At 69.4% G+C, this 57058-nt stretch carries 48 protein-coding genes and 2 pseudogenes (2 of these 50 cut by a window edge); 30 read left to right on the forward strand and 20 right to left on the reverse strand.

What is annotated here, in order from left to right; translation table 11 throughout:
• The 6 genes and pseudogenes from glnA to KCH48_RS43430 all read left to right on the forward strand — a co-directional run.
• On the forward strand, nucleotides 1–83 hold the final stretch of the coding sequence (glnA, locus tag KCH48_RS21245; RefSeq protein ID WP_210576239.1) for a type I glutamate--ammonia ligase. 1327 nt of this gene lie to the left of the window's left edge; the window shows 83 of its 1410 coding nt (coding positions 1328–1410); its start codon lies off the left edge, out of view; it ends in the stop codon at nucleotides 81–83.
• Between the two features lie 99 nt (nucleotides 84–182).
• The gene (locus KCH48_RS21250; RefSeq protein ID WP_210576240.1) at nucleotides 183–476 is read left to right on the forward strand and encodes a hypothetical protein; all 294 of its coding nucleotides are present in this window, start codon (nucleotides 183–185) and stop codon (nucleotides 474–476) included.
• Nucleotides 477–587: 111 nt separating this feature from the next.
• Complete coding sequence (gene htpX, locus KCH48_RS21255) at nucleotides 588–1505, forward strand: zinc metalloprotease HtpX (protein ID WP_210576315.1); 918 nt, start codon at nucleotides 588–590, stop codon at nucleotides 1503–1505.
• 2 nt (nucleotides 1506–1507) lie between these two features.
• Nucleotides 1508–2098 (forward strand): hypothetical protein, encoded by a 591-nt coding sequence (locus tag KCH48_RS21260; RefSeq protein ID WP_210576241.1) that lies wholly within the window; start codon nucleotides 1508–1510, stop codon nucleotides 2096–2098.
• A 74-nt stretch (nucleotides 2099–2172) separates the two neighbouring features.
• A complete protein-coding gene (locus KCH48_RS21265) occupies nucleotides 2173–3741 on the forward strand; it encodes a recombinase family protein (RefSeq protein ID WP_210576242.1) in 1569 nt (522 codons plus the stop codon).
• Nucleotides 3742–3747: 6 nt separating this feature from the next.
• Nucleotides 3748–3834 (forward strand): annotated as a pseudogene (locus KCH48_RS43430) (hypothetical protein); the annotation flags it as partial.
• A gap of 25 nt (nucleotides 3835–3859) precedes the next feature.
• On the opposite strand, the gene KCH48_RS21270 reads toward KCH48_RS43430, so the two are convergent.
• Entirely contained in the window at nucleotides 3860–4141 is a 282-nt protein-coding gene (locus tag KCH48_RS21270) for a hypothetical protein (protein ID WP_210576243.1), read from the reverse strand.
• 225 nt (nucleotides 4142–4366) lie between these two features.
• Between KCH48_RS21270 and KCH48_RS42310 the strand changes: the two genes are divergently transcribed.
• Genes KCH48_RS42310 through KCH48_RS21280 form a run of 3 tightly spaced genes read left to right on the forward strand, consistent with a single transcriptional unit; the run spans nucleotide 4367 to nucleotide 7025 of the window.
• Nucleotides 4367–5173: an alpha/beta fold hydrolase gene (locus KCH48_RS42310; protein ID WP_246885607.1), complete on the forward strand. Its 807-nt coding sequence runs from the start codon at nucleotides 4367–4369 to the stop codon at nucleotides 5171–5173.
• The gene (locus tag KCH48_RS43435; protein WP_374104698.1) at nucleotides 5122–5820 is read left to right on the forward strand and encodes a phosphotransferase family protein; all 699 of its coding nucleotides are present in this window, start codon (nucleotides 5122–5124) and stop codon (nucleotides 5818–5820) included. The genes KCH48_RS42310 and KCH48_RS43435 overlap by 52 nt, the downstream gene beginning before the upstream one ends.
• Nucleotides 5821–5840: 20 nt before the next feature.
• Nucleotides 5841–7025, forward strand: a complete 1185-nt coding sequence (locus tag KCH48_RS21280) for a winged helix DNA-binding domain-containing protein (protein ID WP_210576244.1) — start codon at nucleotides 5841–5843, stop codon at nucleotides 7023–7025.
• A gap of 54 nt (nucleotides 7026–7079) precedes the next feature.
• Here KCH48_RS21280 and KCH48_RS21285 read toward each other — a convergent pair whose 3' ends face one another.
• The 4 genes from KCH48_RS21285 to KCH48_RS21300 form a co-directional block, all read right to left on the reverse strand.
• Nucleotides 7080–7388 carry a hypothetical protein gene (locus tag KCH48_RS21285; protein WP_210576245.1) on the reverse strand — a complete coding sequence of 103 codons (309 nt, stop codon included), beginning with the start codon at nucleotides 7386–7388 and terminating at the stop codon, nucleotides 7080–7082.
• Between the two features lie 213 nt (nucleotides 7389–7601).
• On the reverse strand, nucleotides 7602–8873 hold the full coding sequence (locus KCH48_RS21290) for a sugar ABC transporter permease (protein WP_210576246.1): 1272 nt from the start codon (nucleotides 8871–8873) through the stop codon (nucleotides 7602–7604).
• Between the two features lie 5 nt (nucleotides 8874–8878).
• Nucleotides 8879–9661, reverse strand: coding sequence for an ATP-binding cassette domain-containing protein (locus tag KCH48_RS21295; RefSeq protein WP_210576247.1), 783 nt, complete (start codon nucleotides 9659–9661; stop codon nucleotides 8879–8881).
• 33 nt (nucleotides 9662–9694) lie between these two features.
• The gene (locus tag KCH48_RS21300) at nucleotides 9695–10783 is read right to left on the reverse strand and encodes a substrate-binding domain-containing protein (protein WP_210576248.1); all 1089 of its coding nucleotides are present in this window, start codon (nucleotides 10781–10783) and stop codon (nucleotides 9695–9697) included.
• Between the two features lie 198 nt (nucleotides 10784–10981).
• Between KCH48_RS21300 and KCH48_RS21305 the strand changes: the two genes are divergently transcribed.
• The 4 genes from KCH48_RS21305 (at nucleotide 10982) to KCH48_RS21320 (ending at nucleotide 15925) form a co-directional block, all read left to right on the forward strand.
• Entirely contained in the window at nucleotides 10982–13513 is a 2532-nt protein-coding gene (locus tag KCH48_RS21305; RefSeq protein WP_210576249.1) for a SpoIIE family protein phosphatase, read from the forward strand.
• On the forward strand, nucleotides 13510–14598 hold the full coding sequence (locus tag KCH48_RS21310) for a sugar ABC transporter substrate-binding protein (protein ID WP_210576250.1): 1089 nt from the start codon (nucleotides 13510–13512) through the stop codon (nucleotides 14596–14598). The genes KCH48_RS21305 and KCH48_RS21310 overlap by 4 nt, the downstream gene beginning before the upstream one ends.
• 171 nt (nucleotides 14599–14769) lie before the next feature.
• A complete protein-coding gene (locus tag KCH48_RS21315; RefSeq protein ID WP_210576251.1) occupies nucleotides 14770–15129 on the forward strand; it encodes an arsenate reductase family protein in 360 nt (119 codons plus the stop codon).
• A gap of 139 nt (nucleotides 15130–15268) precedes the next feature.
• Nucleotides 15269–15925: a hypothetical protein gene (locus KCH48_RS21320; protein ID WP_210576252.1), complete on the forward strand. Its 657-nt coding sequence runs from the start codon at nucleotides 15269–15271 to the stop codon at nucleotides 15923–15925.
• 3 nt (nucleotides 15926–15928) lie between these two features.
• On the opposite strand, the gene KCH48_RS21325 is transcribed toward KCH48_RS21320, so the two are convergent.
• Entirely contained in the window at nucleotides 15929–16822 is an 894-nt protein-coding gene (locus KCH48_RS21325) for an alpha/beta fold hydrolase (RefSeq protein ID WP_210576253.1), read from the reverse strand.
• 65 nt (nucleotides 16823–16887) lie between these two features.
• Here KCH48_RS21325 and KCH48_RS21330 point away from each other — a divergent pair, with 65 nt between their 5' ends.
• The 6 genes from KCH48_RS21330 (at nucleotide 16888) to KCH48_RS21360 (ending at nucleotide 23681) form a co-directional block, all read left to right on the forward strand.
• Complete coding sequence (locus tag KCH48_RS21330) at nucleotides 16888–17337, forward strand: MarR family winged helix-turn-helix transcriptional regulator (RefSeq protein WP_210576254.1); 450 nt, start codon at nucleotides 16888–16890, stop codon at nucleotides 17335–17337.
• A 243-nt stretch (nucleotides 17338–17580) separates the two neighbouring features.
• Nucleotides 17581–18609 (forward strand): glutamine synthetase, encoded by a 1029-nt coding sequence (gene glnII, locus KCH48_RS21335; protein ID WP_210576255.1) that lies wholly within the window; start codon nucleotides 17581–17583, stop codon nucleotides 18607–18609.
• 199 nt (nucleotides 18610–18808) lie between these two features.
• Nucleotides 18809–19954, forward strand: coding sequence for an NAD-dependent epimerase/dehydratase family protein (locus KCH48_RS21345; RefSeq protein ID WP_246885610.1), 1146 nt, complete (start codon nucleotides 18809–18811; stop codon nucleotides 19952–19954).
• Between the two features lie 84 nt (nucleotides 19955–20038).
• Nucleotides 20039–21310, forward strand: coding sequence for a sensor histidine kinase (locus tag KCH48_RS21350; RefSeq protein WP_210576256.1), 1272 nt, complete (start codon nucleotides 20039–20041; stop codon nucleotides 21308–21310).
• Entirely contained in the window at nucleotides 21295–21948 is a 654-nt protein-coding gene (locus KCH48_RS21355; RefSeq protein ID WP_210576257.1) for a response regulator transcription factor, read from the forward strand. The genes KCH48_RS21350 and KCH48_RS21355 overlap by 16 nt, the downstream gene beginning before the upstream one ends.
• 176 nt (nucleotides 21949–22124) lie before the next feature.
• Nucleotides 22125–23681: a DUF1996 domain-containing protein gene (locus tag KCH48_RS21360; protein ID WP_210576258.1), complete on the forward strand. Its 1557-nt coding sequence runs from the start codon at nucleotides 22125–22127 to the stop codon at nucleotides 23679–23681.
• 75 nt (nucleotides 23682–23756) lie between these two features.
• On the opposite strand, the gene KCH48_RS21365 is transcribed toward KCH48_RS21360, so the two are convergent.
• Nucleotides 23757–24179 (reverse strand): hypothetical protein, encoded by a 423-nt coding sequence (locus tag KCH48_RS21365; protein WP_210576259.1) that lies wholly within the window; start codon nucleotides 24177–24179, stop codon nucleotides 23757–23759.
• Nucleotides 24180–24296: 117 nt separating this feature from the next.
• Between KCH48_RS21365 and KCH48_RS21370 the strand changes: the two genes are divergently transcribed.
• The 3 genes from KCH48_RS21370 to KCH48_RS21380 all read left to right on the forward strand — a co-directional run bounded on the left by KCH48_RS21370 (nucleotide 24297) and on the right by KCH48_RS21380 (nucleotide 27596).
• Nucleotides 24297–24785, forward strand: a complete 489-nt coding sequence (locus KCH48_RS21370) for a tetratricopeptide repeat protein (RefSeq protein WP_210576260.1) — start codon at nucleotides 24297–24299, stop codon at nucleotides 24783–24785.
• A gap of 120 nt (nucleotides 24786–24905) precedes the next feature.
• On the forward strand, nucleotides 24906–26810 hold the full coding sequence (locus KCH48_RS21375) for a hypothetical protein (protein ID WP_210576261.1): 1905 nt from the start codon (nucleotides 24906–24908) through the stop codon (nucleotides 26808–26810).
• Between the two features lie 96 nt (nucleotides 26811–26906).
• On the forward strand, nucleotides 26907–27596 hold the full coding sequence (locus KCH48_RS21380; protein WP_210576262.1) for a TetR/AcrR family transcriptional regulator: 690 nt from the start codon (nucleotides 26907–26909) through the stop codon (nucleotides 27594–27596).
• Between the two features lie 68 nt (nucleotides 27597–27664).
• Here the strand turns inward: KCH48_RS21380 and KCH48_RS21385 are convergent, their stop codons facing one another.
• The 3 genes from KCH48_RS21385 to pulA all read right to left on the reverse strand — a co-directional run bounded on the left by KCH48_RS21385 (nucleotide 27665) and on the right by pulA (nucleotide 35142).
• On the reverse strand, nucleotides 27665–28021 hold the full coding sequence (locus tag KCH48_RS21385; RefSeq protein ID WP_210576263.1) for a 5-carboxymethyl-2-hydroxymuconate Delta-isomerase: 357 nt from the start codon (nucleotides 28019–28021) through the stop codon (nucleotides 27665–27667).
• 28 nt (nucleotides 28022–28049) lie between these two features.
• Nucleotides 28050–29669, reverse strand: a complete 1620-nt coding sequence (locus KCH48_RS21390) for a fused response regulator/phosphatase (RefSeq protein ID WP_210576264.1) — start codon at nucleotides 29667–29669, stop codon at nucleotides 28050–28052.
• Between the two features lie 73 nt (nucleotides 29670–29742).
• A complete protein-coding gene (gene pulA, locus KCH48_RS21395; protein WP_210576317.1) occupies nucleotides 29743–35142 on the reverse strand; it encodes a pullulanase-type alpha-1,6-glucosidase in 5400 nt (1799 codons plus the stop codon).
• A gap of 405 nt (nucleotides 35143–35547) precedes the next feature.
• On the opposite strand from pulA, the gene KCH48_RS21400 reads away from it, so the two are divergent.
• Both KCH48_RS21400 and KCH48_RS21405 read left to right on the forward strand, forming a co-directional pair.
• Nucleotides 35548–35835 (forward strand): DUF485 domain-containing protein, encoded by a 288-nt coding sequence (locus KCH48_RS21400; RefSeq protein WP_246885613.1) that lies wholly within the window; start codon nucleotides 35548–35550, stop codon nucleotides 35833–35835.
• 80 nt (nucleotides 35836–35915) lie between these two features.
• Nucleotides 35916–37451, forward strand: a complete 1536-nt coding sequence (locus KCH48_RS21405; RefSeq protein ID WP_210576318.1) for a cation acetate symporter — start codon at nucleotides 35916–35918, stop codon at nucleotides 37449–37451.
• Nucleotides 37452–37500: 49 nt separating this feature from the next.
• On the opposite strand, the gene KCH48_RS21410 is transcribed toward KCH48_RS21405, so the two are convergent.
• From KCH48_RS21410 to KCH48_RS21420, 3 genes are all read right to left on the reverse strand, one after another.
• On the reverse strand, nucleotides 37501–38823 hold the full coding sequence (locus KCH48_RS21410; protein WP_210576319.1) for an alpha-amylase family protein: 1323 nt from the start codon (nucleotides 38821–38823) through the stop codon (nucleotides 37501–37503).
• 244 nt (nucleotides 38824–39067) lie between these two features.
• On the reverse strand, nucleotides 39068–39520 hold the full coding sequence (locus tag KCH48_RS21415; RefSeq protein WP_210576266.1) for a hypothetical protein: 453 nt from the start codon (nucleotides 39518–39520) through the stop codon (nucleotides 39068–39070).
• Between the two features lie 72 nt (nucleotides 39521–39592).
• A complete protein-coding gene (locus KCH48_RS21420; protein WP_210576267.1) occupies nucleotides 39593–40492 on the reverse strand; it encodes a hypothetical protein in 900 nt (299 codons plus the stop codon).
• Nucleotides 40493–40727: 235 nt separating this feature from the next.
• Here KCH48_RS21420 and KCH48_RS21425 point away from each other — a divergent pair, with 235 nt between their 5' ends.
• From KCH48_RS21425 to KCH48_RS21435, 3 genes are read left to right on the forward strand one after another with little or no spacing between them, the layout of a single operon-like run.
• Nucleotides 40728–41876 carry an ATP-binding protein gene (locus KCH48_RS21425; RefSeq protein WP_210576268.1) on the forward strand — a complete coding sequence of 383 codons (1149 nt, stop codon included), beginning with the start codon at nucleotides 40728–40730 and terminating at the stop codon, nucleotides 41874–41876.
• Nucleotides 41864–42994, forward strand: coding sequence for a hypothetical protein (locus KCH48_RS21430; RefSeq protein ID WP_210576269.1), 1131 nt, complete (start codon nucleotides 41864–41866; stop codon nucleotides 42992–42994). The genes KCH48_RS21425 and KCH48_RS21430 overlap by 13 nt, the downstream gene beginning before the upstream one ends.
• The gene (locus tag KCH48_RS21435) at nucleotides 42970–43644 is read left to right on the forward strand and encodes a response regulator (RefSeq protein WP_210576270.1); all 675 of its coding nucleotides are present in this window, start codon (nucleotides 42970–42972) and stop codon (nucleotides 43642–43644) included. Before KCH48_RS21430 ends, KCH48_RS21435 begins: the two co-directional genes overlap by 25 nt.
• Nucleotides 43645–43686: 42 nt before the next feature.
• Here KCH48_RS21435 and KCH48_RS21440 read toward each other — a convergent pair whose 3' ends face one another.
• From KCH48_RS21440 to KCH48_RS21455, 4 genes and pseudogenes are all read right to left on the reverse strand, one after another.
• Entirely contained in the window at nucleotides 43687–45348 is a 1662-nt protein-coding gene (locus KCH48_RS21440; protein WP_210576271.1) for a glycoside hydrolase family 13 protein, read from the reverse strand.
• Between the two features lie 133 nt (nucleotides 45349–45481).
• Nucleotides 45482–46390 carry a sugar ABC transporter permease gene (locus KCH48_RS21445; protein ID WP_210576272.1) on the reverse strand — a complete coding sequence of 303 codons (909 nt, stop codon included), beginning with the start codon at nucleotides 46388–46390 and terminating at the stop codon, nucleotides 45482–45484.
• A gap of 13 nt (nucleotides 46391–46403) precedes the next feature.
• Nucleotides 46404–47336 (reverse strand): annotated as a pseudogene (locus tag KCH48_RS21450) (carbohydrate ABC transporter permease); the annotation flags it as partial.
• Nucleotides 47337–47451: 115 nt separating this feature from the next.
• A complete protein-coding gene (locus KCH48_RS21455; RefSeq protein ID WP_210576274.1) occupies nucleotides 47452–48723 on the reverse strand; it encodes an extracellular solute-binding protein in 1272 nt (423 codons plus the stop codon).
• Between the two features lie 380 nt (nucleotides 48724–49103).
• Here KCH48_RS21455 and KCH48_RS21460 point away from each other — a divergent pair, with 380 nt between their 5' ends.
• Nucleotides 49104–50150 carry a LacI family DNA-binding transcriptional regulator gene (locus tag KCH48_RS21460; RefSeq protein WP_307840907.1) on the forward strand — a complete coding sequence of 349 codons (1047 nt, stop codon included), beginning with the start codon at nucleotides 49104–49106 and terminating at the stop codon, nucleotides 50148–50150.
• Nucleotides 50151–50291: 141 nt separating this feature from the next.
• Nucleotides 50292–51146, forward strand: a complete 855-nt coding sequence (locus KCH48_RS21465; protein ID WP_210576276.1) for a phosphatase PAP2 family protein — start codon at nucleotides 50292–50294, stop codon at nucleotides 51144–51146.
• A 16-nt stretch (nucleotides 51147–51162) separates the two neighbouring features.
• On the opposite strand, the gene KCH48_RS21470 is transcribed toward KCH48_RS21465, so the two are convergent.
• Together KCH48_RS21470 and KCH48_RS21475 are read right to left on the reverse strand one after the other, a co-directional pair.
• Nucleotides 51163–52731 (reverse strand): amidohydrolase, encoded by a 1569-nt coding sequence (locus KCH48_RS21470; RefSeq protein WP_210576277.1) that lies wholly within the window; start codon nucleotides 52729–52731, stop codon nucleotides 51163–51165.
• A gap of 26 nt (nucleotides 52732–52757) precedes the next feature.
• Nucleotides 52758–54218 carry an APC family permease gene (locus KCH48_RS21475; protein ID WP_210576278.1) on the reverse strand — a complete coding sequence of 487 codons (1461 nt, stop codon included), beginning with the start codon at nucleotides 54216–54218 and terminating at the stop codon, nucleotides 52758–52760.
• Between the two features lie 153 nt (nucleotides 54219–54371).
• Between KCH48_RS21475 and KCH48_RS21480 the strand changes: the two genes are divergently transcribed.
• Nucleotides 54372–54983, forward strand: a complete 612-nt coding sequence (locus KCH48_RS21480; protein WP_210576279.1) for a TetR/AcrR family transcriptional regulator — start codon at nucleotides 54372–54374, stop codon at nucleotides 54981–54983.
• Here the strand turns inward: KCH48_RS21480 and KCH48_RS21485 are convergent.
• Nucleotides 54971–57058 carry the 3' portion of a bifunctional [glutamine synthetase] adenylyltransferase/[glutamine synthetase]-adenylyl-L-tyrosine phosphorylase gene (locus KCH48_RS21485; RefSeq protein ID WP_210576280.1) on the reverse strand. 909 nt of this gene lie beyond the right edge of the window, so 2088 of the gene's 2997 nt are visible here — the last part of the coding sequence; its start codon lies beyond the right edge, outside the window — the gene reads right to left on this strand; it ends in the stop codon at nucleotides 54971–54973. The two genes, KCH48_RS21480 and KCH48_RS21485, sit on opposite strands and share 13 nt — an antisense overlap.

A 57058-nucleotide genomic window follows, 5' to 3' on the forward strand; every position in this document is an offset into this window, starting at 1 on the left:
TCGACTTCAAGCGCACGAACGAGATCGCGCCACTGCAGCTGCGTCCGCACCCGCACGAGTTCGAGCTCTACTTCGACGTGTGATCGACACCTGTGCCTCCGGCGGCGCCCCCGTTCCTGGTTCCCCAGGGCGGGGGCGCCGTCGTATCTTGGGGGTACGACTGTTCGAGGAAGGCAACGGGGATGTCCGAACGGCACGACGGGGAGCGGGAGTTCGACCTGCGATGGGCGGACTCGGCCGAGCACAAGGAGCCCTCGGCGCGCGCTCGGATGCTGGCCGCGCGGTGGAAGGAGAATCCGCCGGGACCGGTGCCGTTCCGGGCGGACCCGGGTCCGGTGCGGCGCCGTCGCCGCTCGTCCCGGATGCGGAGCAGGAGCCCTCGCCGCTCGTCCTGGATATCGACGGCGATCGTGCTCGGCTCGGTGGCCGCGATCATCGTGCTTCTCGGGTACCTGAACTTCCGGCCGACCTACTGAGGACGCTCACAGCTTCCCTTTGCGGGCCCTAGAACTGATCACAACCGTGTCATGGCATGGCCGGGTGCACACTGGCAGTGGGGCGAGTGCCTGACTGCCGAGGTGATGCAGATGCAGAGCCGATTCCGGAACGACCGGGGCCTGACCGCGCGGATGACGGTCACGCTTTTTCTGCTCGGATTGCTGTACGTGGCCTTTGTCGCGGCGCTGATCGTGCTGCTGAAGTCCTGGGTGCTGGTCGTGGTGGTCGCGGCGGGGTTCCTCGGGGCGCAGTACTGGTTCTCCGACCGGATCGCGCTCTTCGCGATGCGCGGGCGGGTCGTGGAACGCGAGGAGTATCCGGAGCTGCACGCGGTGATCGACCGGCTGTGCACGCTGGCGGATCTGCCCAAGCCGACGGTCGCCGTGTCCGATATGGACATGCCGAACGCGTTCGCCACCGGGCGCAACGCGGACAAGTCCGTGATCTGCGTGACCACCGGTCTGCTACGGCGTCTGGAGCCGGCCGAGCTGGAGGGTGTGCTGGCGCACGAGCTGTCGCATGTGGCGCACAAGGACGTCGCCGTGATCACGATCGCGTCGTTCCTCGGCGTGATCGCCGGACTGATCGTGCGGTTCGCCTTCTACTCGCAGCTCTTCGGCGGCGGACGCCGTGACCAGAACACCGCGGTCGTCTTCATGGCGGTGATGGGTGTCTCCGCGGCCGTCTACGCGCTCAGCTTCCTGCTGATCCGGGCCCTGTCCCGGTACCGGGAGCTGGCGGCGGACCGGGCGGCGGCGCTGCTGACCGGCCGTCCCTCGACCCTGGCGTCCGCGCTGACCAAGGTGTCGGGCGACATCGCCCGGATCCCGACCAAGGACCTGCGCACGGCCCAGGCCTTCAACGCCTTCTACTTCACCCCGGCCCTGGGCAAGGAGCCCGGCATCGCCCGGTACTTCTCCACCCACCCCAGCCTGGAGCAACGGCTCGACCAACTGGCGCGGATCTCCGCCGAGTTGGGCGAGACCGCGGCTCCCGGAAGGGCGTGAGCATGGGATTGCTGGACATCCTGCTCGGTCGTACGAAGCCGGTCGCGCCCGACCTCGACCAGCTCTTCGCCCTGCCGTCGGCGGCGGTGACGCTCCAGGCGGCGGCCTCCTTCACACCGACCGGGCGGGGGGCGGTGTGCTTCGCCACGGTCGAGGGCGCGGCCTTCGAGCAGACACACCGCGAGGTCCAGGCGCTGCTGGACGCGGACTCGGATCGCGACGGCCCGCCGGTGGAGTTGCGGCGCGACAAGTACGGCTACTCCTGGCTGGTCTCGCACCGCGCCCCCGACGAACTGCCGCTCCTGGTCAACGACCTGCACGCGGTGAACAGCTCGATGGAGGTCAACGGCTTCGGCCCGCAGCTGCTGTGCTCACTGATGGGCTTCCGCCACACAGCCGACGACCAGCCGCTGGCGCTGGTCTACCTCTACAAGCGTGGCACCTTCTACCCGCTGTGTATGCTTCCTGGCCAGCACAAACGCGATAATTCACTGGAACTGCAGGTAGCCCCGCTACTGAAGAACGACTTGCGCATCGAGGAGGACAAGACGCGCTGGTTCCCGCTCTGGGACGCACCGGGGTTGATCGACTGAACATTCACCCGAAGGTGTCTACAGATACAAGGGTGAGCCTTGTATAGATGACGCAGCACATACGCTCCCCCGCTGTGACCACCTTTGACGTGACGACGGACACCTTGGCTCGGCAGAAGCCGGTCAGAGTCCTGATAGCCCTGCGAATCAGCTACCTGACCGACGAATCCACCAGCCTTGAGCGGCAGCTTAAGGACGCCCGCGAGTACATCTCGAAGAAGGCCGCACTGGGCCTGAACTGGGTCGAGGTCGGTGTAGCCCGAGACGTACACGTATCTGCGACGAAGCAACATCCACTTGACCGTACCGAGCTCGGAAACTGGCTCAAGGAGCGCGCTCCGGAGTTCGATCTCATCCTGTTCTGGAAGCTGGACCGGTTCATCCGCAAAGTGACAGACATGCAGGACATGCTCCGTTGGGCGGACGCTCATGGAAGGAAGACTTTCGCCTCGGTCACTGAGCCGATCTTCGACATGACCGGCCCCCTCCAACGCGCGATCATCACCCTCTTCTCCGCTCTCGCGGAGTTGGAGGCCAAGAACACGTCCGTGAGGGTCAAGAGCTTCCGAGAGAGCATCCGCGAGCAGCAGCGCTGGCCGGGAGGCATGCCGACGTATGGCTTCGAGGTCTACACAGGAGAAGACGGAGCCGCGCGTCTCCGCCAGAACCCCCATCAGGTGAACGTGATTCGGGAAATCGCCAACCGACTCGTCACCACGAGGGACACACCAGCGATCGTCGCTGACGACCTCAACGCCCGGAAGGAGCCCACTCCGCGGGGCGCACGTCCGTCAAGCCGCATCGTGGAATCAGGTCGCGCGTACCAGTGGACGGCGGCAGGTCTTCGAAAACTACTCAAGAACGAAGCCCTCATGGGCTGGAAGATGGAGAGTCGCCAAGTCCCTGGCAAGAAGTACTTCGAGAGCACTCCCATCATCGACTCCACCGGCAACAAGATCCGCATGGCCGAGCCGATCTTCACTGACAAGGAGTGGAAGACACTTCAGGACCACCTCAACGAGCGCTCGTTCTCCGTGTCCTCGCCCAAACACGTCACTCCGTTTCTGGACGTGATCCTTTGCGGGTACTGCAAGGGCAAGATGCGTCTGCACGTGTCCCGCAGGGAGACCAAGACCGGCCGCAAAGAGTACCCGAAGTTCCGATGTGTCAGCCCGCGCAAAGTGGGTGACAGGACGCGGTACGGGTGCGATCAACAGGAGTCCTGGGACCCGGGCAGGCTGCTGGCCGCCTTCGAGGAACATTTACTCAAACAGTTGGGAGACGCCGAGGCAGAGGAGCGAATCTACGTCGTAGGCGATGAAAACGAGACTCGCATGCGGGAGATCGAGGAACTCGTGCCTGTCATCATGGCGGACATGGGACCGGGACGACGGTACGCGACAGCGCTGCTGCGTCCTCAGGCAGAAAAGCTGCTCGACAACCTGAGCGCCGAGTACGAGGGCCTGAGAAGGATGCCGACCGGCGACCGGTGGGAGTACCGCAGCCTCGGCAAGACGTGGCGAGAGATGTGGGAGGCGAGCAAGGTACCCGAACTGGAGAAGCTAATGCGCAGGAATGGCGTGCAGTTCCTCTGTTACCCGGACTCTTTCGAACTGGTCACCCCCGCACGCCTCATGGTTTGAGGTACACGTACGAAGGCGGCCCTCGGCAACGACCTGCGGATCGAGCAGGATCTCAGCCGCTGGTTCCCGGTGTGGGGCGCCCCCGGTCTGTGACCGGCGGCGCTCACCACTGCGGGTCTCACTTGCTCTTCTGGGCCTTCTCGCGCTCCTGACGGCGCGACTCGAAGGGGCGCTCGCGGCGGTAGCGGCGCTCCCACTTGGCCTGCTTGTCCCGGCGGTCGCGGTACGTGCGGTAGTCGGACGGCGCCGGGCCGGACCCGCCCGAGGGGGAGGTCGGCGAGGAACCGCGTCCGTACTGCACGTACAGGAAGAGCACCGCGACGGCGGCGAGCCAGTAGAGGTGGTTTCCGAACCCCAGAACGACCAGGACCGCGGTCCCGGAAAAGATGATGGTGCCCATGACGGGCCTCCGTGGGCGTGGGTGATCAGTAAGCGGTGACGAGATGTTCCGACGCGGCGCTGGGGGTGGGCGACCGGCCGTCGGTGCGTAGAGAGTAGCCCCGCGTCCGCAAGGTGATGCCTGTCCTGCGGCAAGCGATGGGGAGCAGCTCCGCTATGCGTGTCCAGCGTAGGGAAGCGGTCACGCGGTGTGCATCTGCTTTTCCCGGCGTGAATAAATGGGCGCATGAGTGAACCGCTTCTGTCGCCCTTTGCGCACGAACACAACGGTGAACTGCTGAGTGGGGTGTACGGCGGCGACGATCGCCCGGACGAGCGGCCCACCGTCATTCTCCTGCACGGCGCGGGCGTACTCGGCAGCAAGGAGCGACTGCTCCCGGTGCTCGGCGATTTCGTCGCCCGTGGGTGCCGTGGCCTCGCCTTCGACTTCTCGGGACACGGCGAAAGCAGCGGCGAGCTGCGAGAGTTGAGTCTGCGCCGGCGCTTCGAGCAGGCCGTGTCCGTGATCGACGCGCGCGCGTGTGGCCCGTTGGTGCTGGTCGGGTTCAGCATGAGCGGCCAGACGGTGGCCGACCTCGCCCGGCATTACGGCGAGCGGGTTGTGGCGCTCGGCCTGTGCGCACCCGCCGTGTACGCGTCCGAGGCGTGGGACGTGCCGTTCGGGGACGGCGATGGCCGGTTCAGCGAGCTCATCCGTACGCCGGACAGCTGGCGCGCCTCCCCCGCACTGGACGCGCTTCGGGCGTACGAGGGCCGGGCGGTCCTCGCGGTGCCCGGTACGGACGCGGTCATCCCGCCCGTCGTGACGGAGGCGGTCCAGGAGGCGCTGGCCACGCGCGCGCAGTTCACGCGCTTCGAACTGCCCGAGGCGGAGCACATGCTGGGCCAGTGGTTCCGGGAACACGCGGACGACCGGCGGAGGTTCGTGGACGCCGTGCTGACCGGCCTCGGCGACGGCGGCTGGAGGCGACCCGCGCCTGGGTGGCCAAGCAGCTCCCCCACGACCGTACGGCCGTCACCACCCGTTTCCTGACGGGCGGTTGGAGTTCCCAGACACGCCGGTTCATCCTCGACGACGGCAGCGCCCGCGTTCTGCGGACCTTCGTGAAGCCTTTCTTCCGACACCACGCGCCCGGCCTGCTCACGCGCGAATCATCCGTACTCGCTCTGCTCGCCGGGCGGGAGGGCGTTCCGGCTCCCGAACCGATCGCCGTCGACGCCACGGCCGAACACTGCGACCACCCTTCATTGTTGCGCCGTACGGGTCGACGAAGACGATCCCGACCGGCGCCTCGACCTCCTCGCGGCCCAACTCGTCCACCTCCATGGGCTCGTACCGGACGAGCGTCCGCGTCCCTACCAGGCGGGGACGTCATCCGCCGCGATCCTCCTACGAGGGCTGTTTCCTGCACCGGGACTTTCATCCCGGGAACGTGCTGTTCACCGGTGCGGGCGCCGGCTCGCGGAGGGACCGGACCATCTCTACTGGCGGCTGCTGGACGCTTTGGCCTACGTCCCCGGTGCGGCCAGGCTGGCGGGCCCATGGCGGGAGCTGGGCCGGACCGACCTGACGGCGGAGGTGCTGGGCGGGCTGCTGCGGCAGTACGGGTTATCCGGGGCGAAGGTGTGCGCCACGCCCGATTGTCAGTGGCGTCCGCGAAGATGCAGGCACGGTTGTGATGTGACGGGTGGAGGCCGGTATGGGTGACGGGCGGCGGTACGTCGACGTGGTGGAGCGGCGGGTGCGGGTGGGGTTGCGGCATCGGCTGGTGGGGGCGGCGCGGGCGGGGGCGCCGGAGGAGGTTGCCGGCTCGCTGGTCGCGCTGCACGGCACCGATCCGGCGACGGTGTATCTGGCGGTGGGTGCGCGGCTCGGGGATGCGGGGCGGACGGTGGCCGAGACGGGGCGGGCGTTGTACGAGGACGGCAGCCTGGTGCGGATGCATGGCATGCGGAACACCGTGTTCGTGTTTCCGACGGATCTGACGGCGGTCGTGCACGCCTCCACGGGAATCGCCGTCGCCGCCCGTGAACGCGCCAACCTGCTCAAGCAGATGGCGGCGGGCGGGGCGCCGGACGCGGCCTGGCTCAAGGAGGTCGAGGAGGCCACGCTGGCCGTGCTGGAGCGGCGGGGGCAGGCGACGGCGGCCGAACTCGCCCAGGGCGAGCCGCGGTTGAGACAGCAGTTCCGGTACGGAGCCGGGAAGAGCTACGAGGGGCTGCACACCGTCTCGACACGGCTGCTGCGGCTGCTGGGCCAAGAGGGCAAGGTCGTACGCGGCAGGCCGCTCGGCTCCTGGACGTCGTCCCAGTTCCGCTGGGCCCCGGCACCCCCGCATCCCGAACTGGACATCGCCGGCGCTCAGGCCGCTCTCCTCGACCGCTGGCTGGCGGCATGCGGCCCGGCCACCGAGGCCGACCTCAAGTGGTGGACCGGCTGGAGGGTGACCGAGGTGCGCCGGGCGCTCGAGGCGATCGGCGCCGAAGAGGTGCGGCTCGACGAGGGCACCGGCTATGTCACCGCCGGTGACACCGGCCCGGTGACCGGGCCCGCCGAACCCTGGGCCGCCCTGCTGCCCGCCCTCGACCCGACGGCGATGGGCTGGCAGCACCGTGACTGGTACCTCTCCCCCGATCTGCGCCCCGCCCTCTTCGACCGCAGCGGCAACGTGGGCCCGACGGTGTGGTGGAACGGCCGGGTGATCGGGGGGTGGGCCCAGCGGGCCGACGGCGAGATCGTGTGGCGGGTGCTGGACGAGGAGGGCGTCGGCGGCGAGGCGGAGGCCGCGATCGTGGCCGAGGCGGAGCGGTTGCGGGGGTGGGTGGGGGCGACGCGGATCACGCCGCGGTTCCGGACGCCGCTGGAGCGGGAGTTGGCGGGGTAGGGAGAGGGCTGTCGGCGCCGGGCACCGCACCATGCGCGGCGCCCGGCCCCGGTCTCACCGGTTGTAACGCATGAACGCCCGGACCATATGGCACGTCGTGTCCGACGGCGGGTGGACGCCGATGAGTGCCGCGGTGCTCCGTATCGTCTCGTTGCGGGCCTGGTTCGGCATATACACGCCCGAGTCGAGCAGGGCGATGGCCAGCCGCATGGCCTTGAGGCGGCGGTTGTGGGTGACGTACCACTCGCGGGGACGGCCCGGCGGCAACGGGCGCTTCTCCACGGGTTCGTACGGCAGGTCGAGCAGGACGGGGCGCTTCGCAGTGGACTGCGTCGGCCTTGGCTTCAGTGCGGCAGCGGGCACAGGCATCCTCCTGTCGCGGTCAGGGTCTCGTCCGGGGACTTCGGCGGCCCCGGCGACACCCTCGAACACTGCTTCTAGTTTACTGCCCGGCACTGACATCCAGGGAGTCCACAGAGTCCATCAAATGCCCAGGTGAGCCAGGGAATTGCCGCTGTGTCACGCCAGGTCCGTGAGATGCGCGTGAGGCGGCGGAAATTCGAACAGAACGCCCGCTCAGGCCCGCCCATGCGCCTCCTGCGAGCGTCGAGCCAGTGCGTCGATGACCACGGCGGTGAAGAGCACCCCGCCCGTGATCATGATCTGGACTGCGGTGGGGGTGTCCGTGATCACCATGCCCGAGGCGATCGACTGGATGACCAGCATGCCGAGCACCGCGGACCAGGTCGTACCGCGCCCTCCGAACAGGCTGGTGCCACCGATGACGGCCGCCGCGATGGCATTGAGCAGCAGGAGGCCCGAGCCCGCCCCCTGACTCACGGACGTGATGCGCGAGGCCAGGAACAGGCCGCCGATCGCGGCCATGGTGCCGGAGACGGCGAGCACCGCGGTCTGCACCCTCGTCACACTGAGGCTGGCGCGACGGGCCGCCTCGATGCTGCCGCCGAGTGCGTAGACCTGCCGCCCGTAGTGCGTGCGGCGCAGAACGATGTCGAGGCCGGCCACCACCACGAGGAAGATCAGCAGGGCGAGCGGCAGACCCTGGAACCGGTTGAGCAGGTATGCGGCGGTGAACGCGATCGCCGAGAGGACTCCTGTGCGCACGATGATTCCCCGGAGCGAGCGGTACGGCATGCCCATGGTCCTGCGGCGCTGCCTGTCCTGGTAGGACACGAAGAAGACCAGGCCCGTGCCGACTGCCGCCAGGCCGTATGCAGCGGCGTCGTTGGTGAAGTAATGGCTCGTCAGCTTGGCGACGAGGCCGTTCTCGTCGAGATTGATGGTGCCACTGGTCCCGAGGATGTAGAGCATGAGGCCGTTCCAGGTCAGCAGCCCCGCGAGGGTGATGACGAAAGCCGGCACGCGGGTCTTGGCGACGGAGAAGCCCTGGACGGTTCCTGCCGCGGTGCCCGCGAGCACCGCGATGATGAGGGCCAGCCATTCCGGTACGCCGTTGTTCACGTTCAGGACGGCGAAGACCGCGGCCGCGAGGCCGCTGATCGAGCCGACCGACAGGTCCAGCTCACCGAGCAGCAGCACGAAGACGATGCCGACCGCGATGAGGCCCGTACCCACGATGTCCACGCTGAGATTGGACAGGTTCCGGGATGACAGGAAGCTGTCGTTGAGGGACTGGAAGGTGATCCAGACCGCGGCGAGGACCAGGACGACCGGGAGCGAGCCCAGCTCGCCGTCGCTCAGCTTGCGCCGCAGGACGGCGACCCACCTTTCCACGACCTGGGTGACGGCCCGTCCGCGGGGCGGCCGACGGGCCTCGGCGGTGGGCGCCGACGCTGCGGCCCGCGTGCTGCCCGCCCTGATGCGCATGGCTTTCACCACCCTGCCTCTCGGTGAGCCATCCGGCGGGGCACGTTCTCCGCGGCGCCGGTGATGGAGGCGATGATCTGTTCCTGAGACGTGGTGGTCACGTCGAAGAAGCCGTTGTTGCGCCCGAGCCGCAGCACGGCGGCCCGGTCCGCCAGAGCCTTGACATCGCCCATGTTGTGGCTGATGAGCAGCACCCCGAGGCCCCGGTCACGCAGACGGTCCACGAGGTCCAGGACCTCGCCGGTCTGCTCGATTCCCAGAGCCGCGGTCGGTTCGTCCAGGAGGAGGACCCGCGGGTCGCCGAGGAGCGAGCGGGCGATGGCGACCGTCTGCCGCTGGCCGCTGGACAGTGAGACGACGGGAGCACGCAGATCGGGGATAGCCCTGGTCAGACGGTCCAACAGGTCTCTGGTGCGATGCTCCATCTCGACCTCGTCGAGGAACCCGAACCTGCGGATCTCCCGGCCGAGGAAGAGATTGCCCACGACGTCGAGGTTCCCGCACAGCGCGAGGTCCTGGTAGACGGTGGCGATGCCGAGGTCCCGGGCATCGTGGGGGCGCCTGATGTGGACTGTCCGGCCCTCCCACTCGATGACGCCCTTGTCCGCCGGGGCAACTCCGGAGATCACCTTGACCAGGGTGGACTTGCCGGCCCCGTTGTCCCCCAGCAACGCGACGACCTGGCCCGCGCGAATCTCCAGCTCGACGTCACTGAGGACCTCGACGACACCGAAGCGCTTGGACACGCCGCGCAGCGTCAGCAAGGGGGGACTCGGCACGAAGACCATCTCCTTCCCATGACCGGCCCCAGAACCGGTCTGTCAGGTGAGTCCGGCCTTGGTGCAGGCGGCGTCGAGTTGCGGGGTGCAGATCTGCTGGATCGTGTAGACGCCGTCCTTCACCACGGTGTCCTCGATGGTGTCGATGGTCACGGACACAGGGGTGAGCAGGACGGCCGGAACCGTGCTCCCACTGCTGGTCGTCACCTTGTCCGTGGCGATCCGGTCGAGGCTTTCACCACGGGCCGCGGCCACGGCCAGTGCGGCGCCGGCGGAAGCCTCGGGCGCGAATGGCTTGTAAACGGTCATGTACTGCTCGTCGGCGACAATGCGCCGCACGGCTCCGAGCTCGGCGTCCTGCCCGGTGACGGGGGGCAGCGGGTCGACCTTGTTGGCTTTCAGAGCGGCGATGCTGCCGGCGGCGAGGCCGTCGTTGGCGGCGTAGACCCCGTCGATGTTGTCGGCGCCGAGGGCGGAGATGGCGCCGGACATGTTCATGTGGGCGACCTCCGTTCTCCACTGGGGGGTGTCGTACGCTTTGGCGATCTCGACCCTCCCCTCGAGCACGGACAGCGCGCCCGCCTTGAACGACACCGCGTTGGGGTCGCTGGGATCGCCGTTCATCATGACGATCTGGTCGCCGGTCTCCCTGTCGCCCATGGCCTTCAGCAACGCCGTGCCCTGGAGCCTGCCGACCTCCTCGCCGTCGAAGGAGGCGTAACCCGAAATCGGTCCCTCGGCGAGACGGTCGTAGGCGATGACGGGGATATCTGCCTCGTCCGCCTTCGCGACCGTCGGGCGCAGCGATCTGGCGTCCACGGCCGCGAGCAGGATGGCATCGACCCCCTCGGCGAGCATCGAGTCCATCTGCGCCTGCTGGATGGCCACATCGCCCTTGGCGTTGGCGTGCTCGACCGTGCACTCGTCGCACAGCTCCTTGATCCGTCCGTCGAGCAGCGGCCTGTCGTTCGTCTCCCAACGAGCCGTGGTGGAGTCCGGCAGCAGCACACCGATCTTCGTCTGGTTCCCCCCGCCGGAGTCGTTCCCGGCGCCCTCCCCGCAGGCCGCGAGAGCGGTCGCTGTGGCGGCCGCGGCCACAGCGACCGCTGCCCCCCGTACGCAGGCCTTCATGTGAGAGACCTCCCTGCAGCGGTCCCTGCTGTGCGAAAAGGGGCAAGACGACTATGTCGTAAGTGTGGCATCGGCCGCGGTGAACTGCGAACGCGACGGCGATCTGTCGGCTTCGCCCGTATATGAGACGCTGGTAGCCGAGCGCCCCGATCTCAGCCTGTCGGCAGCCGTGGCCTGGGGCGGGAAGAAGATGCGGACATGCCTCATGACGGCCGTGCTTGGGCCGGCGTCTCGCAGCTGCGGGCTTCGGAGGCGGGGGCTGCGGACACCGGTTCACCGCCTCCGGGGCGAGAGGCCGACCCCGGGGAGCGGGCCCTGACATTCGCCGGAGCGGCGCTGGCAGCTGTCTATGTGCCCGGTGCCGGGGAGGAGGAGCTCCGGTTGGTGGAGACGGCCGGACGCGCCGTTTCCCAGTACGGCCTGCCGGAGCATCTGCCCCTGTCCGGCGGCTCACCCGCCGCGGAGGCCTTCCGCACCGACCGGCCGGTGTGGCTGGACCATGCGGCCCTCGCCTCCTACGAGGGCGGGCCGACACCGCCACGAGCGCAGATGTCACTCGGTGCGGTGTCCCTCGGAGCGGAGGGCAGGCGGCTGGGGTGTCTCGTCGTCGTGGGGGGCTCCGCAGAGGGATTCGAGGCCGGACAGCGGCGCTTCCTGGAGCAGTACGCCGAGGCGGTCTCCGACCTGCTGCAGGCCGGGACCGACCGACCCGCATCGCCGTCGCTGCTGATCCGCGCCCTGCGCGAGCTGCGCGTCGGCTCGTTCGTCCTGGTGCCGGACGCCGGCGTCATCGACGCGGACGAGATGCTGCTCGAACTGCTCGGCATCACGCCCGACGACTTCGACGGCAAGGCGGACACGCTGCTCGCGAACGCGGTTCCAGAGGACATGCACGCGCTGATGTCGGTCCTGGAACCGTCCACCCCGGCGTTCGCCCGGCGGGAGCTGGAGTTCCGTGTCCGCCTCCCCACGGGTGAAATGCGCTGGCTGAGCCTGAGGTGCCGGGTGCCGACGAGCCCCGACGACCGGCCACAGCAGTTGCTCGGGGTGGTGACGGCGACCTCGGTCCAGCGTCGCAGCACCGACGACGTCTCCCGAATCCAGTGGCTGACCGCCGCACTTGACGACGCCACAACGGTCCAGGACGTCGGCCGCGTGGTCGTCACCGCGCTGCGTGAGCCGCTGGCCGCAGACCGGGTGGCGCTCGCCGAGCTGCGGGAGGACCGGCTGATCGTCATCGTGCTCGACCCGCCGCAGCCCGCCGCCTGGCCGGAGACCTGGCGTTCCGAGTGGCGTTCGGAGTGGCCGGACGCTCCGGTGAGGGCCCTGCCCACCCTTCAACTGGCGCTACGGGACGGGCGTATGGATCTGTGGCCCGCCGGCACAACCCTCGAACCGGGGCTCGCCGGCATCGGTGCCGGAGGCCTGGCCGTCATGCCACTGCCCGCCAGGGGCGGGGTCGTCGGCGTGTGCCTGGTCGGCTGGAATCAATCGCACGAGTTCGTCACCGAGGAGCGGTCCGTGCTGACCGCAACCGCAGTGCTGGTGGGGCAGGCCCTCGAACGCGCGCACGCGTACGACGCCGAGCAGGAGCTCGCGACGATGCTTCAGCGCAGCCTGCTGCCGCGGCGCCTGCCCGAACTGCCCGGGGGCACGGCCGTCGCCCGCTATCTGCCCGCCAGGCGTGGGCTCCAGGTGGGCGGCGACTGGTACGACGTCATCGTCATCTCCGAGGATCGGGTGGCACTGGTCATCGGTGACGTGCAGGGGCACAGCGCCGGAGCCGCGACGATCATGGGCCAGATGCGGACCGCGGTCAGGGCATACGCGGTGGAGGGACACCCGCCGGACGTGGTCGTCTCCCACGCCAATCGGCTGCTCGTCGGCATGGAAACCGATCTGTTCGCCACCTGTTGCTATGTCGAACTGGACATGGAGGAGGGCAACGCACTGTTCGTCCGGGCCGGGCACCTCTCCCCACTGGTACGCCATCCCGACGGCACCACCGAGGAGGTACAGGTCGAAGGAGGGCTCCCGCTGGGCATACTCGCCGAGGCGGAGTTCCCCATGACCGCGTTGGCGCTGGCCCCCGGCACAGTGCTCGCTCTGGTCACCGACGGCCTGGTGGAGGCCGCCGACCTGCCCCTGGACGAGGGGATGGACCGCACACGCACCGCGCTCGCCGCGGCCGACTCGGCGGACCCCGGGCGGATGGCCGACGAACTGCTGGGCGACGTCGGCCGCCGCGAGGACGACGTGGCGCTGTTGCTGTTGCGCTACGACGGCATGAAGGCCCGGCCGATCCGGGCCGGCTGGGTGGTGTGGCGCCTGCCCGACGCCGTGATGCACGCCCGCCGTTTCACCGCGCGCACGCTGCGCCGGTGGAAGATCGGGGAAGCGGCCGACGGGGTGCTGCTGGTCGTGTCCGAACTGGTCACCAACGCCTTGATACACACTCAGGGGCCGGTCCGCCTCGATCTGATACTCCGCGTGGATCGGGTGCGCGTCTCCGTGAGCGACGCCTCGCCGCGAGCGCCCGCCAAGCCGGTGATCGTCGACTGGGAGTCGACCGGCGGCCGAGGCCTGCTGCTGGTCGAGGCGATGTCGGAGTCCTTCGGCTCCGTGCCGGTGGCCGGCGGCAAGCAGGTGTGGAGCGAGATCCTCGTGCCACGATGCGAACCGGCTCCCGCGGACTCGGCGCCCCGAACGGAACGAAGGAGTCTGCCATGAGGCCCCGGACCGTGGCGTGGCAGGTCATCGCGGCACTCGTCGCAGGGCTCATGACGATCTCCCTGACGGCCTGTTCGGACGACGACGAGGGCGGCGCGGACGGCTTCGCCGTCGGCCTGCTGCTCCCGAGCCGAGCGGTGCCCCGCTGGGAGCACTCCGACAAGCCGCTGATCGAGGAGCGGCTGAGGCAGCTGTGTCCCGGCTGCACCATGGAGTACGCCAACGCCGAGAACGATGTGTCGAGGCAGCGGGAACAGATGACGTCCATGATCACCCAGGGTGTCAGGGTCCTGATCCTCGACGCAGTGGACAACAAGGCGCTGCGCTCCTCGGTCCAGGAGGCGCGCAGGGCGGGTGTCCCCGTCGTCGCCTATGACCGGCTCGCCCAGGGCCCGGTCTCTGGCTACGTCAGTTTCGACGGTGCGCAGGTCGGCAGGCTCCAGGGCGAGGCGCTCCTGAAGGTCATGGGCGAGAAGGCGACGGGGAAGACCGTCGTCATGGTGAACGGGGACCCGTCCAGTCCCAACGCGGCGTGGTACCGCAGGGGTGCGCTGTCCGTCATCGAAGGCAAGGTGAAGATCGGCAGGTCGTACGACACCCGCGGCTGGAGCACCGACAACGCCCACGCCAACATGTCCGCTGCCATCGCCGCCCTGGGCCCTGACCGCATCGGCGGCGTCCTGGCGGCCAACGACGCCATAGCCGCGGGCGTCATCTCGGCTCTCAAGAACGCCGGTGTCAGGAAGCTTCCGCCCATCACCGGCCAGGACGCCGACCTCGAGGCGGTGCGGCGCATCATCGAGGGCGAGCAATACATGACGGTGTACAAGCCGTTCAGGACGCAGGCCGCCGCAACTGCCGCCATGGCCGTCGCCCTCGGTCGCGGCGAAGACGTCCGCGAAGTCGCCACGACGACGATCGACAGCCCCACCACCCAGGACATCCCGTCCGTTCTGCTCGCTCCGAGCACGGTGACGGTCGGCAACATCAAGCAGACACTCGTCAAGGACGGCGTGTACACCATCAAGCAGATCTGCTCCCAGAAGCTCCGCCCCGCCTGCTCCCAGGCCGGACTCTCCCCGTGAGGGGCCCACGAGCCACATCGACCGCTGGCTCGCGCGTTGGCCGTGCTGAACCCTGCCCGCGAAGCAATTCAGCGCCGGCCCCGTGACCGGCGTACCAGTACCTGCCCGGGTACGGCCACCCGGACGCCGAGGACCTCCGTGACAAAAGCCTCTGGAGCTACCGTTGGCCGCATGGAGATCTGGATCAACCCGGCCTGCTCGAAGTGCCGCAGCGCCGTGAAACTGCTCGACGCCGAGGGTGCGGAGTACACCGTCCGCCGTTACCTGGAGGACGTACCGAGCGAGGACGAGATCAGGGCCGTACTCGCCCGTCTCGGCCTCGAGCCCTGGGACATCACCCGCACCCAGGAGGCCGCCGCCAAGGAGCTGGGCCTCAAGGAGTGGGCGCGGGACGCGACTTCACGGGACCGCTGGATCACGGCACTGGCCGAGCATCCCAAGCTGATCCAGCGGCCGATCATCACCGCGGACGACGGCACGGCGGTCGTGGCCCGTACGGACGAGGCGGTACGGGACGCCCTGTCCCGCTAGGCCCGATTTTCGCCGCCGGATCGCCCCAACTCCGGTGTGACGCAGTTTACTTCAGCTGACTCCTGTAACCACTGAGTAACAGCGTTCGGTATCTCGTACATAGCGGCGTACGCTCCCCTACCCCCTTCAGGAGGCGCGCATGTCGCGTAGGAGAACTCTCAGCACCCAGAAGAAGCTCGCCCTGCTGGTGAGCGCCGCGGCTGTGGCGGGAGGCGGGGCCTTCGTCATGGCGAGCACCTCGAACGCCGCACAGACCGCGGCCGAGTCGAGTGTCTGCCAGGGTCTCGCCACCGCCCTCGGCAACAACGAACGGTTCATCGCGGGGCAGCAGGCCAGTCCGGACGCGCAGTCCGAGGCCCGGATCGCCAACCGCGAAGAGGTCATCGCGCAGATCAAGGTGCAGCAGGAGGCGTCCGGTTGCGTCGTTGGGGAGTCGGCTCAGGGCTCCCAGGCGACACAGCCGGCGCAGAACAACCAGCAGAACGCTCAGCCCTCGCAGACCGCGACCGCCCCCGCGGGCAACGCCGGTGGCGGCGCCGCCGCATCCGGCGAGCAGGTGTGCAACGGCTCCACCGTCACCCTGTCCGGCGAGGACGGCGCCCCGGCCGCGTCCAGCAACCAGTTCCCGGCGGGCACGAAGCTGAAGGTCACCAACCTGGACAACAACAAGTCCACGACAGTGGAGGTCACTTCGGTCTCCGGCAGCTGCGTGCTGCTGAACAACGCGGCGTTCGAGCAGGTCCGCGAGCCCGGCAAGTTCCTCATCCGCCGGGCCGTGATCGAGAAGGTGGGGTGATGCTCAGGAACGCAGAAATCCACTGAGGCGGCGCACCAGTTCGGTGGGCGCGGCCTGCGGCAACGCGATGGGGGTCCCCCCGCTCGAGCGAAGCCGAGAGTGGGGGAGCGAGACGTCGCTCAGCACCACCCTCTCGGCACGCGGCAGCACCGCACCCGCCCGCTCCGCCACCTCGTACGTGTCATGGGTCCTGCTGCTCCCGGCCAGGAGCAGCAGGACCGGCATGTCGAGACCCCGCAGCGCGTCCTTCGCCGGACGCGAACCGGTCACCGGCTTCACGGAGGGAAAGCCGGCGGCCATCTCCTGGAGGCGCAGCCAGTCGGGGTCGAGCGGTGCTCCCCCGGTCTCCCAGTCCAGGAAGGCGCGCACTCGGCGCGGCGTGGGTCGCAGCAGCATCGGCAGCGCCTTCAGCAGATACGCCGCCTTGAACCCGGCGAAGCAGCCGGTCGGGTCGAGGAGGAACAGGCGGCGTACGCGGACCGGCGCACGCAGTGCGTAGTGCAGGGCGATCCAGGCGCCGTACGAATGGCCGCCGAGGTCGGCCTCCTCGATCCCCAGGCCGTCGAGCAGGGCGTCCAGCCACGCCACGAGGTCGTCGACCGTGCGGAGGCGACGGTCGCCGTCCGCCGTACTGCGGCCCGGGGCGCCGATCAGGTCGACGGCGCAGACCCGCCGGGTGCGTGCGAGGTCGGCGGCCTGGGCGAACCAGGACGCGGAGGTCGCTCCCCCGCCGCCCGGCAGGAGCACGAGCGGGGGCGCGTCACGCGGGCCGCACAGGTTGACGTACGTCGTGCCGTACGGCGTCGGCACCGTCATCGCCTCCCGCTCGGCGGGCCACTTGGCGATGACCTTGTCGTACGCCGCCAGGAAGCCCTCCCTGTCGTACGCGGCCGTCATGCGAACCCCCTATTATCTCGTTCAGCGAGATTGTCGTCGAGCGAGATGATAGCCGGAGGGGACGTATGACGGACCAGGGCGGCGAGCTGGAGATCGTCCATCTGCTGCGCGCGGTGACTGTCGAACTGGGGCTGCACAGCGCCCGGTTCGCGCACGGCAACGGCATGCACCCCACCGATGTGCGCGCCCTGATCTCCCTCATGGACGCGTCGCGGGCGGAGGAGGAGATGACGGCCGGGCGGCTGGGTGCCGCGCTCGGGCTGAACTCGGCGGGGACGACAGCCCTCATCGACCGGCTGGAGCGGGCCGGCCATGTGCGGCGGGTACGCGGCCGGGAGGACCGGCGCAAGGTGGTCGTCGAGGTGGACGAGCGGGCCGTCGAGCTCGGGTGGGCCTTCTTCGGGCCACTGATCGACCGGACGGTGGAGCTGCTCCAGGCGTACGACGAGCGGGAACGGGCCGCGATCAAGGGGTTTCTCGGCGCGGTACGGGACGCGGCGGCCGGCGCCGAGTGAACCGGCCTGGCGCCGTTCAACCCCATCGCATACGAGCCCGGCCCCCAGCACCGTGACGCGCGCGGGCGCCCTCACACCGCCTGTCGTACCACAGCATCACCAGGTAACACGGGGTTCACATTCGAGCAATGATCGGGAAATCGCCTGTTGACAGGCTCGCGGGCAACAGGAGCGGCGCCCCAGTGCCGCAGCGCCGCAGCACCCGCAAGTGCGCCTAGAGACCCACCCCGAAGGATGTGGCCCGTGAGCTTCAAGGCTGAGTACATCTGGATCGACGGCACCGAGCCGACGGCCAAGCTGCGTTCGAAGACCAAGATCATGGCCGACGACGCCAAGGGTGCCGAGCTGCCGATCTGGGGCTTCGACGGGTCCTCCACGAACCAGGCCGAGGGCCACGCCTCGGACTGTGTGCTCAAGCCGGTGTTCTCCTGCCCGGACCCGATCCGCGGCGGCGACGACATCCTGGTGATGTGCGAGGTCCTGAACATCGACCTCACCCCGCACACCACGAACACCCGCGCCGCGCTGGTCGAGGTCGCCGAGAAGTTCGCCGCCCAGGAGCCGATCTTCGGCATCGAGCAGGAGTACACCTTCTTCAAGGACGGCTACCCGCTCGGCTTCCCGAAGGGCGGCTTCCCGGCCCCGCAGGGCGGCTACTACTGCGGTGTCGGCGCCGACGAGATCTTCGGCCGTGACGTCGTCGAGGCCCACCTCGACAACTGCCTGAAGGCGGGTCTCGCGATCTCCGGCATCAACGCCGAGGTCATGCCCGGCCAGTGGGAGTTCCAGGTCGGCCCGGTCTCCCCGCTCGAGGTCTCCGACCACCTGTGGGTGGCCCGCTGGCTGCTCTACCGCACCGCCGAGGACTTCGGCGTCGCCGCCACCCTCGACCCGAAGCCGGTCAAGGGCGACTGGAACGGCGCCGGCGCGCACACCAACTTCTCCACCAAGGCGATGCGCGAGACCTACGAGGCGATCATCACCGCCGCCGAGTCGCTCGGCGAGGGCTCCAAGCCGCTCGACCACGTCAAGAACTACGGCGCCGGCATCGACGACCGCCTGACCGGCCTGCACGAGACCGCCCCGTGGGACGAGTACTCCTACGGCGTCTCCAACCGCGGTGCCTCGGTGCGTATCCCGTGGCAGGTCGAGAAGGACGGCAAGGGCTACATCGAGGACCGCCGCCCGAACGCCAACGTCGACCCGTACGTGGTGACCCGCCTGATCGTCGACACCTGCTGCTCCGCGCTGGAGAAGGCCGGCCAGATCTGATCCACCCCGCCACAGAGCTCCGGAAAAGGGCGCCCGCCGCATGGTGGGCGCCCTTCGCCTCGTAGCGCACCGCCGAGGTGGACGGACGCGAACTCGGCCTCACGTACCTGGAGTTCGAGCTCCTCCGACCGGGCGTTGATCCTCTGCTGACGGCAGATTGCCGTTCCGTCCCGCGGCCCGGCCCGGCAGAGTCGGGGGCATGAGACTTCTGGTGCTGGGCGGTACGGAGTTCGCGGGGCGGGCCGTCGTGGAGGCGGCGCTCGGTCGGGGCTGGGAGGTGACGGTCTTCCACCGGGGCCGGCACGCACCGCCTCCCGGTGTGCGCTCGCTGCACGGCGACCGCACCGCACCCGACGGGCTGGCCGCCCTAAGCGGGCCCGGCGAAGCCGGCTGCGGTTCGGCAGCGCCCCGAAGGGGCGCGGGGCTGTGTCTATCAGCGGCTCCGCCGCGGGGCGCGACCAGCCACGACGGTGCCGCAGGCGACCGACAACCCATCGCGGCACCCCCAGCGGAGCGCTTGGCGGAGGGCGAGTGGGACGCCGTCGTCGACACCTGGTCGTCGGCGCCACGTGCCGTACGGGACTCGGCGCGGCTGCTGCGGGGCCGCGCCGGGCGGTATGTGTACGTGTCGAGCTGCTCGGTGTACGCCTGGCCGCCCGCCGCCGGGTACACCGAGGACGCGCCCCTGGTCGAGGGTGCCTCGGCCGACGCGGAGGCCACCGAGTACGCCCGCGACAAGCGGGGCGGCGAGCTGGCGGCCGTGGCGGCGTTCGGGGCGGACCGGTCGCTGCTCGTGCGCTCCGGGCTGATCCTGGGGCCGTACGAGAACATCGGGCGGCTGCCGTGGTGGCTGACCCGGATCGCGCGGGGCGGCCCCGTCCTGGCGCCCGGTCCGAAGGATCTGCCGCTGCAGTTCATCGACGTCCGCGATCTCGCCGAGTGGATCCTCGGCGCGGTGGAGCGGGAGCTGAGCGGGCCGTACAACCTGATCGGTCCGCCGGGTCACACGACGACCGCGGGACTGCTCGAGGCGTGCGTGAGAGCGACCGGAGCGGCGGTCGAGCTGCGCTGGACCGATCCGGACGTCGTCCTGGGCGCGGGCGTCGAGCCGTGGACCCAACTGCCGGTGTGGGTGCCGCCGGACAGCGACCTGCACGCCGCCCTGCACGGCGCCGACGTGTCCCGTGCGCTCGCGACGGGCCTGGTCTGCCGTCCCGTCGCCGAGACCGTCACCGACACCTGGACCTGGCTGACCAGCGTCGGAGGAACGGCCCCTCAACGCCCGGACCGGCCTCAGGTCGGCCTCGATCCGGAGGTCGAGGCGAAGATCCTCGGCGGCCCGTAGCCCCCCAGGTGTACCTGGCACCACCCCCCGGTCCGGGTCCTTACCCCAGTGACCGGCCCTGTCCGCTCGGCCAGACTGACGGGCATGGACATCGACACGAGCACGACGAATGGTGCCGTGCGCTCTGGGGCGCGGGGCATGGGACTGGCGGCGGTGCGGGGGTTCGGGCTCTCGCTGGTGGTGTTGCCGGGGGCGATCCTCTGTTTCGTGCTGGCCGTGGTGTCCATCGCGCTCATCCCGATCGGGGTCGGCATCGTCACCACGCCCTGGGTGCTCACCGGAGTGCGGGCCTTCGCGGACTGGCGGCGGGTTCTGGCGGCGGAGTGGTGCGGGGTGCGGATCCCGTCGGCGTACCGGCCCCTCCCGAAGGGCGCCAATCCGTGGACCCGTACCTTCGCGATGCTCCGGGACCCGGCGACCTGGCGGGATCTGATGTGGCTGCCCGTCGACATGTCAGCGGGCTACGTCACCGCGCTGCTGCCGGCGGCACTGATCCTCTACCCCCTGGAAGGGTTCGCGATCGCGGCGGGGCTGTGGCGGGTGCTCCCCGACGGCTACTGGTACGGCTTCGTGCAGGTCACCGGGCAGGCCTCCGCACTCGGCGCGGCTGCGCTGGGCCTCGTCCTCCTCTTCTTCGCCCACTTCTTCAACACGCGTCTGCTGACGGCCCACTTCCGGCTCACCCGGGCCGTCCTCGCCCCCGAGCAGGGCGAACTCGCCGAGCGGGTCCGGGTTCTCACCGAGACCCGCCGGGACGCCGTCGACACCTCCGCCGCCGAACTGCGCCGTATCGAGCGCGATCTGCACGACGGGGCACAGGCCCGGCTGGTCGCCATGGGCATGGACCTGGGGACGATCGAGATGCTGCTCGACAAGGACCCGGAGCAGGCCAGGCAACTCCTCGCGCGGGCCCGCGAGTCCTCCGCCGAGGCCCTCACCGAACTGCGCGACCTGGTCCGCGGCATCCATCCGCCGGTGCTGGCCGAGCGCGGCCTGGGCGACGCCGTACGGGCGCTGGCGCTGCGGCTGCCGGTGCCGACCGAGGTGACGGTGGAGCTGCCCGGGCGGGCGGACGAACCCGTCGAGTCGGCGGCCTACTTCGCGGTCAGCGAGGTGCTCACCAACGCGGTCAAGCACGCCGACGCCGACCGGATCTATGTCGACCTCCACCACACCGACGGCATGCTGCGGATCTCGGTCACCGACGACGGCAGGGGCGGCGCGGTCATCGGCGCCGGTTCGGGTCTGGCCGGAGTGGAGCGCCGGCTGGGTACATTCGACGGCGTCCTGGCCGTCAGCAGCCCCGCGGGCGGTCCCACCATGGTCACCATGGAGATCCCTTGCGCGTTGTCCTAGCCGAAGACCTGTTCCTGCTGCGCGACGGACTGGTCCGGATGTTGCAGGCCTACGACTTCGAGATCGCCGCCGCCGTCGAGACGGGCCCCGAGCTGGCCCGCGCGCTGGCCGAGCTGGAGCCGGACGTCGCCGTCGTCGACGTACGCCTGCCGCCGACCCACACCGACGAGGGCCTCCAGTGCGCGCTCCAGGCCCGCCGGGACAGACCCGGGCTGCCGGTGCTGGTGCTCTCCCAGCACGTGGAACAGCTGTACGCGCGTGAGCTGCTCGCCGACGGCAGCGGCGCGGTCGGATATCTGCTGAAGGACCGGGTGTTCGACGCGGAGCAGTTCGTGGACGCCGTACGACGGGTCGCGGCGGGCGGTACGGCGATGGACCCGCAAGTGATCCAGCAGCTGCTGTCGCGACGCGATGCCGACGGCCGGCCGCTGGGGCGGCTCACCGCCCGGGAGCGGGAGGTGCTGGAGCTGATGGCGCAGGGCCGCTCGAACGCGGCGATCGCGGCGCAGCTCGTGGTGACCGAGCGGGCGATCGCCAAACACACCTCAAATATCTTCGCGAAGCTGGGGCTCGAGGTTTCGGACGACGACAACCGCCGTGTCCTGGCGGTTCTCGCCTATCTGGACCACGGACACTGATCCTGGGCGATCACAACTCTCGTGCTTTGTGGGGGAGTTGAGGGCGAATTGTCTGCTTCAGTCTCTCACCAATTTCTGAGACGGCTGAACACTCCTGGGACCTCCTGCGTATGGATGGGAGCCGCTTCACTCCTGTCGGGCGTCTCGCTGCCCCGCAAGGAAGTCAGAGGAGTTCCATGGGACGCAACACACGAAAACGCCGTACGCCGCTGGCCACCAAGGCCATAGCCGCATCGGCGGCCCTAGCGCTCGGTGGGGGCGGGCTGATCTGGGCCAACTTCTATGCCTCAGCGCATGAGGAGAATTCATACGGAAACCAGACCAGGTCGGCCGGCGCCCAAGTCGCGACGATCAACTGCCCTGACGTCGGTCAGCAGCTGAACGACGTGCCCGAAGGTGCACGCCCCGGCGTCGCCAAGGAGCTGGCGCTGCTGGACAGGCAGGTCACAGATGCCTACACGCGTCTCGCGGAGACGCGCCAGGCCCAGGCGGGGGACGCGAGCTACGTCAACAACGCGATCCTCGGCCCGCTGAAGTCCAAGCGGGCGGCCACCATCGACCGGATGAACATCAACATCCGGAACGCGGGCGGTCAGCCTCCGCAGGGGGGCGAGCAGCTGGCCGAGTGCCAGGGTGTGCCGGCCGACCAGATCAACAACGGTGGAGACCAGGGTCAGGACCAGGGCGATGGCCAGGATCAGGGCCAGGACCAGGGTGACGGTCAGGACCAGGGCCAGGACCAGGGCGATGGCCAGGACCAGGGCCAGGACCAGGGTGACGGCCAGGACCAGGGCCAGCAGGGCGGCCCGGTGGCGGACGACTTCGTGGACATCACCACCGTCCAGCCGACCGGCGGCGCGCAGGGTGTCAATGGAAACGGGCTCCCCGCCAACGGGGATTCCGGTTCGACGGGCACCTTCACCACGAGCTGTGGCACCAACGGGAACGACAACCACAACTCGGACAACGTGATCGTCGCCCCGGGTGTCGACAACGGTGCGCAGCACACGCACGACTACGTCGGCAACCAGGACAACAACGCCTTCACCAGCGACGAGCAGTTCCTCCAGGCCGACACCAGCTGCGAGAACCAGGGCGACAAGTCGTCGTACTACTGGCCGGTGCTGCGCCTGCAGAACGGTGAGGACGAGTTCGACGCGAACGACCTGGGTGGCGGCGCGGAAGGCAACATCGGCCCGATCCAGGAAGCGGTCCAGGCTGAGCTGAAGTTCGTCGGCAACAAGACGAGCGATGTCGTCGCGATGCCGCAGGCCCTGCGCATCATCACCGGTGACGCCAAGGCGTTCTCCAACGGCCTCGCCAACGCCAACACGAACTGGAGCTGCACCGGCTTCGAGGACCGGCAGTTGACGGACAAGTACCCGATCTGCCCCGAGGGCAGCTCCGTGGTGCGGACGTCCAACTTCCAGAGCTGCTGGGACGGCCAGAACATCGACAGCGCCAACCACCGTGACCACGTGGACTTCGTCCAGGAGGACGGCAGCTGCGCCAACGGCTTCCAGGCCATCCCCCAGCTGCAGGCCCGTCTGGTCTACGACGTTCCGGCGCCGCAGATCGAGAACGGACAAGTCGTGAACCCGTTCGCGGTGGACGGCTTCCCGACGGAGCTGCACAAGCCGATCACCGACCACAACGACTTCATCAACTTCTTCAACGAGGAGACGATGAACCAGATGGTCGAGTGCATCAACAGTGGCCAGGATTGCCAGTAGCAACCCGGTAGCACACTAGGAAGCCGGCGGTGGGAATTCCCACCGCCGGCTTTCGCTTGCCCCGAACCTGTGCGGTCAGTGACCGCTGCTGTTGTGACTGCCACCGGGGTTCATGTGCTCGGAACCCTCCTCCATGGTCCCGCCCAGCTTGCTCTGCAGCGTCGTGACCGTCTTCTCCTGGCCCACGGCGACCCACTTGCGGCCGACGAGGTAGTAGCCGCCGTAGTCCTTCGCCCCGTTCAGCCACTCACGCTGGCCGCGGTCGGTGGCGAAGGTGGCGAGGACGTACTTCTCCTTGCCGGTCTTGCAGATGGCCTGGCGGAGTTCATCGGCGTCGGTCTGCAGGTCCGGCTTGCACTTCGCCTCGGCGGCCAGGTGCTCCAGGCTCCCGGTCGCCGTCTCCGGTACGGCCGCCTGGTCGTCGCCGGAGCCGCAGCCCGTCAGCGCCAGTGCCGCCGCCGCGCCGACGAGCGCGAGCATCGGTCGGGTCAACCTCATCTGTTCCTCCGGTACGGGCATAGGTAGGGCACATGCCGAAGTCGGATACGGCTCCCGCGTGCGAAGCACTCAAAATGATCGGTGTCACACCGGACACACCTGTGCGAAGGTATGCCGATGACCGATGACTGGGAAGAGCGTGTGGCCGCCGCGTGGGCCACTTTCGACGACTACCCCGAGGACCGGGCCGCGGATTTCCGGTCCGTGATCGACACGCTCGTCGCCGAGCTTCCCTCCGGCAGCCCGCTGGGCCCCTTCGAGCAGGCCGGCGCCTGGGACTCCACCGGCCACTCGGACAAGGCGGTGCCGCTGTACCGGGAGGCGCTGGCCCTCGGGCTCAGCGGCACCAAGGGTCGTGAGGCGAAGATCCAGCTGGCCAGTTCGCTGCGGAACATCGGACAGGCGGAGGAGGGCGTCAAGCTGCTGACGCCGGAGCTGGACGCCCCGTCCGACGAGCTGGACGACGCGGTACGCGCGTTTCTCGCGCTGTGCCTGTCGAGCCTCGGGCGGGATCGAGAGGGCCTGTCCCTGGTGCTCGGTGCGCTGGCGGGGCATCTGCCGCGGTACCAGCGATCGACGGCGAACTATGCGGCGGCGCTCCGCTAGGGGGCGGTGATTCGTCTGCGGGTCGGTGGGGGCTGGTCGCGCAGTTCCCCGCGCCCCTTACGGGGCGCCAAGTCACCGGCGTTGTTGTAACCAGCCGTCGATTCGCTCGTTTTGCTGAACGTGCAGTCACAGGATGTCGCCACGCGCCCCACCCCCGTCGTCGATGTCGAGCAGGCCGAGGCCGCGCTCGTCGAGCATTATCCGCGGCTGGTCCGCCTCGCCTACCTCGTGCTGCCGCCGAGCCTCGGCCGCAACCGGCGCGTCCTGACCGCCCACGCCCTCACCCAGCGCGCGCTGCCCCGTCGCCGGGCCTCGGCGTCCGTGATCCCGGCCCAGTCGACGGGACGGGACGGCGACCCGGGCTACTCCTTCGTCCGCCTCCAGGTGCTGCGCACGGCGCTGGAGGCGGGCCTGCCGCTCACCTTCAAGGCGTGGCCCAAGCGCTCCCAGCTGCCCCCGCTGCTCCCCCAGGTGTGGGGCCTGCGTCTGTTCCCCCGCTCGGGCGGCGCCGACGAACTCGCCCTGGACCAGCGGCTGTCGGCCCTGTCCGCCCCGGCCCGCGCCGCGTACGTACTGCGCGGCCTGGAGCGGCTCGCGGACGGCGACGTACACAAGGTGCTGACCGCGGCCGGCGTCACCGATCCGGACGCCGCGCTGGCCCAAGCCGATGACGTACCGGCGCAGAACGCGCTGCTCGACTCCCCCGAGTTCGACCCCTGCTCGCTCCAGGCCAGGCCGACCGATCTGATGCGGCGCAGGCAGCACGGCAAGGCCGCGCTCGTCGCCGCCGCGGCGCTCGCCGTGTGCGGGGCGCTGCTCGGGCTGCCCGGCGACGGCTGGGGCCCCGACGGCGCCGCCGCACCCGCGTACGCGCGGAACCCGTCCGCGCAGGCCGCACTCGACCCGGCGAAGCTGACGAAGGTCGCCCCGACGGCCTGGCAGTCCTCGGCACGTACCGACTTCTCCGTCTGGCCCGCACGCGGCGACCGCACCGACGACCGCGCGCTCCTGCGCCGCGCCCTCGCCGTCTGGGCCCGCCCCGGCGAGTCCGTCCGCGTCTCGGCCACCCCCGCCACCCCGACCGGCGGCCCCGCCGGACCACCCCAGCTCCTCTACGCCGGAACCGTCGACACCGCGCACGTGGTGCTCCTCTACGACGGTCTGCGCGTCGTCCGCTACGCCGAACCGAAGGACGGCACGAGCGGCGCCGCCCTCGACTTCGGGCGGGCCGACGGCGCGACCCGCGCGGAGGCCGGCGCGGTGGTGCTCGCACGGACCGACGGCAACGTCCGTTATCTGACGGCTCCTTGGGTGACCGAGGCGGCCGAGCGGGACCTGATGCAGCCGCGCTCGGGCGCGATGAACCTCGGCCTGACCGACGGCGTGACCGCACCGCTGGCCAGCCCGGGCGGGCAGAACGGCGCGTGCACGTCCTGGAACGTGCTGCAGGTGACGGACGGTTCGGGCACCCGGCTGATGACCGACCTCGGCGAACTGGTCCCGGCCCGCCTGACCACCGGGAAGCCCGGGTACACGAAGGAGGCGTCCGGCGCGCAGGCGCTGCGCACCTGGGCGCCGATGGCATGCTCGTTGCAGGCGGTGCGGTCGCAGGGGGTGCGGTCGGTGAACGCCTGGGAGTACGCGCGGCAGTCGCTGCCGGAAGCGAACGGCTCGGCGGCGTGGGTGTGTACGCGGGCCGAGACGTGGCGGGGCGGCGGTGCCCGGGTGCTGGCGCAGTTCCACACCCCGGGCGGGAGGTACGGGGCGGTGGCGGCGAAAGCCGAGAACTCTCAGGCGTGCGGTCCCCGTGACCCCCACGTGCTGGCCGGGGTGTTGTGGCGGTCGAAGGCGGGGGCCTGGTATCTGCTGGCCGCGGGCAGCAGGGACACCGCTTCCATCACTGTGTCCGGCGGGGTGAGCGGTTCCGCGAAGGGCTATCTGCTGGCGGCACAGGCGAAGCAGGGGGCTCAGGCCCGGCTTAAGGGGACGCTGCGGGACGGACGGACGATCGAGGGCCTGCACTAGAAGTGATCGCCTGATGCTGGAGATGTGACGGGTTCATGTGAACTCGGCGGTCGGTCCGGTCCGTTCGGGGCCGGATCCGATCGGTAAGGTGTTCGCATGAGTACCGGGGTACGTCGCAGAATGGGCGTCGAGGAGCGGCGGCAGCAGCTGATCGGGGTCGCTCTCGAACTCTTCAGCAACCGCTCGCCCGACGAGGTGTCCATCGACGAGATCGCGTCGGCCGCGGGCATCTCACGGCCGCTGGTCTACCACTACTTCCCCGGCAAACTCAGCCTGTACGAGGCCGCGTTGAGGCGCGCGTCGGACGAACTGGCGGGCCGGTTCGTGGAACCGCGGGAGGGTCCGCTGGGGGACCGGCTGCTGCGGGTGATGCGCCGGTTCTTCGACTTCGTGGAGGACCACGGACCCGGTTTCTCGGCGTTGATGCGCGGCGGCCCGGCGGTCGGCTCGTCGACGACGAACGCGCTCATCGACTCCGTACGGCAGGCCGCGTATGTCCAAATCCTTTCGCATCTGCGCGTAGAGGATCCGCCCGCGCGACTGGAACTGGTCATCCGGTCCTGGATCTCGCTCGCTGAGTCGACAGCCTTGATCTGGCTGGACGGCCGACGCATCCCGCGCGCCGAGCTGGAAGCCCAACTCGTCCACGACTTCGCCGCGTTGGCCGCCGTGAGCGCCGCCTACGACGACGAAATGGGCATGCTGCTACGCCACATACTCAAGGACGAACCAACGGACGGCCCGTTCAGCGACTTGGCCGCCCGGCTCATCACACTGACGTCCTGAGAAGCGCCCCGAAGGGGCGCGGGGAACTGCGCGACCAGCCACGACGGCGCCGCAGCCAACAGACAACCCTAGCTGTCGAACTTCCGGTACGACGGGTCGAGGTCACGCACCTCCGCAGAGGCGTGCAGCACCAAACCCTCCGCAGGCTTCACATACCGCTTCACCAACTCCAGTACCGCTTCGGTGAGTTGAGCCTTAGTCTCATCCGTGCGCCCGGCCAGCAAACCGAGGGCGACATGGACAACCCCGTGCCCGTCGGCGTCGGCACCGACCGTCGTGCCCTCGCTCCGGCGAAACTGCGTCTTGCACGCCGCCGCCTTCGCGGCAGCGATCTCGACCACGGCGGCGTGCAGCGCCTGAGCAAACCCCGCGCGGTCGAAGTCGTCCGCGAGCTGCTCCGAGTAGTCGACGGTGATCTGCGGCATGGGCACTCCTGTTCTGGGTCGGCAAGGCTCACCCTAGCCGCAGCGCCAGCATGGCGATGTCGTCCTCGTGGTCGTGGCCGAAGCAGGCCAGGAGGGTGTCGCACAGGGCGTCCAGGCCCGGCGGGGCGCCCGCGGCGGCCGCGCGGAGCTGTTCCATCGAGGTCTCCAGGTCGATGCCCCGGGTCTCGATCAGGCCGTCGGTGACCATGAGGAGCCGGTCCTCGGGGTCGAGGATCAGCTCGGTCGGCGGCGGGTGGTGCAGACCCACGCCGAGCAGCGGGCCGGACGCCTTGGCGTAGTCCGCGCTGTCGTTGTCCCGGATGATCAGCGGCGGGATGTGGCCCGCGTTGGCGATCCGGGTGCGCCCGGTGCCCGGGTCGATCAGGACCAGGCAGACCGTGGCCGTGACCTCGGGGTGGTAGTGCTGGAGCATCCGGTCGAGGCGCTCGGCGAGCACGGCCGGGTCGCTCTCCTCGACGCAGTAGGCGCGCAGCGCGTGCCGGATCTCGACCATGACCGTGGCCGCGTCCAGCGAGTGCCCGACGACATCGCCGACGGCGGCCAGCATGCCGTCCGCGGTGCTCAGTGCGGCGTAGAAGTCGCCGCCGATCTCGGTCTGCCGGGACGCGGGCACATAGCGGACCTCGACGTCGATGCCCGGCAGCTTGGGCAGCCGGTGCGGCTGGGGCAGGAAGCTGTGCTGGAGGGTGAGGGCGACATGCCGCTCGACCTGGTACATCAGCAGCGGCTCGGCGGCGAGCGCGGTGGCCTGGGCGAGCCGGGCCACCAGGGTCTCGTCGGCCGGGTTCACCCTGTTCATCCCCCGGGTGGGCATGGCCAGACAGACCGCGGCCTTGCCGTCCTGGGTGCGGATCAGCGCCAGCCGGGCGTCGTGCTGCACACCGGGCCGGAAGAACCCGGAGGGCCACAGCGGCGCGGGCACGGTGGTGATCCGTACGCCGTCCTGTCCCCGGGTGAGCCGACGCAGCAGTGCGGCCACGGTCCGGTGGGCGCCCTCGTCCGGCAGTGCGAGGGAGGTGCGGTCCCGGGAGGTGGCGCGGTACAGCTCGTCGTCCGGGCCGAGGACGAAGACGGCGGCGGGCGAGCCGGTGAACCGCGCGGTGCCGTCGGCGGCGGCGTCGGCGAGTTCCTGAAGGGAGCGGGCCGCCTGGATGGTGACGATCGTCTCCGACAACATCATCAGCCGCCTGGCCTGCGCCTGGTCGCCGGCCCGCAGCCGCGCCGCGCGCACCGCGGCCCGGATCACCGCGTCGATCTCCTCCGGCTCGGCGGGCACCGTCACATACGCTTCCCCGCCCACCTCGAGGCTCCGGCAGCGGTCCTCCATGGAGCCGACGGTGGCCGAGAAGTGCACGACGGGCAGGCCGGCCATGTGCGGCCTGGCCTTGATCCGGCGGCACAGTTCGAAGCCGCTCATGTCCGGCAGGTCCACGTCGATCAGGGCGACGTCGGGCAGGATCCCCTTGCGCCGCCGTACGTCCAGTTCGACGAGTGCCGCGTTGCCGGTGGCGACCGAGACGACCTGGTGACCGGCGCGGCGCAGCATGGCGCCCATGGCGTACCGGCTGGCCGCCACGTCGTCGACGACCAGCACGGTGGTGTCGGTTCGCTTGCCGTTGACGTCCATGTGTCAGCCCTTGGGACAGCACCGGTGGGGCAGACCAGGATGCACGGTCTGCCCCACCAAGGTAATGCCCTTATCAGGAAGTCCGGGTAAATACGGCTACGGTCCGCCCCGGAACGGCGAAGGTGCCCGATACCTGCTCGAAGGAGGCCGACTTGGCGATAGGGTCTCCCCCCGTCGCCTGCACCGGATGCAGCCGGTAGCCGGTCCCGGCCGCCGACGCGATCCGCTGCTTGTGCTCCTCGGGCGTCGCGTTGAACACGACGACCAGATCACCGAGCACCATGGTGATCACGCCGGGCGTCTCGTCCTTCCCCGACAGCGGGAAGGAGAGCGCCGACTGCACCTGGCCGGCGGTGTCGAGGGAGAAGGCCTTCTCCGTCGTACGGATCTTCAGCAGATCGCGGTACGCCGCCGACGCCCCCTCGATCTGCTCGCAGCCGACCTTCACGGTGCCCAACAGGGGTTTGGCGTACGGCCACTTGGACTCGTTGTCGGCCGCCATCGGCAGCCCGCGCCCGAAGCCGTTGCCGTCCGCGCAGTTCCAGTGGACGGCGTTGAACCAGTCGCCGCTGTCGTACGAGTTGCGGTCCAGGGACTTGGAGCGCAGCAGGTCGGTGCCCGCCTGGGAAAGCGCCGGGCCCTGCGAGAGGGTGGCCGTGGCCATGGCGAGTACCTGCATCCGGGCCCGGTCGGCCGCGCTGGTCCTGGCGGGCAACTTGAAGGCCAGCGCGTCGAACAGGGACTCGTTGTCGTGCGCGTCGGCATAGGCGAGGGCGTCGCCGGGCGCGTCCGCGTAGCCGGCGGGCGAGCCGTTGTAGTCGACGTCGGCGCCGGTGACCTCCTTGCCGCTGGTGTCGGTGAAGGTGTACCGGGCGAGGTTTCCGCTGAGCCCCACCTTGATCAGGTCCTGGTAGTGCAGCAGACGGGCCTTCTGCTCCTGCGTACTCCCGTTGTTCTGGGAGGAGTTGGGGTCGGTGAACAGCCCGGACGCGAAGCCCTGGACACCGGGGTCCTCGTCGAAGGGCCCGCCGCCGCGTACGGCGTCCCGCGCGCGGTCGGAGAAGGTCGCGATGCCGGTCCCCGCCATGTTCTGTTGCGTGGCCTGCGTGAAGCGCGCGTCGTCGGCGACCTCGCCGAAGTTCCAGCCCTCGCCGTACAGGATGATCTTCTTGCCGTCGACGCCGTCCTTGGCGGGGGTCAGCGCGTCGAGAGCCTTCCTGACCGCCAGGATGTTGGCCTTCGGGTGGTGGCCCATGAGGTCGAAGCGGAAGCCGTCGACCTTGTACTCCTTGGCCCAGGTGACGATCGAGTCGACGACGAGCTTGCCCATCATGGCGTTCTCGGTGGCCGTGTTTGCGCAGCAGGTGCTGTTGGCGACCGAGCCGTCCGCGAGCAGCCGCTGGTAGTAGCCGGGCACGATCCGGTCGAGGACGCTCGTCCCCGCCTGGCCGCTCGCCGCCGTGTGGTTGTAGACGACGTCCATGACGACCCGCAGGCCGTCCTCGTTCAGCGCCTTGACCATCTTGCGGAACTCGACCGTACGGCCGGTGCCGTCCGGGTCGGTGGCGTACGAGCCCTCGGGGACCGTGTAGTGGAAGGGGTCGTAGCCCCAGTTGTAGGCGTCCTTCGCGGCGATCTTCCCGACGCACTCCTGCTGCTTGTCGGAGTCGGCCGGGTAGGAGGCGAGGTCGCAGTCGGTTCTCGCCTGGTCGGATCGCTTCTCCGGGATGGTGGCGATGTCGAAGGCGGGCAGCAGATGGACGTACGACGTCCCGGATCCGGCCAGCCGCTTGAGGTGCCGGGAGCCGTCGCTCTTCTTGTCGGTGAAGGCGAGGTAGGTGCCGGAGTGCTCGGCCGTCCTGTCCTCCACCGAGAAGTCGCGGATGTGCAGCTCCTGGATCTGGGCGTCCTTGAGCGGCACGGCCTTCGGCTTCCTCAGCGACGTCCAGCCGCCGGGGGCGAGGGACTTGTCGGCGAGGTCGACGACGAGGCTGCGCTCGGAGTCGGCGGTGAGGGCGAGTGAGTAGGGGTCGGTGACCTTGTTGGTGACGACCTTCCGGACGCTGGGCGCCCAGACCTTCACGACGTACCGATAGGGCTTGTTCTGCCAGGACTTGGGGCCGCTGACGGACCAGACGCCGGTGGTGTCGTCGCGGTGCATCGGCACGGTGGAGCTGTCGAGTTCTAGTTTCACCGATTGCGCCGTCGGCGCCCAGACGGCCAGCGTGGGACGGCCCTTGGCGAAGGTCGGGCCGAGGTCGGCCGTCGTGGCTCCGGAGTAGAGATCGTCGAGGACGCCGGCGATCTGGGCACCGGTCGCCGCCAGGACCGCCCCGTTCGCCGCCCGTTGGGAGGCTACGAGCTGGCCGCGCAGGGCCTCGCGCACCCGGTCGCGGTCGCGGGAGTCGACGGACCAGGCGGTGTAGTCCTTGAGGTGCGGGAACTTGGCCTTCTGGGCGTCGGTGAGGGTGGACTTGGCCAGTCGCAGCCAGCGCTGGTCGTCGCCGGTCAGGGCGCCGTCCTCGACGGTGATCGAGCCGGTGCGGGAGTACAGGAGCTGGGTGGAGGCAGCAGCCTCGGAGCCGTTCCAGGCGACCGTGTTCCGGTCGATCCAGACCGCCTTGGAGGTGGTCAGGTCGAGCGCGGCAGCGGAGCCGGCCGGCTGCGGGAGGAGGTACTTCTCCTGGCCGTTCAACAGCCACACCTCATGCCCGTTCGCCCTGAGGTCCAGCGACTGGTCGGCGGCGAGGTCCTTCTCGTCGCCCTTGTGGAGGATGTAGCTGAGACTGGTGGCACCCTCGGTGAGCGGCACCTCGAAGACCGCGCCATAGGAATCAGTCTTCACCGGCTTCAGGGGGTTCGACCAGTCGGTGGGGTTCGCGGCCCCCGTCCAGGTGTGCAGGCCCCAGCCGTCGTAGTTCCCGTCGGCGCGGTGGTAGTGCAGGACGGCCTTGGTCTCGTCCTGCGCCGGATACTCGGGCCGCTCGGTCTGTACGGCCTCCTTGCCCTGCTCGATCCAGACCTCGCCGGTCTTGGTGACGTCGATGGTCCGGTCGGCGGAGACGTCCTTGTCGCCGTCCTTGTCGATCACCAGGAAGCCGACACCGGAGGCGCCCGGCTTCAGCTTGACGTAGGCGAAGGCGCCGTACGCGTCCCGGCCGATGAAGGGATGGCTGTCCGGCCAGGTCGTCGACTCACCGTCGGCGAGGTCGCCCCAGGCGTACAGGCCCCAGTTCGCGTAGTCGCCGTCGGTGCGCTTGTAGTGGACGATCGCGTAGTCGCGGGAGGAGGCGGTGGGGGTCTCGGGAGCGGGCGGGGTGCCGGTGGTGGAGGCCGCTGTGGTGCTCGCGGTGCGGCCCGCCGAGTCGATCACAACCGCCTTGTAGCGCAAGGCGGTTCCGGCCGGTACGTCCTTGCCGATGGTCTGGGTGACCTTGTACGGGGCGTGGTCGGCGGAGCCGAGCGTCCGCCACTTGCCGTTGCCGACCTGGGCGGCGAAGACGACGCGGTTGAGCTGTCCGCCGTCGATGTCGGCACCGATCTCTACCGTGCCGGTGGCGCCGGTGGCCGGGGCGTCGAGGGTGATGGCCGGCTTCGAGGCGGGCTTGGCCAGGGGGCCGGCCGCCTTGAGGACGACGGCGGAACCGGCGGGCACGGTGACGGTGAGCTTCTTGTCGGCGTCGCTGGTCAGGGAGGCGTCGCTGCCGTGGATCCCCTTGTACGTCATCCCGGCCGAACCGATCGCGAACGTCGCCGTCTTCGCCGCGTCGGCGTTGTTGAAGGCGACGACGTACTCGGTGCCGGTCTTGGTGTCCGTACGGGAGAAGGCGTAGATCCCGGCGCCGTCGGCCGCGTACCGCTCGGTCTGGACGCCGTCCGTGAGGGCCGGGTTGGCCTTGCGGAGCTTGGCGAGAGCACTGATCTGCCGGTAGAGCGGTGCTCTCGTGTCGTAGGCGTCGCTCGCGTGGGTGCGGTCGGTGCCGAGCTGGTCGTCGTCGAGGTAGTCGGCGGTGGTGGACGCGAACATCGACTGGCGGGCGTCCTTGTCGCCGCCGGAGCCGGTGAAGCCCTGTTCGTCGCCGTAGTAGACGACCGGGTTGCCGCGGCTGAGGAACATCAGCTCGTTGGCGAGCCTGTCCTTGGCGAGCAGTTCGGCGTCGGTGGCCTTCGGGTTGTCCTGGTTCAGGAAGTACCCGATGCGGCCCATGTCGTGGTTGCCGAGGAAGGTGACCTGCTCGTACGCGTTGGCCTTGTCGGTCGTGTACTTGTAGTCGTCGCCGAAGACGGAGGCCAGCTTCCGCGCGCTGCCGCCCTGGGAGGCGTACTGGCGGGCCGCCTCCTGGAAGGGGAAGTCGAGCGTGGAGTCGAGGCGGCCCTGGGTGACGTACGGCGATGTGATGTCGGTGTCGGCCGAGTAGACCTCGCCGAACATGAAGAAGTCGTCGCGGCCCTGCTTCTTCGCGTACGCGTCGAGGGCCGTGGCCCACTGGGTCCAGAACTCCGTGTTGACGTGCTTCACGGTGTCGATGCGGAAGCCGTCGATGCCGAAGTCCCTGACCCAGCGCTGGTAGATCTTCTCCATGCCGCTGACGACCTCGGGACGCTCGGTCCACAGGTCGTCGAGGCCGGAGAAGTCACCGTGGGTCGAGCTCTCACCGGCGAAGGTGGAGTCGCCGCGGTTGTGGTACATCGTCGGGTCGTTGAGCCACGAAGGGACCTTGGCGTTCTTCGTGGCCGCCTTGGGAGTGCGGGGGAAGGAGTCCTCGTCCACGGCCGGGAAGTCCTTCGTGCCGTCCGCGTAGTCGGCGTCGTCGAAGGGTTCGCCGTCCTTCGTCAGGTACGGGAAGGCGCCCTTGGAGAGGTAGTCGTAGGACTTCTCCTCGTAGTCGACGACGTCCGCGGTGTGGTTGGTGATGACGTCGAAGAAGACCTTCATGCCCTTGGCGTGGGCCTTGGAGATGAGGGTCTCCAGGTCCTTGTTGGTGCCGAAGTGCGGGTCGACCTGGGTGAAGTCGGTGATCCAGTAACCGTGGTAGCCGGCCGAGGCGTTGGCGCCGGTGCCCTGGACGGGCCGGTTCTTGAAGATCGGGGCCATCCAGAGGGAGGTGGTGCCCAGGCCCTTGATGTAGTCGAGCTTCTGTGTCAGGCCCTTGAGGTCGCCGCCCTGGTAGAAGCCCTTGTCGGTGGGGTCGTAGCCGGTGGAGAGCCGTGAACCGGTCAGCCCGCCCTTGTCGTTGCCGGTGTCGCCGTTGGCGAAGCGGTCCGGCAGGACGAAGTAGAACTGCTCGCGGGTGAGGTCGTGGCGGGCCGCGGTCTTCGCGAGTGCCGCGTCCGACGGCGGCGGAGGCGGGGTGTCGGCGCGGGCGGCGAGGGGCTGGACGAGCGCTGCGGCCAGCGCGGCGACGGTGACCGCGGCGACCCTTCGAGTGTGCGCGGTGCGGCGCGTCCGGGGCGCCGGCCATCTCGGTATCACAGGCGTGAACTCCTTGCGCGTGCGGCTCATTCGGGTCCGACCCCGGCGCGACCGTATCGCCGACGCAAGGTTTACAGCAAGAGTCGTGAAACAGGCGGCAAGAACTTTCACAGGGCGTCCGGAGCCGGTGATTTCTATTTGGCCGACACGGTTGATGGCTCAAGGAGCACGCTGCAATACTCCAGTCTCCCCACTCTCACAGTCCGTGATCACCACATCCCCCCACAGTGACCCCCACGATATGTTTTCGCAGCTCAGGACGGTCGCGCGCCCGGCATAAAGCAGCAAAGAAGGTGCATTATGTCCCTACACTCCCCGCCAAATGACAGTTTTTACCCACCTCCCCCACCAGGCGTTGAGCCGACAAACCAGCAGTCGATACACAACTCCCCTGAATTCCATTCGATGCGCAGCTCTTACCGCTCCTTCGGCATAGCGGCGACGCTTGTCTCGGTGGGCGGATTCCTCACATATGTCCTGATGTCGAGTTTCGCCGCCGGACTGATGAACCAGTCACTGATCGGGCATCTGACGATCGGGCTGACGCTGGGCCTCGGCCAGTTCGTCCTCATGGGCGTGACGATCTGGCTCTACGTCCGGCACATGCAACGGCGGATCGACCCCGTCACCCACCGCCTGCGGGCCCAGGCGCGGCACATCGCCTCCTCGGGAAGGCGGTCCCGCACGTGGTGACGCAGGCGGCCGGTCAACTGGTGCAGCACGCGGCGGGTGTCACCGACGAGACCACTCAGAAGCTGACGCTCGTCCTGTTCATGTCCGTCGCCGTGGTCACCCTGTTCACGGTGCTGCTGACGGCCCCGCAGCGGGACGAGATCAGCGAGTTCTATCTCGGCAACCGTGACATGTCGCCCTTGCGCAACGGGCTCGCCATGTGCGGTGACTACCTGTCGGCCGCGACGCTGCTGGGCAGTACCGGCATCGTCGCGCTGACCGGCTACGACGGTCTGCTCTATCTGGGCGGCACGGTGGTCGCCTGGATGATGGCGCTGTTCATGATCGCGGAACCGCTGCGCAACTCCGGCAAGTTCACGCTTGGCGACAATCTGGCGCTGCGGCTGTCGCAGGGACAGCGTTCGGTCCGGCTGGCGCTCGTCCTGTGCACCCTGGTCGTGTGCCTGCTGTACCTGGTCGCCCAACTCGTGGGCAGCATCGCCCTGTTGGCGCAGTTCATCGGCACCCCGAGCGGGACGGTCCGGACCATGTGCGTGGTGGTCATCGGCTCCATGGTCGTCGTCTACGCGGCGATCGGCGGTATGCCGGGCGCCACGGTCATCCAGGTGGTCAAGGCCGTGATGCTGGTCGTCGGGGTGGGGGTCACCGCCATCCTGGTGCTGCACCACTTCAGCTGGAACATCGACAAGCTGCTGTCGACCGCCGCCGGCAACAGCGACCTGGGCGACCGCTTCCTCGGCCCCGGACTGCGATACGGCGGGACCACCACCAACAAGCTGGACTTCTTCAGCCTGCAACTGGCCATCGTGCTCGGTCTCGCCGCTCTGCCGCACATCATGATGCGGCTGCTCGCCCCGCGCACCACGCGGGTGCTGCGCGGCTCGGTCGTCTGGGCCGTGGGCCTGATCGGCTTCGTGTGTCTGATGGCGGGCGTGCTGGGCCTGGGCGCCACGGCGATCGTGGGCCGGGGGGAGATCGCGGGCGTCGACCCCAAGGGCGACGCCGCGGTGCTTCTGCTCGGGTACGAACTCGGCGGCCCGATCCTCACCGCGCTCCTGTCCAGCCTGGCCTTTGTCACGCTGCTCGGAGTGGCCGGCGGACTCACCCTCGCCGGGGCCTCCTCGATCGCCCACGACCTCTACGGCGAGGTGATCCGCAAGGGGAAGGCGACGCAGGCGGAAGAGGTGATCGTCGCCCGGCTCGCCGCCGCCGCCATCGGTGTCATGGGCATGATGCTGGCGCTGCTGTCCTGGGGCACCAGCACCGCGACGCTGGCGTTCCTGGCCTTCGCGATCGCGGCGTCCGCCATTCTGCCGACGATCGTCTACAGCCTGTTCTGGCGGCGCTTCACCGCACGCGGCGCCCTGCTGAGCCTGTACGGCGGTCTGACCTGCTCGGTGCTCCTGGTGGTGTTCTCCCCGATCGTCTCCTCCAGCCCCAACTCGATCTACCCCGACACCGACTTCGCCTGGTTCCCGCTGCAGAACCCCGGCATCGTGTCGATCCCGGCGGGCTTCCTGCTGGGCTGGCTCGGCTCCGTGCTGAGCAAGCCCCAGGAACCGCAGGTGTTCGAGGAGTTCGAGGTGCGCGCGCTGGTCGGCGCCGACGAGCGGTGAGTGGTCCGGAGGCCCCTGGCGGCCTCCGGACCGCACCGACCCGCGGTGTTCAGCAGCTCGACCTGCCCGCGTAGATCGCGAGGGCCGTGTCGGCGCCGAGCGTGGCGGTGAACTGCCCACCGGAGTTCACCGTCACGGGCGTCCTGCTCTGCACATCGCAGTAGGTCCCCGCCGGCAGCGACGTCTGATACGTCCGGCTCAGGCTGCCCGACTCGTGGTTGACGGCGACGTAGCCCTTGCTGCCCCGCCCGAAGGCGATCGCGTCGGCGCCGTTGTCCCACCAGTTGGTGACGGCCTCACCGCGGGTGGCGTTGCGGAAGGCCACCATCGACTTGATCTCGGGCCAGTTGTGCTGGCACTTCCAGCCGTCCTGCCAACAGGCGCCTACCGCACCGCCGTTCGGCGGGCCCGCGTCCGTGTCGGAGAACTCGTAGCCGGAGTTGATGTCGGGGGCGCCGTAGGGCCAGGCCAGCATGAAGACGTTGGCCAGCGTGTAGGTGGCGCCGTCCTTGTAGTTGAGTGTGCTGCCGTTGCGCTCGGTGTCGTGGTTGTCGACGAAGACACCGGAGACACCGCTGCTCATATAGCCCCAGCCCTCGCCGTAGTTCTTCAGATAGGCGAGGTTCTCGTTGTTGAAGACACGCTTGAGGTCGTAGGCGTAGCGGAACTCCTGGACGTCCCCGTTGCCGGTGTACTCCGTCGGCTGGACGGCCTCCCCGCTGCCGTGGATGACCTCCTGCTTCCAGTACACCGACGGGTTGCTCAGCCGGGACTTGATGTCGGCGAGGTCGGCGGCCGGCATGTGCTTGGCTGCGTCGACGCGGAAGCCGTCGACGCCGAGCGACAGCAGGTCGTTCATGTAGCCGGCGATGGCGCCGCGGACGTAGGACTCCCCGGTGTCCAGGTCGGCGAGGCCCACCAGTTCGCAGTGCTGAACGTTCCAGCGGTCCTGGTAGTTGGTGATCTGCCCGGTGCAGTCGTCGAAGTCGGGGGACGAGTACAGGCCCGGGTAGGTGTACTTCGTGTACGACGAGCCGCCCGTGCCGGTGCCGCTGCCCGCCGACATGTGGTTGATGACCGTGTCGACGACGACCTTCACCCCGGCCGCGTGGCAGGCGCCGACCATGTTCTGGAAGGCCGCGCGGTCACCGAGCCGACCGGCGATCTTGTAGCTGACGGGCTGGTACGACGTCCACCACTGCGCTCCCTGTATGTGCTCGGCGGGTGGAGAGACCTGGACGAAGCCGTAGCCGGCGGGGCCGAGGGTGCCCGCGCACTCCCTGGCGACCGAGGCGAAGTTCCACTCGAACATCACCGCGGTGACGTCCTTGGTGCCGGGCGGGGAGGCCTGCGCGGGGGTCACGGGGGCCATGACGGCCGCCGTTGTGGCCGCGAGCACGGTCGCGGTGACGGACCATCTCGATATCACAGGCGTCAACTCCTTGCGATGACCGCCAGGCGTCGTTGCCGGGCGCGGGCGTGACGGTACCGCCGCGAAAGTTCTTCAGCAAGAGAGTTGAAAGCCTTAGTAAGTTCTTTCATCCGCAACCAGGGACGCCCTTGCGGGGATGCCAGGAGAGAGGCATCCCCGCAAGGGTCAGGCGGCTACACGGAGGTCACTCCGCCCACTCGGCGCAATGGCTTTCGTGCACCCAACGGTGCGAGCTGATGGAGTTGTTGGCCGAGGCGCCGCTGGTGAAGTCGTTGTCCCTGAGGTCGGAGGCGAAGTGCTCGCTGCGGGCCAGGCAGGTGTAGCCGCCGGTCCAGCCATCGCCGGTTCCGTTGTAGAACTTGACCTCGTAGTCGACGCCCTTGTTGAGGATGGACGACGCCTTGTTGGTGTCGCCGCCCTTGAAACTCTGCGAGTTGTCGCCCCAGTTGACGTCGTTGCCCTCGGCCTTGCCAAGGAACCCGACGCAGTCGAGACCGTCGTAGGCGTACATGTAGCCGGCGTCCGCGTCTCTGTAGCTCTGCTGGCAGATCGGGCCGGCGTGTGCGGCGGAGGCGGGGACGACGGCTCCTAGAGCAGCCATGGCCAGTACGGTCAGGGCGGCGGGCAGTTTCCTCACGGGTACGACTCCTCGATCATCTGTTGGATGGGACTCCCCGCGGCCATGACGCCGCGGAAATCTTCGGCGCACCTAACGGCTTTCGACGTTCCTCGCCCGGGAAAGGGCGGACATCCTCATCTGCCGATAGGTCGCGAATTCTTCGGGGTACTCACGCAGCGTCTGTTCTCTGTATTCATCTTCGAGAGAACGCGCGGTCTTTCCGAGGGACGTTCTGCGGGCGCACTCGGCCTCGGCCACAGCCAATTTCACTTCCGCGCTCTGAGCCTGGGACGCATTCATCCCCTTGACCAGAGAGTCCCGTTTCTGACGTATCTCGTCCGGATTCTTGAAGGGGTGTCCCGACTCGTTCATGCATCGGGACCACGCCTTGACCGCAGTGACCAGGCGCTCGTCCCGGAGGATCCGCGGGACATACAGCGGGGTCAGCCCGGTCACGGTCTTCTTGACGCGGAACCAGGTCGGATAGTCGCCGTAGAGCCGCTCCCGCGCTTCGGCGTAGCAGCCCCCGCGTGGTGTCCCCGTGGTGCCGCCGGCCGGCAGCTCGGCGGATATCACGTCGTCGAAATCCCCGTCGAGCGCGCTGGAGTAACGGCCGCGTTCCTGCTCAGGAAGTGAGTTGAGGTAGGTGACGCTGGGATGACTGCGGCGTACCTCCTCGGCCGCGACGTCGAAGGACCGTCCGTAGCCGTATTTGCGAGCCCAGTCGACGTCGTCCACCACGTACGCCCCGACCTTGCGTTCCGCGATGCCCGCCACCGGCACCGGCCAGTAGCGGTGCCCCTGACGCTCCATGCACTGCTCGACGAGTTTTTCCTCCGCGCGGTCGACCTCGACCTCTTCCGCGACGGTCAGGTCTCTGACCTGTTTTCCCGCCACGTCATCTTTGGAGTTTCCGCTCTCGGCCGTGCAGCCGACCAGCAGGCAGGCGATAAAAGCAGCGGAAACCAGAACGGCGGATTTTTCCCTCACTCGACACGCCCCCCTTGGTGTCTTCCTTTCCGCTACGGAAGATTACGTGGCGGACTGGACCAAGACATGTCACGCGAACGCGTGACAACGCTTCGCACGCGCCGCCTGTCGGCCGCGCTCGCGTTCACGTAAGTTGGGAGCGGGTGTCATCGGCGTACGGGGGAAACACTGTGAGGAATGCGGTCGAATCCGCTCCTTTCTTGGCGGAGGCGGGAATTCCTCTAGTGGAGGCGGCGTGCTGACGCAGGGGCCGGCCCAACTTCAGCTGCGGCGCAAGTCCGCACGCCTGTCGGCTGTCCTGAGGGCGGCGAGTGCTGTCGGAGCGGCCGTGGTCGCCGTGGTCGGCTTCGCACCGCCCGCGCGCTCCGTCTGGGTGGCCGTCGCGGTCGTCGGACTCCTGCTGTGGAGCGGGCTGTTCATCGTGCTGATGTTCAGGCCGGAACCTCGTTCCTGGCTCTGTGCCGGTGACACCGCTGTCGTCGTGGTGCTCTGCCTGGCGCACGGCAACCTCGTCCCGGCCGAGGTCCTGGGAGCGAGCGCGGGCAGCGGATGGATCGACATGGTCGCCGGCAGCGGCATCTTCATCGCCCAGTTCGGTCTGCGGCAGCCCCTGGCGATGGCGGCGGCGATCGCCATCGCGGCGGCTTACGCGGTGGGCGCCCCCGGCATCCGGGACGCCCCCCTGATCATGGTGCTCCAGGGACTGCTCGGCGCCACTCTCGTGTTCCTGCTGCGCCACGGAGCGCGCAGGGCGGACCTCGCACTGTCCGAGGAGGCGGCGGCGCGCGCGGCGACGCGGGCCCGGTCCGCCGCCCGCACCGACGAACTGGACCAGCAGCGACTGCTGCACGACACCGTGCTCGCCACGCTCACCATCGTGGGCACCGGCAGCATCACCCGTGATTCGGCCGCGCTGACGGACCGGGCCGCGGCCGACCTGGCCGTCATCGCGGACCTGCGGGCGCATCCCGGCGTGGCACGCGACGTGGCGCACGAGCCGGCACCGCTGGATGTCGCGCTGCGCACCGTCGTACTGACGCGCCGCGTCGGCCTCCCGCCACTGGACATCGAGTTCGACGTGCCGCCGCTGGATCTTCCCCACGAGGTCGTGGAAGCCCTCTCGCAAGCGATCGCCGAGGCCCTGACCAACGTGGCCCGGCACGCGGACACCCGCGCTGCCCGGGTCACGGCCCGACGTACCGGGGAGGGCGCTACCGTCGAAGTCTGCGACAGCGGACGCGGGTTCGACCCCGCGGCTGTTCCCTCCCACCGGCGCGGTCTGCGGGAGTCGGTCTACGGCCGGATGCGTGCCGTGGGAGGCAGCGCCCGGGCGGTCTCGTCCCCCGGCGCGGGCACCCGGGTCGTGCTGAGGTGGGAACCCTGACCGCCGGCGTCGCCAAGGGAATGGTCGCCACCCGTTTCGCCATGGCCGTCAATATCGGGCTGGTGGCGATCGTCGGCGTCTGGCACCTGGGGCTGGACACCCTGCTGGTGCTCAGGGGCTGGCCGGTGTACGAGCCGCAGGCCGCCGCCGCGGGCTCCTGGCTGGCGCTCACGGTCATCCAGACGGTCGGGTCGGTCCTGCTGCTGCGTTCCGCGCTCAGCGGGCACACCGCGCGGTGGCTCGCGGGGGCGGCGCTGGTCACCGGCGTCGTCGCCACCGCCACGTACCCGACGGGCGGGATGATCAGCGACGTGAGCTGGGCGTGGAACACCGTGGGCTGGTTCGGCGTGCTGCTTCTGACGCAGCGTCCGCTGTGGGAGCTGGTCGCCCTGCTCGGCGCCAACACGGCTGTCACGGTGGCCTTCCTGGCCGCCCACGACGCGCTCGACCATGTCATGGTCGCCCGTCTGCTGGCCGTGACGTACACCACCGCCGGTGTCCAGTTGACCCTCGCGTATCTGGCACGGCAGCTCAACGACGGTGCGCGGGAAGCCACCGAGATCGCCGCGGGCCAGGCCGAGCGTCTCGCCCGTGCGACCGCCGACGAGACCGTGCACGCCGAGCGCCAGCGCCGTTACGAGTCCCTGCGCAGCACAGTGGAACCGCTGCTGCGTGGTCTGGCGGAACATCGACTGGACCCGGGGGACACCGTCGTACGCCGACGTGCCGCCGTGGAGGCGGCACGCCTGCGGAGGCTGTTCGTGGAGACGGACGACGCCCCGCACCCGCTCCTGCACGAACTGCGCGCCTGCGCCGACATCGCCGAGCGGCGTGGCGTACGCGTGACCCTGCTGAGCTACGGCGACCTGCCCGACCTGCCGACATCCGCCCGCCGAGAACTGGCGGAAGGGACCCTGCTGGTCCTGGCCACCGCCGCCACCCGAGCCCGGGTGACCGTGGTGACGACGCCCGAGGACGTCGTGGTGAGCGTGGTGGCCGACGCCCCGCCGCAGACGCTCGTCGAATCGCCGGGCCCGCTCACCGTGTCCGCCCAGTACGACCAGGAGGAGGATCAGCTGTGGTGGGAGACCCGATGGCCGCTGCGACCGGCCCCCTGACCGTCGCCATCGTCGACGATCACCCTGTCGTCATCGAAGGCATCCAGACCTGGCTGTCCGAGGAGCCGCGCATCTCGGTGAGGCACACCGGGGAAACCACGGATGTGGAGCCCGGCGTCGCGGATGTCCTCATCCTCGATCTGAATCTGCACGGCAGACTCGTCATCGGCGACATCGCCACGCTGGCCGCCGCGGGCCAACGGGTCATCGCCTTCTCGCAGTTCACCGAGCAGCGGGTGGTCCTCGAATCGCTGGAGGCCGGAGCATGCGAGTTCGTCGCGAAGAACGAAGGACGGGCCCACCTGGTGAACGCGGTCCTGGCCGCGGCGGGCGACAGACCCTACGTCACGCCGACCGCCGCCGGGGTCCTGGTCGGTGACCGCGGCCCGAGCAGACCCAAGCTGTCCGCACAGGAACGCACCGCGCTGCTGTGGTGGTTCCAGTCCATGTCGAAGGCTTCGGTCGCCCGGCGCATGGGCGTGTCGGTGCACACGGTGGACGTGTACATCCGTCGGGCACGGGTCAAGTACGCGCAGGTCGGCAGGACCGCACCGACCAAGGCGGACATGCTGGCCCGGGCGATCGAGGACGGCCTGGTGACGCCCGACGACATCACGGGCTACGAGTCGGCGGCGGTCAGCGGGAGTTGATGCCGCGACGTGTGCGGTCGCGGCATCGGACGGCGATTCCTCTCAGGCGGTGGTCCACCAGACCGTCGTGTCGCCCGGCACCTTCGCCTCGCCGTCCGCCTCCGTCACCTCACCGCTGGCGAGCAGCACGCGACCGTGCGCGGGCACCGTCACCGACTCGGCGCCGGTGTTGGCCACGCACACGAACTCCCCGCGCCGGAAGGCCAGGACGCCCTCGGGGGCGCGCAGCCACTCCACCGAGTCGCCCGCGCCCAGGTCGGGCTGCTCGCGGCGGACGGCGAGCGCGGTGCGGTACAGCTCCAGCGTCGAGTCGGCGTCACCCGTCTGGGCCTCGATGCTCAACTCCCCCCACCCATCGGGCTGGGGCAGCCAGCTGCCGCCCGCGCCGAAGCCGTACGACGGCCCCGTGCGCGTCCACGGGATCGGCACCCGGCACCCGTCGCGGAAGCCGTCCTGTCCGGCGCCCCGGAAGTACGCCGGGTCCTGACGCACCTCGTCCGACAGGTCGACGACGTCCGGCAGGCCCAGCTCCTCGCCCTGGTAGACGTACGCCGAACCGGGCAGCGCCAGCATCAGCAGCGTGGCGGCGCGAGCGCGGCGAAGGCCCAGTTCACGGTCGCCCGCCGAGCGGATCTGCGTGCCGAGACCCGGGGGGTTGGCGAAGCGGGTCGCGTGGCGGGTGACATCGTGGTTGGACAGCACCCAGGTGGCGGGGGCGCCGACCGGGCGCATGGCCTCCAGCGTGCGGTCGATGACCGTACGCAGCTCCTCCGCGTCCCAACTCGTGCTCAGATACTGGAAGTTGAACGCCTGGTGCAGCTCGTCCGGCCGGACGTAGTTGGCGGTGCGCTCAACCGTCGGCGTCCAGGCTTCGGCGACGAAGATCCTCTCCCCCGCGTACTCGTCCAGGATCGTCCGCCACTGGCGGTAGATGTCATGCACCCCGTCCTGGTCGAAGAACGGCATGACATCGTTGCCCAGCAGCTTCAGTTGTTCGTGCGATCCCAGGTCGGGGAGGCCCTCCGCCTTCACCAGGCCGTGCGCCACGTCGATACGGAAGCCGTCGACGCCCATGTCCAGCCAGAACCGCAGGATCGAGCGGAACTCGTCCCCGACGGCCGGGTGCTCCCAGTTGAAGTCGGGCTGCTCCGGCGCGAAGAGATGCAGATACCACTCACCGTCGGGCACCCGGGTCCACGCGGGCCCGCCGAAGATCGACTCCCAGTCGTTGGGCGGGAGTTCGCCGTTCTCCCCCTTGCCCGGCCGGAAGTGGTACCGGTCCCGGAGCGGCGAACCCGCCCCCTCCGCGACCGCCCGCTTGAACCACTCGTGCTGGTCGGAGGAGTGATTGGGCACCAGGTCCACGATGATCCTGAGACCCAGCTCATGCGCGTCACGGATCAGCGCGTCGGCATCGAGCAGATTGCCGAACATCGGGTCCACGGCCCGGTAGTCGGCGACGTCGTAACCGGCGTCGGCCTGCGGCGAGGCATAGAAGGGGCTCAACCACACGGCATCGACCCCGAGGTCCCGCAGATACGGCAGCCGGGTTCGTACGCCTTCCAGATCCCCCATACCGTCGCCGTTGCTGTCGGCGAAACTGCGCGGATAGACCTGGTAGATCACCGCGTCCCGCCACCAGTCGCTGCGCTTGGCTTTGGCGGAGTTGGGTGCCGGGGCGATGGCGGAGTGCTGCTGGGTCATGGCGTCCTTGGTACGTAACGGAGTTCTGGTCATGGGGAGTTGGTGACGAGGCGGCCGTGGTGTCAGCGGGGTCGGATGGACACCACGGCCGCCTCGGGTTTGGGTGCGGCGCCGTTGGGGCTGAACCGGCGTTCTAGCCCTTGGTTCCACCTGCCGTTAGACCGGTCACCAGGTTCTTCTGCACGAGGTAGAAGAACCCGGCGGCCGGTATCGCGATCAGCACAGCCGTCGCGGCCATCAGGTTCCGCTGAGCGTCATGCTCACTCACAAAGCTCTGCAACCCGACCGCCAGCGTGTACTTCGTGTCGGACAGCATGAACGTGGAAGCGAACGCGACCTCACCGAAAGCCGTGATGAAGCTGTAGAACGCGGCCACGGCCAGACCCGGCCTCGCGAGCGGCAGGATCAGCCGCGCGAACGTGCCGAAGGGGGTCAGCCCGTCGACGCGCCCGGCCTCGTCGATCTCGAACGGGATGGTGTCGAAGTAGCCCTTGAGCAGCCACGCGCAGTACGGCACGGCCGTCGTCAAGTAGACGAGGATGAGGCCACCGTAGCTGTCGATGAGCTTCAGTTCGGCGAGGATCTGGTACATCGGCACCATGAGTACGGCTACCGGGAACATCTGGGTGACCAGTAGCACCCACATGAACTTCTTGTAGCCCGGGAAGCGCATCCGGGAGACGGCGTATCCGGTGGTGGCGGCGACGAACACACCGATCACCGTGGCACCCAGCGAGACGATCAGCGAACTCTTCAGCCAGTCGAAGAAGTTCGTGTCCGACAGGACGAACGAGTAGTTGTCGAACGTCATCTTCCCCCAGATCCCTCCGGGGTGCAGATAGTCGTCCTTGTCCGGGCCGAGGGAGAGGAAGACCAGCCAGGCGATCGGGAAGAGCGCGATCAGGCTCGCGGCGATCAGGATGCCGTGGGACGCGAGGGTCGCGCCGGGGCCGCGCTCGCCGCGCCGGCGCACCTTGCGGGGTGCGTCGGACGCGGGTGGCGGATCGGCGGGAGCGGACGTCTTGACGGTCGTAGTGCTCATGGGGGCTCCTGCCTCAGATCGCGAGCTGCTGGTCATTGCGGTTCAGCCAGCGGCGGTAGAAGGAGGTGAAGACGATCAGGATGGCCAGCAGCAGCATGCCGTACGCCGCCGACTGCGCGAAGTCGCGCGGCTGCTGTCCGAAGCCGAGGTAGTAGGCCCAGGTGACGAGGATCTGGGCGTCCGGGGCGGTGTCGCCGAACAGCAGGAAGATGATGGCGAACTGGTTGAAGGTCCAGATGATGCCGAGGAGTACGACGGTGGAGCTGACGGACCTCAGGCCGGGCAGCGTGACGTACCGGAACCGCTGCCAGGGGGTGGCGCCATCCATCTCCGCGGCCTCGTACAGCGTCGAGTCGATCGACTGCAGACCGCCCAGCAGCGAGACCATCATGAACGGCACCCCGCACCAGGTGTTGACCATGATCGCGGCGAACCGCTGCCAGAAGGTGTCCTCCAGCCACAGCGGCGTCGGCAGATGGAGCGTCTCCAGCGCGGAGTTGATGATGCCGCCGTCCGCGAGCATGAACCGCCACCCGAAGACGGTGACGAAGGTCGGCACCGCCCAGGGCAGGACCAGGATCAACCGGTAGAAGGTGCGGCCGCGCAGCTTCTGGTTGAGCAGCAGCGCCAGGCCCAGGCCGATGCAGTAGTGCAGGGCGACACAGGCCGCCGTCCAGAACACCGTCCAGATGAAGTGCGACCAGAAGCGGTCGTAGGCGGTCTCGCCCCACAGGATGTCGGCGTAGTTGTCGAAGCCGATGAACTTGTAGGTGGCCTCGATCTCGTTGACGCCGATCGTGCGACCGGTGTTGAGGCTGTTGGCGTCCGTGAGCGTCAGGTAGAACCCGTACGCGAGCGGATACAGCACGAGGACGCCGAGCACGATGACCACGGGGGCGATCATGGCGTAGGCGTACCAGTACTTCTGGTAGCTGTGCTTCAGGCGCTGGACGGCGACTGTCATGTTCGGCACTTTCTGGAGGCTCGAGGGTTACAACACGCAGGCCGATGGCCGCCGGATCCGTCCCCCCAATTCAGGCGGATCCGACGGCCATGCGGGGTCACTTGCTGAAGTCCGGCACCAGCTTGGCGATCGCGGTCTCGGCGTTGCTCAGACCCTTGTCCAGGGACTCCTTGCCACCGGCGATCTTGGGCAGCTCGGTGTCCAGCGGGCCCCAGAGGGAGCTGTACTCGGGCAGCGCCGGGCGCGGCTGGGCGGCGGAGAGGACGCCCTGGTAGCCGGCGATGCCCGGGTCCGCCTTGACCTCGGCGGTGTAGGCGTCGTCGCGGGTCGGGAGCGTGGAGTTCTTCAGGGCCACGGTCTCCTGGGACTTCGCCGAGGTCATGAACTTCAGGAACTTCAGCGCGGCCTGCTGCTTCGCCTCGTCGGAGCCGGCGTACACGGAGAGGTTGTGCCCGCCGGTCGGGGCGCCCGCCTTGCCGCTGGAGCCGGCCGGGACGGTGGCGATGCCGAGGTTCTGCTTGTCCTTGAACGCGGAGCCCTTGTAGAAGTTGGTGATCTCCCACGGGCCCTGGATGATCGCGGCGACCTTGCCGTTGACGAACGCGTCCTGGATGTGGGCGTAGGCATCGGCGGTGGTGTCGGCCTTGTGCAGGCCCTTGCCGTCGAAGAGCTCCAGCCAGGTGCCGTACGCCTTCTTGGCCTCGGCCGAGTCGACGGTGATCTTCTTGGCCTCGGCGTCGACGGTGTCGGTGCCCTCGCCGTAGAGGAAGGACTGGGCGTAGTAGGCCTGGGTGGAGCCCCAGTAGCCGTCGACGCCGGTCTTGTCCTTGATCGTGGCGGCGGCCTTCTTCAGGTCGTCCCAGGTCTTGGGGGCCTCGACGCCGGCCTTCTCGAAGAGTTCCTTGTTGTAGACCAGCGCGAGGGTGTCGGTGACGATCGGCACGCCGTACGTCTTGCCCTCGTACTTGGCCTGCTCGATCAGGCTGGGCTGGAACTTGCTCTCGTCGGCGAGGGCCTCGGTGCCGTCCAGCGGAAGGAAGTAGCCCTTCTTGGCGAAGGCGGGCGTCCAGCCGACCTCGGAGCGCAGCACGTCCGGGGCGCCGCTGGCACCGGCGGCGGTGTCGAACTTGTTCTGCGCCTGGTCGAAGGGGACGTTGACGTACTTGACCTTGACGTCCTTGTTGGCGGCCTCGAACTCCTTGATCAAGGCCTGGTACGTCGGCGCCTCATTCGTGGCGTTGGAGGTGTCCCACCAGGTGATGGTGACCGGACCGTCGGCCTTGTCTCCGCTGTCGCCGTCTGAGCCGCAGGCCGTCGCCGCGAGAGCGAGGGACGCCACCAGCGCGGTGGCCGCTATGCCACGCCGCATGAGTTCTCCTTGAGGGTTAAAGCCCGAGTGGTGCAGGAGGCGGTCCCGTCGTCCGTCCCTGCGACTTGCCGACTGCGCCGTTGCGGCGGCCGGGCGTCGAGAACGTAACAGCGATGTAAGCGGTGCGAAAGTCCTTGCAGCAAAAAAGTGCAAGAGGTCTCTGAAGTTATCCGTACGTGACCCATCGTCGACCACTGTGAGACCGTAGTTCTGCGGGGTTGAGCGGGCAGGGACGGTGTTGTGCAAGACTCTGCAAGCTCTTGCCGACCGTTTCCCGAGGGGACGCCATGCCGCAGCAACCCGCACAGCGCCGGTCCACCGCCCGCGCCCGGCGTCCGATCGGTGTGCAAGGCGAGGGACGGCCGGTACAGTCCACTCCCGTGACCACACGGCTTGCCGACATCGCTGCTCAGGCGGGGGTGAGCGAAGCGACCGTCAGCCGCGTCCTCAACGGGAAGCCGGGCGTCGCCGCCACCACCCGCCAGTCCGTGCTGGCCGCACTGGACGTCCTCGGCTACGAACGCCCCGTGCGGCTGCGGCAGCGCAGCGAGGGCCTGGTGGGCCTGATCACCCCGGAGCTCGAGAACCCCATATTCCCGGCCCTGGCCCAGGTGATCGGCCAGGCGCTGACGCGGCAGGGCTACACCCCGGTCCTGGCCACCCAGACCCCGGGCGGTTCGACGGAGGACGAGCTGACCGAGATGCTCGTCGACCGGGGCGTCGCCGGGATCATCTATGTCTCCGGACTGCACGCCGACACCACCGCCGACATGCAGCGCTACGAGCAGTTGCGCGCGCAGGGCGTGCCGTTCGTGCTCGTCGACGGCTTCTCCCCCAAGGTGCAGGCGCCGTTCATCTCGCCGGACGACCGGGCCGCCATGAACCTGGCGGTCACGCATCTGGTGTCGCTCGGCCACACCCGGATCGGCCTCGCGCTCGGCCCGAAGCGGTTCGTGCCGGTCCAGCGGAAGATCGAGGGCTTCGTCCGCTCCGTACAGGACCAGCTCGGACTGGCCACGGACACGATCGAGACGGAGCTGGTCCAGCACTCCCTCTACACGCTGGAGGGCGGCCAGGCGGCGGCCACCGCGCTCATCGGCCGCAGCTGTACGGCGGTGGTGTGCGCCAGCGACATGATGGCGCTGGGCGCGATACGGGCGGCCCGGCAGCACGGTCTGGAAGTCCCCCGGGACATCTCGGTGGTGGGCTTCGACGACTCCCCGCTGATCGCCTTCACCGACCCGCCCCTGACGACGGTCCGCAAGCCGGTTCCGGCGATGGGGCAGGCGGCGGTGCGGACGTTGCTGGAGGAGATCGGGGGGACGCCCGCGCCGCACAGTGAGTTCGTGTTCATGCCGGAGCTGGTGGTGCGCGGTTCGACGGCTTCGGCGCCTGGTGAGCGGACCGGGGACCGGAGTCGTTCCTGAGTCGTCCCTGAGGCGGAGAACTTCCCTCTGCACCAGTGCGCTGGGAGGAGGACGCGGCCTACGGTCGTCGTAGGACGTGCGGCCCGAACCCGACCAGGGGATGATCGGAGGGCGAGGGCTTTTCTGGCAGACTCTGTGCCCATGGGTGAGACGACCGTGACAACCGCCGAGGAAGGCCGCGAGGAGGCCGTTCCGCACCCTGTCACGGTCGAAACCAGGCCCGGTCCGCTGAGCAGGCTGCGCACTCCCCGGCGGCCCCGGCTGTGGTTCGAGATCCTTCTGATCGCGGTGAGTTACTGGACGTACTCACTGATCCGCAACGCCGTCCCGGAGCAAAAGGGACAGGCTCTGAGCAACGCCGACTGGCTCTGGCGGCTCGAGCAGGATCTCGGCATCGCCGTCGAGGAATCCGTCAACCACGCGGTGAACTCGGTGACTTGGCTCATCGTCGGCATGAACTACTACTACGCGACACTGCACTTCATCGTCACTCTGGGTGTCCTGGTGTGGCTGTTCCGCAGTCATCCCGGCCGCTATGCGGCGACCCGGATGGTGCTCTTCGCGACGACCGGCGTGGCCCTCATCGGTTACTACCTGTATCCGCTCGCCCCGCCGCGGCTCATGAACGGCCAGAGCTTCATCGACACGGTGATGGTCCACGACACCTGGGGTTCGATGGCCTCCGGCGACCTGAAGAACATGTCCAACCAGTACGCCGCGATGCCGTCGATGCACATCGGCTGGTCGGTCTGGTCCGGCCTGACGATCTTCGCGCTGGCCTCGGTCCCGTGGGTCCGCGTCCTGGGCCTGCTCTACCCGGTGGCCACGCTCATCGTGATCGTCGCCACCGCCAACCACTTCTGGCTGGACGCCGTGGGCGGCCTGATGTGCCTCGCCTTCGGCTACGCGGTGGCGCGGGTCTGGTACGGGACGTTGCCGTACTCGTTGCCGAAGCTAGTACCTCCACGCCGGGCGTTGCTGCCCGGAAAGGTCTAGCGGCACCCCTCTGTCCCTACCCCCGGTGCACCACGTGACCGCCGGTCACCGTCAGTCGTACCGGAGCCTGAGCCACCTCGTCCGCGGGAGCGGTCACCGGGTCCACGCCCAAGGCCGTGAGGTCCGCCCGGTACCCCGGAGCGATACGGCCCGCCGCGTCCGACTCCCCCGCCGCCAGCGCCGCGTGCGTCGTGCAGCCCTCCAGCGCCTCGAGCCCCGTCAGGCCCGCCCGTGCCGAAGCGGCGCCCTTGGGACTGCGTGCCGTCGCCAGGACCGTTCGTACGTCGTAGTGGGCGATCGGCCAGTCCGAGCCCAGGGCGACCGTCGCGCCCGCGTCGCGCAGGTCGCGCAGGCGCCAGGCGTGGGCGGCGCGGCCGGCGCCCAGGCGGCGGGACCACTCGTCGGTGCCGTCGGCGCGGGTGTACGCGGTGTGCGGCGGCTGCATGGAGGCGGCCACCCCCAACCGCGCGAACCGCGGAAGCAGCTCGTCCGGGGCCGTCTCGATGTGCTCGATCCGATGCATGCCGTGCGCCTGCGGCCCCAGCCCCGCGACCACGTCCAGGACGTGGCGCACGGCCGCGTCCCCGATGGCGTGCGTGGCGGTGCGCACCCCGGCCGTGTGCAGCTGCCGTACGGCGGCGGCGTACGCGTCCGGATCGGGCCAGAACGCGTCCGTCCCCTGCCCGTGGCAGTCCGCGTGCTCCAGCCACGCCGTGCCGCCCTCGACGGTCCCGTCCATGAAGAACTTGACCCCGTCGACCCGCCAGTGCCGCCCGCCCCGGCCCTGTGCGGCGACCAGCTCGGCCAGGTCGTCGGCGTCCGCGCCCGGCATGCACCAGGGCGCGAAACGCAGCCGCACCGGCAGCACGGTCTCCGCGGCCACCGCCCCGACCAGCTCGGGGTCCCCGGCGTCCATGACGTGCGCGCCGGTGAGCCCGGTCGCCGCCATCGCGGACAGCAGCTCCACCAGCCGCGCCCGCCGGACCTCGTACGACGCCCGGGGCATGACCCCGGTCACCAGATCCATCGCTGCATGCTCGACGAGATGCCCGGTGGGGCGCCCGGCGGAGTCGCAGACCACCTCCGAGCGCTGGGTGAACGCGCGCGGTCCGGCCACCCCGGCGGCGGCCAGCGCCGCGCCGCTCACCAGGGCCGAGTGTCCGTCGTACAGCCGGAGGAAGGCGGGCGCGCCGCCGAGCACGTCCTCGACGAGGGAGCGGTCGATGGGCCGCCCCTCGAAGGCGTTGTGGTCGAGGCCGTAGCCGACGACCCAGCCGTCGATCCGCTCGGCGGACCCGAGCGCGGCCCGCAGACCCGCCAGGTCGGTGACGCCGGAGAGGTCCACCCCCGTCGCCAGGTCCAGCCCCCACACCGGGTGACTGTGTGCGTCCACCAGGCCGGGCACGAGGTGCGCGCTCTCCAGCCGTACGACCTCTGTTCCCGGCCCGCGCCAGTCCCGTACGTCGCTCTCGTCGCCCACCGCCGCGATCAGCCCGTCGTGTACGGCGACGGCTGTGGCGTAGGGACGGCCGGGGTCGAGGGTGCGGATCTTGGCGCCGGCGAGGATGAGGTCGGCGGTGGGCATGGAGTGAACTCCCTTGTAGTTGTTGGTCATTCAGACGGCTCGGCGGCGAAGTCGGCGTACACCTGCGGTCGTTGGCGGCGCAGCCACCATGCCAGTCCGAGGCCGATGACGAAGACCGTGGGCGAGAGGGCGATGAGGACGGTGTTCACCGTCGGGGAGGCGCCGGTGAACGCGTCGATGTGCGTGATGACGAGCCCTATGGCCGTCGCGAGCAGGAGAGCCGCGGTGACGGGGGCCACGACGGTCCGCAGGACGCCCTCCTGGTGGCTGATCCGGCGGAAGTAGCAGGGCACGGCGATCGCGGCGAGCAGTTGGAGGACGAACAGGCCGATCATTCCCGGGGTGTTCACCCACAGCAGCAGCTGCTGGTACGGGTCGGCGCCGGCGGCCCAGAAGCCGAGGACGACGACGGCGCCGAGGACGGTCTGCGCGATTCCGGCGACGTACGGGGAACGGTGGCGTGAGTGGACGCGACCCAACTTGCGTGGCAGGACGCCCTCTTCGGAGAGACCGAGGACGTAGCGGTTGATGGCGTTGTGGAAGGCGAGGAGGGAGGCGAGGACGCTGGTGACGATGAAGATGTGCATCAGGTCGGCCGCCCACGCGCCGACGTAGGTGGTGATGGCGGAGAAGAAGAGTCCGCCGGGGTCCTTGGCCGCGGCTCCGATCACCTCCGCGTCGCCGAAGGCCTGGATGACGGTCCAGACGATGAACGCGTAGAACAGGCCCAGGAATCCGACGGCGACGTAGGTCGCGCGCGGCACCGTGCGCTCCGGGTCTCGCGCCTCACGCCGGTAGATCACGGTCGACTCGAAGCCGGTGAACGCGGCGAACGCGAAGGCCAGGACGACAGCCGTACCGCCGACGAAGGCGTTGCCGGGCGTGAAGGAGGCGCCGGACAGCCCGTGCGCACCGCCCTTGACCAGCACACCGCCCGCGAGCAGCACCAGGATGCCCGTCTCGGCGACGAGCAGGATGCCGAGCAGCTTGGCGCCGAAGTCGACGGAGCGGTAGCCGCCGTAGCCGACGAGGAGGAGACCGGCCAGGGCGATGGGCAGCCAGTGGACGTCGACGCCGAAGAGGGCCTGCGCGGTGTCGCGGCCGGCGGTGCCGAGGAGGCCGAAGACGCCGATCTCCATGCCGTTGTAGCCGATCAGGGCGAGGAGGGCGGCACCGATGCCGGCGGGGCGGCCGAGACCGCGGGTGATGTACGCGTAGAAGGCGCCGCCGCTTTTGACGTGCCGGCTCATTGTGGTGAAGCCGACGGCGAAGACGGTGAGGGTGATGCCGGCGACGAGGTAGCCGACCGGGGCGCCGATGCCGCCGAGCAGGATCGCGAGCGGGGCGACGCCGGCCATGACGGTGAGCGGGGCGGCGGCGGAGACGACGAAGAAGGCGATGTCGGCGGTGCCGAGGGAACCGGAGCGGAGGCCGGCCGTGGCGGGCGGCGTCTTCTCCGCGGGGGTGTCGGAGGCGGTCACGGACATGGGGAAGCCCTTCGAGCGGCGGACGGAGCGATACTCGGAGCGACGGAGCACCGTTAACCTAAAGGCTTTCGGTTTTGGGAATGTAACCTCTCGTTTGCCGTCCGGGAAGACCTGGATCCCAAAGCTCCGCCCGAAAGAAGGAGACCGCCGACCATGGCACGCCCCCGCACACCGCTCCTCGACCGCGAGCGCATCACCACGATCGCACTCCAACTCGTCGACGAGCAGGGCGATTTCAGCGTGCCGCAGATCGCCAGGCGACTCGGCGTGCAGACCGGCTCGGTGTATCACCATGTGGACGGCCGGGACGGCATCGTGGAACTGCTGCGCGAGCGGGTCGCGTCCGTGATCGACCCCGGCACGCTGTCCCGGACGCCCTGGGACACGGCGCTGGAGGCCTGGGCGCGCTCCTACCGCGCCGCGTTCGCCGCGCACCCGAAGGCGATCCCGCTGCTGATGACGTCACCGGTGCGGGCGCCGCGCGTGCTGGAGCAGTACGAGCGGGCGGTGACGCTGCTCCTGGACGCCGGGTTCGCCCCCGCCGACGTCATGCCGCTCCTCGTCGCCCTGGAGAACCTGGTCCTGGGCTCGGCGCTCGACCTCGCGGCCCCGGAGACCATGTGGGAACTGACGCCGGACGCGCCGACGCCCCGACTGGCTCAGGCGCTGGCGGCGGCGGGAGAGGGACGGACGGACCGGGCGTTCGAGCTGGGGCTGGAGGGGTTGATCACGCACGCTCGCGCGCTGCGGGTTCACGCCCCGTAGAACAGCTCCTCCACCACACCCCGCGCCCGTCGCGCCGTACGCCGGTACGCGTCGAGCATGTCGCCGACGTGTCCCGGCCCGTACCCCAAGTACCGCCCCACCGCGGCCAGTTCACGCCCGTGCGACGGGAACGTGTCCCCCGCTCGCCCGCGCACCAGCATCACCGCGTTCCGCACCCGCGTCGCCAGCACCCACGCCTCGTCCAGGGTCGCCGCGTCCTCGCCGGAGATGAGTCCGGCGGCGCAGGCGGCGGCGAGGGCTTCGCGGGTGCGGGTGGTGCGCAGGCCCGGCTCGGCCCAGCCTTGGTGCAACTGGAAGAGCTGGACGGTCCATTCGACGTCGGAGAGCCCGCCGGGCCCGAGCTTGGTGTGCAGCTTCGGGTCGGCGCCGCGCGGCATCCGCTCGGACTCCATACGGGCCTTCAGGCGCCGGATCTCCCGGACGGCGTCGTCGCCGAGTCCCTCGGCCGGATACCGCAGCGGGTCGATCAGCTCGATGAAGCGCCGGCCCAAGTCCTCGTCACCGGCGACGACTTCGGCCCGCAGCAGTGCCTGTGACTCCCAGACCAGGGACCAGCGGCGGTAGTAGGCCTCGTACGACTTCAACGACCGTACGAGCGGCCCGGACTTGCCCTCCGGACGCAGGTCCGCGTCGATCAGCAGCGGCGGGTCCGCGCTCGGGATCTGCAGCAGTCGCCGCATCTCGGAGACGACCTTGTTCGCGGCGTCCGCGGCCACCCGTTCCTCGACGCCCTCCCGCGGCTCATGCACGAACAGGACGTCCGCGTCGGAGCCGTAGCCGAGTTCGTGCCCGCCGAAGCGGCCCATGCCGATGATCGCGAACCGGGTGGGCAGCTCCTCGCCCCAGCCCTCGCGGACGACCGCGCGCAGGGTGCCGGCGAGGGTGGCGGCCGTGAGGTCGGAGATCGCGCCGCCGACCCGGTCCACCAGGGCGCCCTGGTCGGCCTCGGCGGGCTGGGTCTCGGTGCCGTACGAGCCGACGATGTCGGCGGCGGCCGTACGGAACAGCTCGCGGCGACGGACGCCGCGGGCCGCCGTGACCGCTTGGACGGCGCCGCCGGCGCGGCCGACCGCGGCGAGGATCTCCTGCTCCAGATGGGCGTGGGAGCGGGGGACGAGGCCACCGCCGTCACCGTCGCCGAGCAGCGCCACCGCTTCCGGCGCGCGCATCAGCAGGTCGGGCGCGAGACGGCCGGCGGACAGCACACGGGCGAGGTTCTCGGCCGCGGCGCCCTCGTCCCGCAGCAGCCGCAGATACCAGGGCGTCTTGCCCAACGCGTCCGACACCTTGCGGAAGTTGAGCAGGCCCGCGTCCGGGTCGGCGGAGTCGGCGAACCAGCCGAGCAGCACGGGCAGCAGCGTGCGCTGGATCGCGGCCTTGCGGCTGACGCCCGAGGCCAGCGCCTCCAGGTGGCGCAGGGCGGAGGCCGGGTCGGCGTAGCCGAGGGCGACCATGCGTTCGCGGGCCGCTTCGGGGCTCAACCGGGCTTCGCCGGGGGCGAGTTGGGCGACGGCGTCGAGCAGGGGCCGGTAGAAGAGCTTCTCGTGCAGCCGTCGTACGACACTGCTGTGCCGCTTCCACTCGCGGTTCAGCTCGGCGACCGGATCGGTGCGCAGGCCCAGCGAGCGGCCGATGCGGCGCTGGTCGGCCTCGTCATTGGGGACGAGGTGGGTGCGGCGCAGCCGGTAGAGCTGGATGCGGTGCTCCATGGTGCGCAGGAAGCGGTACGCGCTGTCGAGCTGGACGGCGTCGGCGCGACCGACGTACCCGCCGGCGGCGAGCGCCTGGAGCGCGTCGAGGGTCGTACCGCTGCGAAGCGAGGCATCGGCACGGCCGTGCACCAACTGCAGCAGCTGCACGGCGAATTCGACGTCCCGCAGCCCGCCCGGACCGAGCTTCAGCTCCCGGTCGACCTCGGCGACGGGGATGTTCTCGACGACCCGGCGGCGCATCTTCTGCACGTCGGGGACGAAGTTCTCGCGCTCGGCGGCCTTCCAGACGAGGGGTTCGAGCGCGGTGACGTACTCGTCGCCGAGCTCGATGTCGCCGGCCAC

This window comes from Streptomyces sp. GESEQ-4 (assembly GCF_017948455.1).
Taxonomy (GTDB): Bacteria; Actinomycetota; Actinomycetes; order Streptomycetales; family Streptomycetaceae; genus Streptomyces.

Bases quoted from the DNA above. Each gene is read 5' to 3' on its own strand.
- KCH48_RS21410 (WP_210576319.1), bottom strand. From the start codon at position 38,823: ATGGCCCCCGTGACCCCCGCGCAGGCCTCCCCGCCCGGCACCAAGGAC.
- KCH48_RS21365 (WP_210576259.1), bottom strand. From the start codon at position 24,179: ATGAGGTTGACCCGACCGATGCTCGCGCTCGTCGGCGCGGCGGCGGCA.
- KCH48_RS21390 (WP_210576264.1), bottom strand. From the start codon at position 29,669: ATGGACGTCAACGGCAAGCGAACCGACACCACCGTGCTGGTCGTCGAC.
- KCH48_RS21475 (WP_210576278.1), bottom strand. From the start codon at position 54,218: ATGTCCGTGACCGCCTCCGACACCCCCGCGGAGAAGACGCCGCCCGCC.
- KCH48_RS21315 (WP_210576251.1), top strand. From the start codon at position 14,770: ATGGAGATCTGGATCAACCCGGCCTGCTCGAAGTGCCGCAGCGCCGTG.
- KCH48_RS21455 (WP_210576274.1), bottom strand. From the start codon at position 48,723: ATGCGGCGTGGCATAGCGGCCACCGCGCTGGTGGCGTCCCTCGCTCTC.
- KCH48_RS21330 (WP_210576254.1), top strand. From the start codon at position 16,888: ATGACGGACCAGGGCGGCGAGCTGGAGATCGTCCATCTGCTGCGCGCG.
- KCH48_RS21250 (WP_210576240.1), top strand. From the start codon at position 183: ATGTCCGAACGGCACGACGGGGAGCGGGAGTTCGACCTGCGATGGGCG.
- KCH48_RS21270 (WP_210576243.1), bottom strand. From the start codon at position 4,141: ATGGGCACCATCATCTTTTCCGGGACCGCGGTCCTGGTCGTTCTGGGG.
- KCH48_RS21305 (WP_210576249.1), top strand. From the start codon at position 10,982: ATGCCTCATGACGGCCGTGCTTGGGCCGGCGTCTCGCAGCTGCGGGCT.
- KCH48_RS21480 (WP_210576279.1), top strand. From the start codon at position 54,372: ATGGCACGCCCCCGCACACCGCTCCTCGACCGCGAGCGCATCACCACG.
- KCH48_RS21300 (WP_210576248.1), bottom strand. From the start codon at position 10,783: ATGAAGGCCTGCGTACGGGGGGCAGCGGTCGCTGTGGCCGCGGCCGCC.
- KCH48_RS21385 (WP_210576263.1), bottom strand. From the start codon at position 28,021: ATGCCGCAGATCACCGTCGACTACTCGGAGCAGCTCGCGGACGACTTC.
- KCH48_RS21310 (WP_210576250.1), top strand. From the start codon at position 13,510: ATGAGGCCCCGGACCGTGGCGTGGCAGGTCATCGCGGCACTCGTCGCA.
- KCH48_RS21320 (WP_210576252.1), top strand. From the start codon at position 15,269: ATGTCGCGTAGGAGAACTCTCAGCACCCAGAAGAAGCTCGCCCTGCTG.
- KCH48_RS21405 (WP_210576318.1), top strand. From the start codon at position 35,916: ATGTCCGTCGCCGTGGTCACCCTGTTCACGGTGCTGCTGACGGCCCCG.
- KCH48_RS21470 (WP_210576277.1), bottom strand. From the start codon at position 52,731: ATGCCCACCGCCGACCTCATCCTCGCCGGCGCCAAGATCCGCACCCTC.
- KCH48_RS21295 (WP_210576247.1), bottom strand. From the start codon at position 9,661: ATGGTCTTCGTGCCGAGTCCCCCCTTGCTGACGCTGCGCGGCGTGTCC.
- htpX (WP_210576315.1), top strand. From the start codon at position 588: ATGCAGAGCCGATTCCGGAACGACCGGGGCCTGACCGCGCGGATGACG.
- KCH48_RS21440 (WP_210576271.1), bottom strand. From the start codon at position 45,348: ATGACCCAGCAGCACTCCGCCATCGCCCCGGCACCCAACTCCGCCAAA.
- KCH48_RS21465 (WP_210576276.1), top strand. From the start codon at position 50,292: ATGGGTGAGACGACCGTGACAACCGCCGAGGAAGGCCGCGAGGAGGCC.
- KCH48_RS21400 (WP_246885613.1), top strand. From the start codon at position 35,548: ATGCGCAGCTCTTACCGCTCCTTCGGCATAGCGGCGACGCTTGTCTCG.
- KCH48_RS21280 (WP_210576244.1), top strand. From the start codon at position 5,841: ATGGGTGACGGGCGGCGGTACGTCGACGTGGTGGAGCGGCGGGTGCGG.
- KCH48_RS21435 (WP_210576270.1), top strand. From the start codon at position 42,970: ATGGCCGCTGCGACCGGCCCCCTGACCGTCGCCATCGTCGACGATCAC.
- KCH48_RS21350 (WP_210576256.1), top strand. From the start codon at position 20,039: ATGGACATCGACACGAGCACGACGAATGGTGCCGTGCGCTCTGGGGCG.
- KCH48_RS21345 (WP_246885610.1), top strand. From the start codon at position 18,809: ATGAGACTTCTGGTGCTGGGCGGTACGGAGTTCGCGGGGCGGGCCGTC.
- KCH48_RS21325 (WP_210576253.1), bottom strand. From the start codon at position 16,822: ATGACGGCCGCGTACGACAGGGAGGGCTTCCTGGCGGCGTACGACAAG.
- KCH48_RS42310 (WP_246885607.1), top strand. From the start codon at position 4,367: ATGAGTGAACCGCTTCTGTCGCCCTTTGCGCACGAACACAACGGTGAA.
- KCH48_RS21380 (WP_210576262.1), top strand. From the start codon at position 26,907: ATGAGTACCGGGGTACGTCGCAGAATGGGCGTCGAGGAGCGGCGGCAG.
- KCH48_RS21370 (WP_210576260.1), top strand. From the start codon at position 24,297: ATGACCGATGACTGGGAAGAGCGTGTGGCCGCCGCGTGGGCCACTTTC.
- KCH48_RS21290 (WP_210576246.1), bottom strand. From the start codon at position 8,873: ATGCGCATCAGGGCGGGCAGCACGCGGGCCGCAGCGTCGGCGCCCACC.
- KCH48_RS21445 (WP_210576272.1), bottom strand. From the start codon at position 46,390: ATGAGCACTACGACCGTCAAGACGTCCGCTCCCGCCGATCCGCCACCC.
- KCH48_RS21260 (WP_210576241.1), top strand. From the start codon at position 1,508: ATGGGATTGCTGGACATCCTGCTCGGTCGTACGAAGCCGGTCGCGCCC.
- KCH48_RS21360 (WP_210576258.1), top strand. From the start codon at position 22,125: ATGGGACGCAACACACGAAAACGCCGTACGCCGCTGGCCACCAAGGCC.